General features: G+C 41.4%; 49 protein-coding genes (2 of these 49 running past the window's edge). All 49 read left to right on the top strand.

Annotated features, from left to right (window positions below; all coding sequences use genetic code 11):
- Positions 1–1,389 carry the 3' portion of a glycoside hydrolase family 9 protein gene (locus NSQ70_RS08105; RefSeq protein WP_268382633.1) on the top strand. It extends 462 nt beyond the left edge of the window, so the window shows 1,389 of its 1,851 coding nt (coding positions 463–1,851); its start codon lies beyond the left edge, outside the window; the stop codon is at positions 1,387–1,389.
- A gap of 17 nt (positions 1,390–1,406) precedes the next feature.
- Complete coding sequence (locus NSQ70_RS08110; protein WP_335372802.1) at positions 1,407–3,515, top strand: glycoside hydrolase family 48 protein; 2,109 nt, start codon at positions 1,407–1,409, stop codon at positions 3,513–3,515.
- A 79-nt stretch (positions 3,516–3,594) separates the two neighbouring features.
- The gene (locus NSQ70_RS08115) at positions 3,595–4,821 is read left to right on the top strand and encodes an endo-1,4-beta-xylanase (protein WP_041507294.1); all 1,227 of its coding nucleotides are present in this window, start codon (positions 3,595–3,597) and stop codon (positions 4,819–4,821) included.
- 23 nt (positions 4,822–4,844) lie between these two features.
- Entirely contained in the window at positions 4,845–5,975 is a 1,131-nt protein-coding gene (locus NSQ70_RS08120; protein WP_159145683.1) for a cellulase family glycosylhydrolase, read from the top strand.
- 241 nt (positions 5,976–6,216) lie between these two features.
- On the top strand, positions 6,217–6,690 hold the full coding sequence (gene rimP, locus NSQ70_RS08125) for a ribosome maturation factor RimP (protein ID WP_008344744.1): 474 nt from the start codon (positions 6,217–6,219) through the stop codon (positions 6,688–6,690).
- Positions 6,691–6,722: 32 nt separating this feature from the next.
- Entirely contained in the window at positions 6,723–7,838 is a 1,116-nt protein-coding gene (gene nusA / locus NSQ70_RS08130; protein ID WP_007499530.1) for a transcription termination factor NusA, read from the top strand.
- Positions 7,839–7,853: 15 nt separating this feature from the next.
- Complete coding sequence (locus NSQ70_RS08135) at positions 7,854–8,138, top strand: YlxR family protein (RefSeq protein WP_008344742.1); 285 nt, start codon at positions 7,854–7,856, stop codon at positions 8,136–8,138.
- Complete coding sequence (locus tag NSQ70_RS08140; RefSeq protein ID WP_007499528.1) at positions 8,131–8,433, top strand: YlxQ family RNA-binding protein; 303 nt, start codon at positions 8,131–8,133, stop codon at positions 8,431–8,433. Before NSQ70_RS08135 ends, NSQ70_RS08140 begins: the two co-directional genes overlap by 8 nt.
- Positions 8,434–8,452: 19 nt before the next feature.
- Entirely contained in the window at positions 8,453–10,573 is a 2,121-nt protein-coding gene (infB, locus tag NSQ70_RS08145; protein WP_007499526.1) for a translation initiation factor IF-2, read from the top strand.
- Positions 10,570–10,848 carry a DUF503 domain-containing protein gene (locus NSQ70_RS08150; protein WP_159145684.1) on the top strand — a complete coding sequence of 93 codons (279 nt, stop codon included), beginning with the start codon at positions 10,570–10,572 and terminating at the stop codon, positions 10,846–10,848. Before infB ends, NSQ70_RS08150 begins: the two co-directional genes overlap by 4 nt.
- 17 nt (positions 10,849–10,865) lie before the next feature.
- Entirely contained in the window at positions 10,866–11,216 is a 351-nt protein-coding gene (gene rbfA / locus NSQ70_RS08155; RefSeq protein ID WP_007499525.1) for a 30S ribosome-binding factor RbfA, read from the top strand.
- 68 nt (positions 11,217–11,284) lie between these two features.
- Positions 11,285–12,214: a tRNA pseudouridine(55) synthase TruB gene (truB, locus tag NSQ70_RS08160; protein WP_159145685.1), complete on the top strand. Its 930-nt coding sequence runs from the start codon at positions 11,285–11,287 to the stop codon at positions 12,212–12,214.
- An 18-nt stretch (positions 12,215–12,232) separates the two neighbouring features.
- Positions 12,233–13,183 carry a bifunctional riboflavin kinase/FAD synthetase gene (gene ribF / locus NSQ70_RS08165; RefSeq protein ID WP_017359069.1) on the top strand — a complete coding sequence of 317 codons (951 nt, stop codon included), beginning with the start codon at positions 12,233–12,235 and terminating at the stop codon, positions 13,181–13,183.
- Positions 13,184–13,338: 155 nt separating this feature from the next.
- The gene (rpsO, locus tag NSQ70_RS08170) at positions 13,339–13,608 is read left to right on the top strand and encodes a 30S ribosomal protein S15 (protein WP_008354438.1); all 270 of its coding nucleotides are present in this window, start codon (positions 13,339–13,341) and stop codon (positions 13,606–13,608) included.
- Between the two features lie 183 nt (positions 13,609–13,791).
- Complete coding sequence (pnp, locus tag NSQ70_RS08175) at positions 13,792–15,909, top strand: polyribonucleotide nucleotidyltransferase (RefSeq protein ID WP_007499522.1); 2,118 nt, start codon at positions 13,792–13,794, stop codon at positions 15,907–15,909.
- Positions 15,910–16,094: 185 nt separating this feature from the next.
- Positions 16,095–16,988, top strand: a complete 894-nt coding sequence (locus tag NSQ70_RS08180) for a polysaccharide deacetylase family protein (protein ID WP_223255630.1) — start codon at positions 16,095–16,097, stop codon at positions 16,986–16,988.
- A 33-nt stretch (positions 16,989–17,021) separates the two neighbouring features.
- Positions 17,022–18,251, top strand: a complete 1,230-nt coding sequence (locus NSQ70_RS08185; protein ID WP_007499520.1) for a pitrilysin family protein — start codon at positions 17,022–17,024, stop codon at positions 18,249–18,251.
- Positions 18,252–18,324: 73 nt separating this feature from the next.
- On the top strand, positions 18,325–19,245 hold the full coding sequence (locus tag NSQ70_RS08190) for an aminoglycoside phosphotransferase family protein (RefSeq protein WP_024720373.1): 921 nt from the start codon (positions 18,325–18,327) through the stop codon (positions 19,243–19,245).
- Positions 19,246–19,314: 69 nt separating this feature from the next.
- Positions 19,315–19,587 (top strand): YlmC/YmxH family sporulation protein, encoded by a 273-nt coding sequence (locus NSQ70_RS08195; protein WP_008344726.1) that lies wholly within the window; start codon positions 19,315–19,317, stop codon positions 19,585–19,587.
- Between the two features lie 123 nt (positions 19,588–19,710).
- Positions 19,711–20,613 carry a dipicolinic acid synthetase subunit A gene (dpaA, locus tag NSQ70_RS08200; RefSeq protein WP_243825287.1) on the top strand — a complete coding sequence of 301 codons (903 nt, stop codon included), beginning with the start codon at positions 19,711–19,713 and terminating at the stop codon, positions 20,611–20,613.
- A complete protein-coding gene (gene dpaB, locus NSQ70_RS08205; protein WP_017367267.1) occupies positions 20,610–21,203 on the top strand; it encodes a dipicolinate synthase subunit B in 594 nt (197 codons plus the stop codon). The genes dpaA and dpaB overlap by 4 nt, the downstream gene beginning before the upstream one ends.
- A 139-nt stretch (positions 21,204–21,342) precedes the next feature.
- Positions 21,343–22,362, top strand: a complete 1,020-nt coding sequence (gene asd, locus NSQ70_RS08210) for an aspartate-semialdehyde dehydrogenase (protein WP_041090413.1) — start codon at positions 21,343–21,345, stop codon at positions 22,360–22,362.
- Between the two features lie 92 nt (positions 22,363–22,454).
- Complete coding sequence (dapG, locus tag NSQ70_RS08215) at positions 22,455–23,669, top strand: aspartate kinase (RefSeq protein WP_019744173.1); 1,215 nt, start codon at positions 22,455–22,457, stop codon at positions 23,667–23,669.
- Between the two features lie 30 nt (positions 23,670–23,699).
- A complete protein-coding gene (dapA, locus tag NSQ70_RS08220) occupies positions 23,700–24,566 on the top strand; it encodes a 4-hydroxy-tetrahydrodipicolinate synthase (RefSeq protein WP_008344717.1) in 867 nt (288 codons plus the stop codon).
- Positions 24,567–24,737: 171 nt separating this feature from the next.
- Positions 24,738–26,405, top strand: a complete 1,668-nt coding sequence (gene rnjB / locus NSQ70_RS08225) for a ribonuclease J2 (protein WP_008344715.1) — start codon at positions 24,738–24,740, stop codon at positions 26,403–26,405.
- Between the two features lie 121 nt (positions 26,406–26,526).
- Entirely contained in the window at positions 26,527–27,255 is a 729-nt protein-coding gene (locus tag NSQ70_RS08230; RefSeq protein WP_008344713.1) for a ClpP family protease, read from the top strand.
- The gene (locus tag NSQ70_RS08235; protein WP_008344712.1) at positions 27,252–27,488 is read left to right on the top strand and encodes a YlzJ-like family protein; all 237 of its coding nucleotides are present in this window, start codon (positions 27,252–27,254) and stop codon (positions 27,486–27,488) included. Before NSQ70_RS08230 ends, NSQ70_RS08235 begins: the two co-directional genes overlap by 4 nt.
- A gap of 110 nt (positions 27,489–27,598) precedes the next feature.
- Complete coding sequence (locus NSQ70_RS08240) at positions 27,599–29,974, top strand: DNA translocase FtsK (protein ID WP_327862072.1); 2,376 nt, start codon at positions 27,599–27,601, stop codon at positions 29,972–29,974.
- A 164-nt stretch (positions 29,975–30,138) separates the two neighbouring features.
- On the top strand, positions 30,139–30,864 hold the full coding sequence (locus NSQ70_RS08245) for a GntR family transcriptional regulator (RefSeq protein ID WP_008344706.1): 726 nt from the start codon (positions 30,139–30,141) through the stop codon (positions 30,862–30,864).
- A gap of 100 nt (positions 30,865–30,964) precedes the next feature.
- Complete coding sequence (locus tag NSQ70_RS08250; RefSeq protein ID WP_170861566.1) at positions 30,965–32,197, top strand: MFS transporter; 1,233 nt, start codon at positions 30,965–30,967, stop codon at positions 32,195–32,197.
- Between the two features lie 319 nt (positions 32,198–32,516).
- Positions 32,517–35,633 carry an MMPL family transporter gene (locus NSQ70_RS08255; protein WP_342502542.1) on the top strand — a complete coding sequence of 1,039 codons (3,117 nt, stop codon included), beginning with the start codon at positions 32,517–32,519 and terminating at the stop codon, positions 35,631–35,633.
- Positions 35,634–35,778: 145 nt separating this feature from the next.
- Positions 35,779–37,059: a pitrilysin family protein gene (locus NSQ70_RS08260; protein WP_342502543.1), complete on the top strand. Its 1,281-nt coding sequence runs from the start codon at positions 35,779–35,781 to the stop codon at positions 37,057–37,059.
- Entirely contained in the window at positions 37,056–38,348 is a 1,293-nt protein-coding gene (locus NSQ70_RS08265) for a pitrilysin family protein (RefSeq protein WP_342502544.1), read from the top strand. Before NSQ70_RS08260 ends, NSQ70_RS08265 begins: the two co-directional genes overlap by 4 nt.
- 151 nt (positions 38,349–38,499) lie before the next feature.
- A complete protein-coding gene (locus tag NSQ70_RS08270) occupies positions 38,500–38,976 on the top strand; it encodes a MarR family transcriptional regulator (protein WP_024720380.1) in 477 nt (158 codons plus the stop codon).
- Complete coding sequence (locus NSQ70_RS08275) at positions 38,954–42,073, top strand: MMPL family transporter (protein WP_159159626.1); 3,120 nt, start codon at positions 38,954–38,956, stop codon at positions 42,071–42,073. The genes NSQ70_RS08270 and NSQ70_RS08275 overlap by 23 nt, the downstream gene beginning before the upstream one ends.
- Before the next feature lie 29 nt (positions 42,074–42,102).
- Entirely contained in the window at positions 42,103–42,831 is a 729-nt protein-coding gene (locus NSQ70_RS08280) for an SDR family oxidoreductase (protein ID WP_159159627.1), read from the top strand.
- Positions 42,832–42,903: 72 nt separating this feature from the next.
- Positions 42,904–43,161 (top strand): DUF3243 domain-containing protein, encoded by a 258-nt coding sequence (locus NSQ70_RS08285; RefSeq protein WP_003211590.1) that lies wholly within the window; start codon positions 42,904–42,906, stop codon positions 43,159–43,161.
- A 131-nt stretch (positions 43,162–43,292) separates the two neighbouring features.
- Positions 43,293–44,084 (top strand): DUF3388 domain-containing protein, encoded by a 792-nt coding sequence (locus NSQ70_RS08290; protein WP_039166619.1) that lies wholly within the window; start codon positions 43,293–43,295, stop codon positions 44,082–44,084.
- Positions 44,085–44,107: 23 nt separating this feature from the next.
- Entirely contained in the window at positions 44,108–45,019 is a 912-nt protein-coding gene (locus NSQ70_RS08295; RefSeq protein WP_041507265.1) for a helix-turn-helix domain-containing protein, read from the top strand.
- A gap of 73 nt (positions 45,020–45,092) precedes the next feature.
- Positions 45,093–45,674, top strand: a complete 582-nt coding sequence (gene pgsA / locus NSQ70_RS08300) for a CDP-diacylglycerol--glycerol-3-phosphate 3-phosphatidyltransferase (RefSeq protein WP_008344688.1) — start codon at positions 45,093–45,095, stop codon at positions 45,672–45,674.
- Between the two features lie 16 nt (positions 45,675–45,690).
- Positions 45,691–46,941 (top strand): competence/damage-inducible protein A, encoded by a 1,251-nt coding sequence (locus NSQ70_RS08305; RefSeq protein WP_100325017.1) that lies wholly within the window; start codon positions 45,691–45,693, stop codon positions 46,939–46,941.
- Positions 46,942–47,118: 177 nt separating this feature from the next.
- On the top strand, positions 47,119–48,162 hold the full coding sequence (gene recA / locus NSQ70_RS08310; protein ID WP_007499478.1) for a recombinase RecA: 1,044 nt from the start codon (positions 47,119–47,121) through the stop codon (positions 48,160–48,162).
- Between the two features lie 300 nt (positions 48,163–48,462).
- On the top strand, positions 48,463–50,025 hold the full coding sequence (gene rny / locus NSQ70_RS08315) for a ribonuclease Y (RefSeq protein ID WP_003211958.1): 1,563 nt from the start codon (positions 48,463–48,465) through the stop codon (positions 50,023–50,025).
- Between the two features lie 89 nt (positions 50,026–50,114).
- Positions 50,115–50,909 carry a TIGR00282 family metallophosphoesterase gene (locus NSQ70_RS08320; RefSeq protein WP_019744184.1) on the top strand — a complete coding sequence of 265 codons (795 nt, stop codon included), beginning with the start codon at positions 50,115–50,117 and terminating at the stop codon, positions 50,907–50,909.
- 202 nt (positions 50,910–51,111) lie between these two features.
- The gene (gene spoVS / locus NSQ70_RS08325) at positions 51,112–51,372 is read left to right on the top strand and encodes a stage V sporulation protein SpoVS (RefSeq protein WP_003211281.1); all 261 of its coding nucleotides are present in this window, start codon (positions 51,112–51,114) and stop codon (positions 51,370–51,372) included.
- 203 nt (positions 51,373–51,575) lie between these two features.
- Entirely contained in the window at positions 51,576–54,620 is a 3,045-nt protein-coding gene (locus NSQ70_RS08330; protein WP_138278535.1) for an efflux RND transporter permease subunit, read from the top strand.
- A 177-nt stretch (positions 54,621–54,797) separates the two neighbouring features.
- Positions 54,798–55,862 carry an L-threonine 3-dehydrogenase gene (gene tdh / locus NSQ70_RS08335; protein ID WP_342502545.1) on the top strand — a complete coding sequence of 355 codons (1,065 nt, stop codon included), beginning with the start codon at positions 54,798–54,800 and terminating at the stop codon, positions 55,860–55,862.
- Positions 55,862–57,040, top strand: coding sequence for a glycine C-acetyltransferase (locus NSQ70_RS08340; RefSeq protein WP_159159633.1), 1,179 nt, complete (start codon positions 55,862–55,864; stop codon positions 57,038–57,040). Before tdh ends, NSQ70_RS08340 begins: the two co-directional genes overlap by 1 nt.
- Positions 57,041–57,198: 158 nt before the next feature.
- Positions 57,199–57,671, top strand: partial view of a tRNA (N6-isopentenyl adenosine(37)-C2)-methylthiotransferase MiaB gene (gene miaB / locus NSQ70_RS08345; protein ID WP_007499471.1) — the 5' end (the start) only. The gene runs 1,054 nt beyond the window's last position; only the first 473 of its 1,527 coding nucleotides appear in the window; it begins with the start codon at positions 57,199–57,201; the stop codon falls past the right edge of the window.

Below are 57,671 nucleotides of genomic sequence, written 5' to 3' on the forward strand. Positions count from 1 at the left end.
CAAACCGCAGCCGCTTTAGCAGCGGGTTCAATTATTTTTAAAGAAACTGATGCGCCTTATGCAGCAAAGCTTCTCACCCATGCAAAGCAGCTTTATGCATTTGCTGACCAATATCGCGGTGAGTATACAGATTGTGTCACCAATGCGCAGCCATTTTATAACTCTTGGAGCGGCTATATTGATGAGCTCATTTGGGGTGGAATATGGCTCTACTTGGCGACAAATGACCAGACCTATTTAAACAAAGCACTAAAAGCAGTCGAAGAATGGCCGAAGGATTGGGATTATACGTTTACGATGTCGTGGGACAATACCTTTTTTGCTTCGCAAATTTTACTTGCGAGAATCACAAAGGAGAAAAGGTTTATCGAATCGACGGAGCGTAATCTCGATTACTGGTCGACGGGTTTTGTTCAAAATGGAAAAGTAGAAAGAATCACTTATACGCCTGGCGGACTAGCGTGGTTAGATCAATGGGGTTCACTTCGTTATACAGCAAATGCTGCATTTTTAGCGTTTGTGTACGCAGATTGGGTCTCTGATCAAGAAAAAAAGAATCGATACCAAACGTTTGCGATCAGGCAAACACACTATATGTTAGGGGATAATCCGCAAAATAGAAGCTATGTCGTTGGGTTTGGCAAAAATCCGCCGATGCATCCACACCATCGAACTGCACATGGCTCATGGTCTAATCAGCTGACAACTCCTTCTTCTCATCGGCACACGTTATATGGAGCGCTTGTTGGGGGGCCTAATGCACAGGATCAGTATACCGATGACATCTCTGACTATGTATCAAACGAGGTAGCAACAGACTATAATGCCGCCTTTACTGGAAATGTAGCCAAAATGGTGCAGCTGTTTGGTCAGGGGCAGTCAAAACTGCCAAATTTTCCGCCTAAAGAAAAAGTGGAAGATGAGTTTTTTGTAGAGGCAGCTGTCATGAGTAACGATACAACATCTACTCAGATCAAAGCCATTCTATACAATCGATCAGGCTGGCCGGCCAGAAGTAGTCAATCACTTTCTTTTAGATATTATGTCAATCTGAGCGAGATATTTGCGAAGGGATTCACTGATAAAGATATTCAAGTGACAGCTGTCTACAATGAAGGCGCTTCCTTATCTCCGTTAACGGTGTATGACGCATCATCCCATATCTATTTTACAGAAATCGATTTTACTGGCGTAGCTATTTTTCCAGGAGGCGAATCGCTTCATAAGAAGGAAATACAGTTCCGGTTATCTGCGCCAAATGGTGCGAATATATGGGATGCCTCAAATGATTATTCCTTTCAAGGATTAACATCCAATATGCAAAAAACAGCGAGAATTCCTGTTTTTGATCAAGGTGATTTAGTATTTGGTACGCTTCCGAATAAATAAATATAAAGGGTGAGGACATGACAAATAAAGAACGGTTTTTAACACTTTATCATCAAATGAAAAACGAGACGAATGGATATTTTTCAAAAGAAGGCATTCCGTATCATTCCGTTGAGACACTCATTTGTGAGGCACCTGATTACGGGCATATGACAACTTCAGAAGCTTACAGCTATTGGTTATGGCTTGAAGCATTGTATGGTCACTACACAGGCGATTGGAGCAAACTAGAAGCGGCTTGGGATAATATGGAGAAGTTTATCATTCCAGTAAACGAAGATGGACATGACGAACAGCCGCATATGAGCTCTTACAATCCATCCAGCCCAGCCACATACGCTTCAGAAAAACCATATCCAGATCAATATCCGAGCCAGTTGACGGGTGCTCGCCCTGCTGGTCAAGATCCAATTGATCATGAACTGAGGTCAACTTACGGAACGAATGAAACGTATTTAATGCACTGGCTTCTTGATGTAGACAACTGGTATGAATATGGGAATTTGCTCAACCCATCACATACAGCTGCATATGTAAACACATTTCAGCGGGGTCCGCAAGAATCCGTATGGGAGGCCATCCCTCATCCATCACAAGATGATAAAACAGCCGGAAAGCCCAATGAAGGTTTCATGAGCTTGTTCACAAAAGAAAATCAAGCGCCAGCCGCCCAGTGGCGCTACACAAATGCGACGGACGCTGATGCACGTGCGATACAGGCAATGTATTGGGCAAAGGAACTTGGCTATAATGGGTCAGCCTATCTTAATAAAGCGAAAAAGATGGGTGATTTCCTTCGCTACGGAATGTATGATAAATATTTTCAAACAATTGGAAGCGGCAAGCAAGGTAATCCGTATCCTGGGAATGGAAAAAGTGCATGTCATCACTTAATGGCATGGTATACCTCTTGGGGCGGGGGACTTGGCGAATATGCAAATTGGTCATGGCGTATCGGTGCGAGCCATTGTCATCAAGGGTATCAAAATCCAGTCGCTGCTTACGCTTTATCCTCAGATAAGGGAGGCTTAAAGCCAGCGTCACCGACTGCTGCAAGTGATTGGGAAAAGACGTTAAAGAGACAGCTTGAATTTTACGTCTGGCTTCAATCAAAAGAGGGAGCGATTGCAGGAGGTGCTACCAACAGCTGGAATGGAGACTATAGCGCTTATCCTGCAGGAAGAAGCACATTTTATGATATGGCTTATGAAGATGCGCCTGTTTACCATGATCCTCCGTCCAATAACTGGTTTGGAATGCAAGCATGGCCGATTGAGCGTGTAGCAGAGCTTTATTATATCTTTGCAAAAGATGGCGACAAAACATCTGAAAATTTCCAAATGGCCAAATCTGTCATCACAAAATGGGTCAACTATTCACTAGATTATATTTTTATTGGCACGCGTCCTGTGTCGGATCAAGATGGATATTTTTTAGATGGTCAGGGTCAAAGAATTCTAGGGGGGACCAATGTTGCTGTTGCTACGACGAGTGCACCGGGAGAGTTTTGGATTCCTGGGAATATAGAATGGAGCGGTCAGCCTGACACTTGGAGCGGGTTCCAATCTGCAACAGGTAATCCAAATTTAACGGCAGTTACAAAAGATCCTACTCAAGATACTGGTGTACTGGGCAGTCTAATCAAAGCACTCACATTCTTTGCTGCTGCAACACAGAAAGAGACAGGAAACTACACAACACTTGGCATAAGAGCAAAAGAGACAGCGGCACAGCTCCTTGAGGTTGCTTGGAATTACAATGATGGTGTAGGGATTGTGACAGAGGAAGACAGAGAAGACTACCACCGTTTCTTTAAAAAAGAAGTGTACTTCCCAAATGGCTGGAATGGAACATTTGGTCAAGGAAATCAGATTCCTGGTTCCAGTACCATTCCTTCTGACCCGCAGCGAGGAGGTAACGGAGTGTATACGAGCTTTGCAGATCTTCGTCCGAAAATCAAGCAAGACCCAGCCTGGTCAGCACTGGAGAGTAAATATCAATCATCTTTTAATGAAGCAACAGGCAAATGGGAAAACGGAGCGCCAAGTTTCACCTACCACCGTTTCTGGTCGCAAGTTGATATGGCTACGGCTTATGCAGAATACCATCGTCTCATAAACGAATAGAACGTAGTACAGCTGCCGGCTTTTTTAGTCGGCGGTTTCCTAATAAGATAAATGAAATGAAAGCAAAGGTGATGTCATCATGGTTAATAAGAAAGAATTTATGAATCATTCATCGAATGGCGGATCACAGGAACAAGAAAATCAAAGCTGGAGAAAAGAAGCAAATAATCGAATCTTACAACATAGACAAAGAGAGCTTGTCATAAACGTCATCAATAAGGAACAAAAGCCAGTTGCCGGAATAGAGGTAGAAATAAAACAAATCAGACATGAATTTGCATTTGGTTCAGCAATGAATGACCAAGTACTATTCAATCAAACGTATGCTGATTTTTTTGTTCAACATTTTAATTGGGCTGTGTTTGAAAATGAGGCAAAATGGTATGCAAATGAGCCTGAAAGAGGGAAAATAACCTACGAAAAAGCAGATGCCATGCTGAATTTTGCCAATAGACACCAAATTCCAGTGAGGGGGCACGCCTTATTTTGGGAGGTAGAGGATGCCAATCCAAACTGGCTGAAATCATTACCGAATCATGAAGTATATGAAGCCATGAAAAGGCGGCTTGAGCATGCAGGCAATCATTTCAAAGGGAAATTCCGTCATTGGGATGTAAACAACGAAATGATGCATGGTTCATTTTTTAAAGACCGGTTTGGGAAACAGATTTGGAAATGGATGTATGAAGAAACGAAAAAAATTGATCCTCAAGCCTTGCTGTTTGTCAATGATTATAATGTAATCTCATACGGCGAACATCACGCATATAAAGCACATATCAATGAACTTCGTCAGTTGGGGGCACCAGTTGAGGCCATTGGAGTTCAAGGTCACTTTGAAGATCGAGTGGATCCAGTCGTTGTAAAACAAAGACTAGATGTGCTTGCTGAGCTTGGTCTACCGATATGGGTGACAGAGTATGACTCTGTTCACCCGGATGCCAATAGACGAGCGGATAACTTAGAAGCTTTATATCGGGTTGCCTTTAGTCATCCAGCCGTAAAAGGTGTGCTGATGTGGGGATTTTGGGCGGGTGCTCATTGGAGAGGTGAGCACGCAGCCATCGTGAATCATGATTGGTCGTTAAATGAAGCGGGCAGGCGTTATGAAAAGCTTCTACAGGAGTGGACGACACAAAGAGTGGAAAAAACAGATGCGAATGGCCAAGTGACATGTCCAGCGTTTCACGGGACGTATGAGGTTCGAATTGGTGAAGAAAGTAAAATGTTGCAGCAGCAGACGATTGAACTTGATTCAACTAAACAAACACCGCTTCAACTAGATATCATCGTACCAGTAGAATAAGAGATTGTGAGGAGGAGAATGGAATGAAAAAATGGGTTCAACGGGTGGCTTGTTTTATGCTGCTGATCACTTTATGGGCGGGTTGGTTCACTCTGACCGTAAAGGCCTCCTCCTATGTGCAAACATCTGGTACACATTTTGTATTGAACAACCACCCATTTTACTTTGCTGGCACAAATAATTATTATTTCCATTACAAATCAAAAAAGATGGTAGATGCTGTTTTTGACGATATGAAGGCAATGGATTTAAAGGTTATTCGTATTTGGGGATTTCACGATGGTACCCCTCAAGAAAACTCAGTCTTACAATCTCGTCCAGGTGTTTATGAAGAATCCGGTTTTCAAAAACTAGACTATGCGATTTATAAAGCAGGGCAGGAAGGAATCAAGCTGGTCATCCCACTCGTGAACAATTGGGATGACTTTGGCGGGATGAATCAATATGTGAAGTGGTTTCAGGCAGGATCACATGATCACTTTTATACAGATTCTCGGATTAAAACAGCTTACAAAAACTATGTGCGCTATGTATTAGAGAGAACCAATACGTACTCAGGTGTTCAATATAAAGATGATCCTGCTATTATGACATGGGAGCTCGCCAATGAGCCGCGCGCTCAGTCAGACCCTTCGGGAGATATACTAGTAAACTGGGCAGATGAAATGAGTGCATGGATCAAATCAATTGACTCGAATCACCTTGTTGCAGTAGGAGACGAAGGGTTCTTTCGCATGACAGGTCATGACGATTGGTTTTACAATGGGGGAGAAGGTGTTGATTGGGATCGTTTGACTGCTCTCCCTCATATTGATTATGGAACCTATCATTTATACCCGGATCACTGGAATCAGTCTGCTGCATGGGGAGTGAAATGGATTAAAGATCATATCACCGGAGGAAACGCAATTGGCAAACCTGTTGTATTAGAAGAGTTTGGCTATCAAAATCAAGCAGCCCGTCCTGATGTATATGATAGCTGGCTGAAGACAATTGAACAGCTCGGAGGCGCAGGTAGCCAATTTTGGATTTTAACAAGCATTCAAGACGATGATTCCCTCTACCCGGATTATGACGGGTTTCGAGTTTTAAAGGAGAGCCGGGAGGCAGGAATCATTCGTGAACACGCCAAAAGAATGAATGAAAAGAACTGATGAAGAATGCCTGTTTATAAGGAACTTCATTTGCATAAAAAAATTGGATATGGTATAGTTTTTATGGAAATGCTAACGATTACCGAGACAAGAGTGGGGAAACCCGCTCTTTTGTATTGAACAGGCAATTTTTGTCTCGACATTATTCATCCGTTTTCTGCTCCCCCTGCTCACAATAAAGCAGGGTTTTTATGCAGAATGATTGATAAGAGCGTTTATCGAAAGCACAAGGAGGAAGAGAATGAGCAAAAAAGTAGTGGACATCGTAAGCGACATGGTACAGCCAATTTTAGATGGCTTACAGCTTGAACTCGTTGATGTTGAATTTGTCAAAGAGGGTCAAAACTGGTTCCTTCGCGTATTTATTGACTCTGACAAAGGCGTCGATATCGAGGAGTGTGCCAAAGTGAGCGAAGCCTTGAGCGAAAAGCTTGATGAGGCAGATCCAATTAGCCAAAACTACTTTCTTGAAGTGTCCTCTCCTGGAGCGGAGCGCCCATTAAAGAAAAAAGCTGATTTTGAAAAAGCACTTGGAAAAAATGTTTTCATGAAAACATACGAACCAATTGATGGTGAAAAGGCATTTGAAGGTGAGCTTACAAGCTTTGATGGTGAGATTGCAACAGTGACAGTGAAGATCAAGACAAGAAAGAAAGAGATCAATATTCCATACGAAAAAATTGCTAACGCAAGATTAGCAGTTTCGTTCAATTAACCTTTTCATTGATATAAGGGGGAACCATAAAAATGAGTAGTGAGTTGTTAGATGCCCTGACTGTTCTTGAGAAAGAGAAGGGCATTAGTAAAGAAATTATTATTGAAGCGATAGAAGCTGCACTCATTTCTGCATACAAGCGTAATTTTAACCAAGCACAAAATGTGCGTGTTGATTTAAACCGTGAAACGGGAACGATTCGCGTATTCGCAAGAAAAGATGTTGTAGATGAAGTGTATGATTCTCGCCTTGAAATCTCAGTAGATGATGCAGCAAATATCAACCCGAATTACATGGTTGGTGACGTGGTTGAAATTGAAGTCACACCAAAAGATTTCGGACGCATTGCAGCTCAGACAGCGAAACAAGTCGTGACGCAGCGAGTGAGAGAAGCAGAGCGAGGTGTGATTTACACTGAGTTTATCGATCGTGAGGAAGACATCATGACGGGAATCGTTCAGCGAATTGACAGTAAATTCATTTACGTGTCACTTGGCAAAATCGAAGCCCTTCTTCCGGTCAATGAACAAATGCCAAATGAGGACTACAAACCACATGACCGCATTAAAGTGTTCATTACGAAAGTAGAAAAAACAACAAAAGGACCACAAATTTATGTATCAAGAACACACCCAGGTCTTTTAAAGCGTTTATTTGAAATCGAAGTCCCAGAAATTTATGATGGTACTGTAGAGCTTAAATCTGTCGCTAGAGAAGCTGGGGACCGTTCTAAAATATCTGTTCGTACAGATGATCCTGATGTTGATCCAGTTGGTTCTTGTGTTGGACCTAAAGGTCAGCGTGTACAAGCAATTGTCAATGAGCTGAAAGGCGAAAAAATTGACATTGTCCATTGGTCTAATGACCCGGTTGAATTTGTTGCCAATGCGTTAAGTCCATCAAAAGTTCTTGATGTCATTGTAAATGAAGAAGATAAGGCGACAACTGTCATTGTCCCTGATTATCAGCTGTCATTAGCCATTGGCAAAAGAGGTCAAAATGCGCGTCTTGCAGCGAAACTAACGAGCTGGAAGATTGACATTAAAAGCGAAACAGATGCAAGAGAACTCGGTATTTTCCCAAGAACTGAAGACTCTGAATCTCTTTTCTTAGAGGCTGAACCAGTAGCTGAGGAATCTGACGAATAAGAGGTGATATAAAAGGTGAAAAGCCGAAAAAAAATCCCGCTTAGAAAATGCGTCGTGACGGGAGAAATGAAACCAAAGAAAGAACTGATTCGCGTTGTTCGTTCAAAAGAAGGTGAAGTGTCTGTTGACGCAACCGGAAAAATGAACGGGCGCGGCGCTTACCTTTCTCTCGATAAAGAAACCATTCTTGCGGCGAAGAACAAACGTAGTTTACAGCAGCAATTTCAGACACAGATTGACGAACACATTTTTGAAGAATTACTAGAACTAGCTGAAAAGGTGAAAAAACCTAATGACTGAATCTGAATGGTATCCTTTGCTTGGTCTAGCAAATCGAGCTCGTAAAGTCGTGTCAGGAGAAGATCTGGTGATCAAAGAAATTAGACATGCGCGTGCTAAGCTGGTTCTTCTTGCAGCAGATGCCTCATCCAACACAGAGAAAAAGGTATCTGACAAATGCAAATTTTACAATGTTCCGGTTAGAAAAGTTGAAGACCGTTCCGTTCTCGGACGTTCTATTGGGAAGGAAGCTCGCGTAGTTGTCGCTGTCACTGACCAAGGCTTCGCTAAGAAGCTCATAAGCTTGCTCGATTAATTTATTTGGGGGTGAACGAATGGCTAAAGTGAGAGTATATGAATACGCAAAAGCCATAGATGTTTCAAGTAAAGATATTATAGCAGCGCTTAAGGATATGAACGTGGAAGTGAACAACCACATGGCGACGCTTGAAGACGACACTGTGAAAAAGCTAGACGCTATCTATAAAAAAGCCAAAGCAAAAGAGACAGCTAACGAGAAACCCGCAGAACAAAAAAAACAATCATCTAACAAAAACAATGATAGAAAGAAGAATGACGTGCAGAATAATCAATTTAATAAAAACAAAAAAAACAACAACCAAAACAAAAACAAAAATAAACGTGGCGGCAACAACAAGGCGCAGCATCAGCAAGCAAGACCTGTGAAGCCGAAAAAAGAGCTTCCTGAAAAAATTGAATTTACAAATTCAATGACAGTCGGCCAGCTTGCTGACGAGCTTGGCAAAGAAACTGCTGAAATCATCAAAAAACTGATGATGCTTGGTGTCATGGCTACGATCAACCAAGAGCTCGACAAAGATACAGTCGAATTAATTGCTTCTGAATATGGTGTTCCAGTAGAAGAAGTGATCATTTTAGAAGAAACTGAACTTGAAAAGTATGAAGTTGAAGATAAAGAAGAAGATATGCAAGTACGCCCTCCAGTAGTAACGATCATGGGACACGTTGACCACGGGAAAACAACGCTTCTTGACAGCATTCGTAAAACGAAAGTTGTTGAAGGCGAAGCGGGTGGAATTACGCAGCATATTGGTGCATACCAAATTGAAGAAAACGGCAAGAAAATCACGTTCCTTGATACACCAGGACACGCAGCTTTCACTACGATGCGAGCACGTGGTGCTGAAGTAACAGATACGACGATCTTGGTCGTTGCAGCAGATGACGGTGTCATGCCGCAAACGATTGAAGCGATCAACCACGCAAAAGCGGCAGAGGTGCCAATCATTGTGGCTGTCAATAAAATTGACAAACCAACAGCGAACCCTGACCGCGTGATGCAGGAATTAACTGAGCATGGTCTTGTACCTGAGGCTTGGGGCGGCGAAACGATTTTCGTTCCTTTATCTGCAAAAACAGGTGAAGGCATTGACGAATTGATCGAAATGATCCTTCTTGTCAGCGAAGTAGCAGAACTAAAAGCCAACCCAAATCGTGCGGCAAAAGGAACTGTGATCGAGGCTGAGCTTGATAAAGGAAGAGGTTCTGTTGCAACCCTTCTCGTTCAAACTGGTACACTTCAAGTAGGTGACCCAATCGTTGTCGGAAATACATTTGGCCGTGTACGTGCAATGGTCAATGACATCGGACGCCGCGTGAAAACTGCAGGACCATCTACACCTGTTGAAATCACTGGTTTAAATGATGTACCGCATGCAGGGGATCAGTTCCTCGTATTCAAAGATGAAAAAACAGCTCGTCAAGTCGGTGAGGCGCGTGCGTCTAAACAACTTGATGAACAGCGTTCAGACAAAGCGAAATTATCTCTTGATGACCTATTTGAGCAAATCAAACAAGGTGATGTGAAAGATATCAACTTAATCGTAAAAGCAGACGTACAAGGTTCTGCTGAAGCACTGACGGCAGCTCTTCAAAAAATTGAAGTAGAAGGCGTCAAAGTGAAAATCATCCATACGGGTGTTGGAGCGATTACAGAATCTGATATCATTTTAGCAAGTGCTTCTAATGCGATTGTGATTGGATTTAACGTACGTCCTGATGGCAATGCGAAGAGCACAGCTGAAACAGAAAACGTAGATATCCGCTTACACCGCATCATCTACAAAGTCATCGATGAAATTGAAGCTGCGATGAAAGGGATGCTTGACCCTGAATATGAAGAAAAAGTCATCGGTCAAGTTGAAGTTCGTCAAACGTTCAAAGTATCTAAAATCGGTACAATTGCTGGTGGCTATGTCACTGAAGGTACCATTACTAGAGACAGTGGTATCCGCTTAATTCGTGATGGCGTCGTCATCTTTGAAGGTGAAGTCGACGTATTAAAACGATTCAAAGACGATGTGAAAGAAGTTTCACAAGGCTATGAATGTGGTATTACCATTAAGAAATACAATGATATCCGTGAAGGTGATGTCATGGAATCATTCGTTATGCAAGAAATCGAAAGAAAATGATCGGTTATACCGAGTGTGAGTGTATGATCTATGATGCATCCTCACTGAAGGAAAAACGTGCGGTTCTGCAGCGTATCATGACAAGAACGCGCCATAAATTCAATGTGACCATTGCTGAAATGGACTATCAGGATACATGGCAGCGTACTTCGATCGGAATCGCCGTCATTTCCTCCTCCCGGGTTCAAGTGGAAAAGGAACTTCAGCGTGTGTTAAACTTTATTGATTCTTTTCCGGAAATTGAACGAACGATCACGAAAACTGAGTGGTTTTAATTAGAGGTGATAAGATCATGAGTATGAGAGCAACCCGTGTGGGTGAGCAAATGAAAAAAGAATTAGGCGACATCCTTGGCAGAAAGCTAAAAGATCCAAGAATCGGCTTTTTGACTGTAACGGATGTTGAAGTATCCGGTGATTTGCAAATTGCCAAAGTCTACATTTCTGTTCTTGGCGACGAGAAGAAAAGAGAGGAAACCTTAAAAGGCCTTGCAAAGGCGAAAGGGTATATCCGCTCTGAAATTGGCAATCGAATCAGACTTCGCAAAACACCAGAGCTTCACTTTGAATTCGATGAGTCTGTAGATTACGGTAACCGAATTGAAAGCCTGATTGCTGAACTAAACACAAAAGATCACGAATAAGACGTTGAAATAAGGATAGGCGATGATCGTCTGTCCTTTTTCATCGTTTATGAAAGGAGAGAACGCAGGTGCAAAACGGTGTTCTTTTATTACATAAAGAAAGAGGCATGACCTCTCACGACTGTGTGTTTAAAGTGAGAAAGATTTTACACACAAAAAAAGTGGGACATACAGGGACACTCGATCCAGAGGTTTCAGGTGTTCTGCCTATTTGTATTGGACGAGCGACAAAAATTGTGGAGTACTTAACAGATAAATCGAAAACGTATGATGCGGAAATCACCATTGGATTTTCTACAACGACAGAAGACCAAACAGGTGAAGTAGTAGAAGAAAAAAAGGTGCCGGTACCGATGTCAGAAGATGACATTGATGCTGCGTTGAAACAATTTGAAGGAACCATTGAACAGATCCCCCCCATGTTTTCTGCTGTGAAAATTGGCGGAAAAAAGCTCTATGAATATGCAAGGCAAGGCATTGAAATTGAACGTCCAAGCCGTGAAATTACCATTCATCGTATCGAGCGGACAACACCTGTCAGATTTGAAAATGGAAAGGTATCCTTTAGATTCACCGTCCTGTGTTCAAAAGGCACATATGTGAGAACGTTAGCCGTCGATATTGGAAAAAAACTTGGGTTTCCAGCCCACATGTCTCACCTCATTCGCATAGGATCTGGTGACTTTACGTTAGATGAATGTATCACTCTTGATGAGTTGCGGGAGATCAGCGAAGAAGGAATGGTTGAGGAACATCTTGTGCCGATCGAGCGTGCGCTCAATCATTTGCCGAAATGGGAGATAAATGATACATTAGCAAGTAAAGTGGAAAACGGTGCAGTCCTACCTATGCCTGATGAATTTGCTCATTTTGCAGAGGAAGATCGTGTCGCTGTCTTTGCTCCTTCAGGCCGTTGTATGGCGATTTATATGAAGCACCCGACCAAACAGAACCTGATGAAGCCGGCGAAGATTTTATCACAGGACAAGCAATCTTAAAGAAAAGGTGACCATCTCGTGAAGACTATACATATTTCACACCCACATACATTGAATCAAAAGGATCAAGTCCCGTCTGTGATGGCTTTAGGGTATTTTGACGGTGTTCACCTCGGACACCAAAAAGTGATTGATGCAGCGAAAAACATTGCGGAAAAAGAGGGTTTAGCTCTAGCTGTCATGACTTTTCATCCGCATCCATCACATGTTCTGCAAAAAGCACGTGAACCAAAAGACTTAATCACACCGCTTGAGGATAAGATTGATTTTATCGAACAATTAGGTGCTGACTACTTATACATTGTGCAATTCAGCGAAAGCTTTGCAGCGCTGTCTCCTCAAGAGTTTGTCGATCAATATTTGGACGAACTGAATGTGAAGCATGCAGTCGCTGGTTTCGATTTTACCTTCGGCCGGTTTGGCGCAGGCACAATGGAAACGTTTGACGAATACGGGAAAGGGCGGATTGCTGCGACCATTGTACCTAAGCTTTCCAACCAAGACCGGAAAGTCAGCTCGACCCTTATACGTTCCGCATTGAAAAATGGAGACGTTGAATATGTGAGTGAGCTTTTAGGGAAACCGTATCAGCTGCGCGGCATTGTGATTCATGGAGATAAACGAGGACGCACGATTGGCTTTCCAACCGCCAATGTTGGTTTATCTGCTGAATACATCATCCCGCCAACAGGCGTATATGCAGTGAGAGCGGAAGTGAAAGGCAAGGTGTATGACGGTGTTTGTAACGTTGGCTACAAACCAACATTTTATGAAAAACGTCCTGATCAGCCTGCGATTGAAGTGAACCTTTTTGATTTTAACGAAGAAATTTATGGTGAACCGATTAAATTACAGTGGTACAAACGGATTCGCAGTGAACAAAAATTTAACGGTATCCAAGAATTAACGGCTCAAATTAGTCAAGATAAAGAAGAAGCGATTCAGTTTTTTCAAGATCATCTTCATTAAACAAAAAAATCGCAGAAAAACCGCTCTATCATTTGCAAAATCGGCATATTTTTAGTATGATAATTCCTGTAGCTTTAAAACCACTTACTTGGCAGGCCGACTTCACCGACGGTTGCGAGGTAGATGGGGCTAACATGATTTGGAGGTGAAACAGGATGGCTATTACTCAAGAGCGTAAAACTCAATTAATTAATGAGTTCAAAACACACGAATCTGATACTGGATCTCCAGAAGTTCAGATCGCTGTCCTAACAGAATCAATTAACAACTTGAACGAGCATTTACGTACTCATAAGAAAGATCACCACTCACGTCGCGGTCTTTTGAAAATGGTAGGTAGACGTCGTAATCTTCTTACGTATCTACGTAATAAAGACGTAACTCGTTACCGTGAGTTAATTAACAAACTAGGCTTACGTCGATAATCGTAAAAAGCGGGAGGATTCCCGCTTTTTTATCGTATAATCACTAATATTTTATGGTTAAAATGTTGAAAGAATGGCAAAAACCCTTCTACATACAGCTTTCACATTGATATGTGAAAATCATTTTGTTCATAATAAGAAATAACCTAAAAACTTTACGACAAGAGAGGAGTTTATCTCAGAATGGGACAAGAGAAACAAGTCTTCACCATAGACTGGGCTGGACGTCAACTGACAGTTGAAACTGGCCAGCTTGCAAAGCAAGCAAACGGAGCGGTTCTCGTACGCTACGGAGATACGGCTGTGCTTAGCTCAGCAACAGCTTCTAAAGAACCAAAACCACTTGATTTTTTCCCGCTCACTGTAAACTACGAAGAAAGATTATATGCAGTTGGTAAAATTCCTGGTGGTTTCATTAAAAGAGAAGGCCGCCCAAGTGAAAAAGCAATCCTTGCGAGCCGCTTAATTGACAGACCGATCCGTCCACTATTTGCAGACGGATTTAGAAATGAAGTACAAGTCATTAGTATTGTCATGAGTGTGGATCAAGATTGTTCATCTGAAATGGCTGCAATGTTTGGCTCATCTTTAGCTTTATGTGTGTCTGACATTCCATTTGAGGGACCAATCGCTGGCGTGACAGTAGGACGAGTAGATGGAAAACTCATCATCAACCCAAATGTTGAGCAGCTTGAACAAAGCGATATCAACCTTGTTGTAGCTGGAACAAAAGATGCAATCAACATGGTAGAGGCTGGTGCTGATGAAGTACCAGAAGAAACAATGCTTGAAGCCATCATGTACGGCCATCAAGAGATCAAACGCTTAATCGAATTCCAAGAAGAAATTGTGAAAGCTGTCGGTAAAGAAAAAATCGATATTCCTTTATATGAAGTCGATCAAGCATTAGCAGAGGAAGTAAAACAACTTGCTGAAGCGGATTTACTGAAAGCGATTCAAGTACATGAGAAGCATGCTCGTGAAGATGCCATCAGTGCTGTGAAAAAAGCTGTTGTTCAAAAATTTGAAGAAGAAGAGCGTGACGAAGCAACGATTAAACAAGCGAAGGATGTCTTAAATAAGCTTGTGAAAAACGAAGTTCGCCGCCTTATTACTGAAGAGAAAGTACGTCCAGATGGACGCGGCGTCGATCAAATCCGTCCACTTTCTTCAGAAGTAGGACTTCTTCCAAGAACGCACGGTTCAGGATTGTTTACAAGAGGCCAAACACAGGCACTCAGTATTTGTACATTAGGTGCACTTGGTGATGTACAGATTCTTGATGGTCTTGGTGTTGAAGAGTCTAAGCGATTCATGCACCATTATAACTTCCCGCAATTCAGTGTTGGTGAGACCGGCCCAATGCGTGGTCCAGGCCGTCGTGAGATTGGACATGGTGCGCTAGGCGAACGTGCATTAGAGCCAGTCATTCCATCTGAAAAAGATTTCCCTTATACGGTTCGTCTTGTGTCTGAGGTGTTAGAATCAAACGGTTCTACTTCACAAGCAAGTATTTGTGCGAGCACACTTGCGATGATGGATGCAGGTGTTCCAATTAAAGCACCAGTTGCAGGGATTGCAATGGGACTTGTTAAATCTGGTGAATACTACACAGTGCTGACAGACATTCAAGGAATGGAAGATGCACTTGGAGATATGGACTTTAAAGTAGCAGGTACATCTAAAGGTGTAACAGCGCTTCAAATGGACATCAAAATCGATGGTCTATCAAAAGACATTTTAGAAGAAGCACTTCAACAAGCGAAAAAAGGAAGAATGGAAATTTTAGATAGCATGCTGTCAACGATTCCAGCTTCTAGAGGAGAATTGTCACGTTATGCACCAAAAATCTTAACGATGACAATCAATCCAGATAAAATTCGCGATGTCATTGGACCAAGCGGTAAACAAATCAATAAAATCATTGAAGATACCGGTGTGAAAATTGATATTGAACAAGACGGTACAATCTTTATCTCTTCTACTGAAGAAGACATGAACCAAAAAGCGAAGAAAATCATTGAAGATCTTGTCAGAGAAGTTGAAGTTGGCCAACTTTACCTAGGTAAAGTAAAACGAATTGAAAAATTCGGTGCCTTCCTTGAAATCTTCAGCGGCAAAGATGGACTTGTTCATATTTCTGAGCTTGCACTTGAACGTGTTGGCAAAGTAGAAGATGTCGTGAAGATTGGTGACGAGCTACTCGTCAAAGTCACTGAGATCGATAAACAAGGCCGTGTGAACCTTTCTCGTAAAGCTGTTTTACGTGAAGAAAAGGAAAAAGAAGAAAAGCAGTCTTAATGAGAACAAATAAAATGTGTTAGAAGCCAGGTATCCGTGCCAGGCTTCTTTCTTTTCTTGCGCGCAACAATAGTTCTAGCTTGTTTCTCCCTATCATAATTTGTGGTAAAGGGGAGGGACAACCATTGAAAAAAACGATACCATTCTTTGTGTTTGTATTTTTACTGCTCGTGTCATATCAAACGATGAAGCAGCCGGCTGCTGTTACATATATGAATTCAATGAAAGAGCACGCCGAGGTAGCATCTGTTTCAAAAGATATTCTGTATCAAGAGATCGAATCGAAGTCTTCTGACTATGAAGAGAAGCCGCAAAATGCTAAGATTGATAAAGTGTGGAAAAAGATGCCTGGTTTAAATGGACAGACAGTCGATATCGATGCTTCTTACGAAAAAATGAAAAAACAGGGCTCTTTCGATGAGAAGCTGCTTGTTTTTAAAGAAACAAAACCATCTGTCCATTTACATGAACTTGGTGCTGAACCTATCTATAAGGGACATCCAGACAAAAAGATGAATGCATTCCTGATCAATGTAGCTTGGGGCGACGAGCATTTAACAAAGATGTTGAATACACTAGAAAAGCATCAAGTGAAGGCAACCTTTTTCTTAGAAGGCAAATGGGTGAAAAACAGTCCAGACCTTGCTAAAAAAATCGTGGCAGATGGTCATGAAATTGGAAATCATTCATACAATCACCCGGATATGCGCACACTGACAAGAGAACGAGCATTAGAGCAGATGATTAAAACAAATCGCCAAATTGAAGAATCCCTTGGGAAAAAACCGATATGGTTTGCGCCTCCAAGTGGCAGCTTTAAAGAAGAAACAGTAAAGCTTGCGAAACAAGAAGGAATGGAAACCATTATGTGGACAGTAGACACGATCGACTGGCAAAAACCATCACCAGCTGTATTACAAAAACGAGTGCTTGGGAAAATTCACAATGGGGCGATGATATTAATGCATCCAACAGACGCAACAGCGAGAAGTCTTGACGCACTTATCACTCAAATCAAAGAAAGAGGATATGAATTAGGAACGGTTTCTGACCTCCTAAGTGAAAAAAGACATCCGTGATGCGATCTGTTTGTTGAATAGGAGGAGCAAAACTTGGTCAAAACGTATACATGCCAAAACGGAGTAAGAATTGTACTTGAAAACAATCCCACTGTAAGGTCTGTCGCAATTGGCGTCTGGATTGGAACAGGTTCTAGACATGAGACACCAGAAGTAAATGGGATCTCACACTTTTTAGAGCATATGTTCTTTAAAGGAACAAAGACGAGATCTGCACGTGATATCGCAGAATCCTTTGACCGCATTGGTGGTCAAGTGAATGCCTTTACGTCAAAAGAATATACTTGCTATTATGCAAAGGTACTTGATTCACATGCTGGCTATGCCCTCGATGTATTGAGTGACATGTTTTTCAACTCTGCTTTTGACGAAGAAGAGCTGAAGAAAGAAAAAAATGTGGTCTATGAAGAAATTAAAATGTATGAAGATACTCCTGATGACATCGTTCATGATTTGTTAAGCAAAGCTATTTACGGTGATCATTCATTAGGTTATCCGATTTTAGGGACAGAGGAAACACTCTCTACTTTTAACGGTGATTCCCTTAGAAAATATATGGACGAATTCTATACGCCGGATCGCGTCGTCATCTCTGTAGCAGGGAACGTCGATGACACCTTCATTCGTGAGGTCGAAACATTATTTGGTTCGTATGAAGGAAAGGGGAAAAAGCAGCCTGTCGAAGCCCCGCAATTCCACTATGACAAACTGACACGCAAAAAGGAAACAGAGCAGGCGCACCTTTGCATGGGCTTTAACGGACTTCCTGCTGGAGATCAGGGCATCTATGACTTAATCGTCTTAAATAATGTTCTAGGCGGTAGCATGAGCAGCCGATTGTTCCAAGACGTAAGAGAAGATAAAGGACTTGCGTATTCTGTATTCAGCTATCATAGTTCATTTGCAGATAACGGAATGCTGACGATCTATGGTGGAACTGGAGCGAAACAGCTGAATCTGCTATCTGAAACCATCTTACAAACATTAGACGTCTTAAAACGTGAGGGAATTACGCAGAAAGAACTTGAAAACTCTAAGGAGCAAATGAAAGGAAACCTCATGCTTAGTCTTGAAAGCACAAACAGCAAGATGAGCCGAAATGGTAAAAATGAATTACTCCTTGGCAAACATCGTACGCTTGATGAAATTATTGATGAAATCAATCGCGTCTCATTAGATGGCGTGAACAATTTATCGAAAAGAATCTTTACAGAAGATTATGCCCTCTCGCTTATTAGTCCAACGGGTGATCAGCCATCATAATGTAAACAACACGGCAGACTTCTCAAGAGGTCTGCCGTTTATTGTATACCAAGAAGAAAGGGGCTCTGCGTTCATGAAACACGAAAAACTGAAACAGCTATCTCCGCTTCTTAAACAAGCCATCTCTTTCCAGCCGATGACATCTGGATTTTCGGGAGACCGCACCTTTTTGGTCATAACGCCTAGTGAAAAGCTAGTACTCAAGCTATCAGACATTCAGAAATATTCCAGTTTGAAAAAGAAAGCGTCCATTCAGCAGAAGTTAAAAAATCGAGGCGTTATTTGTTCTGAAGTGATGGAGGTCGGAGTGAGTGCTGAACAAAACTGTACCTTTCGTATTTTTCCATTTATCGAAGGAGAGATTGCTAGAGCATCCATTCATCTGCTCACAGAAGAAGAGCAGTATGAAATCGGAAGGCGGGCAGGCAGAGACTTGAGTATCATGCATACATGCGATGCCCCTTTTTATGCAGCCCCCTGGGATAAGAAGGTATTAGCGAAACATGAACGGTATGTACATGCCTATCAATCAAGCGGAGTGACCTTTTCCCATGATCAGTTCGTATTAGATTTTATTCAGTCACATGCTGATGCGGTAAAAGGGAGGCCAAACCAGTTCCAGCATGATGATTTTCATTTAGGGAATATCATTATACAGCGTCATCAATATGCTGGGGCGATCGACTTTGATCAATCCGACTGGGGCGATCCGATTCATGACTTTTATAAACTGTCTTTATTTAGTCGAGAAAGAAGCATTCCATTTTCAGCCGGGCAATTGGATGCCTATTTAAGTACGCAGACAACACATGATTTTTGGCTTCTTTTTTCCATCTATACAGCCATGAGCTGTTTTTCTTCTATTGTTTGGACGTTATCCTATGACCCGGGGCATGTAAAAGACATGGTGAATCGAGTGGAGAGAATGCTGACAGACCATAAGCGTTTTACTCAACTGACACCAGTTTGGTATACAGATTGGCTTCATTCGTGACGTGTAGAACGGGACGGTCTATTCCCCCTCCCTGCTGCATATATGATATGGAAGGGGAGTGATGCGATTTTGAGGCTGAGTGAGCTGTCAGGAAAAGAGATCGTCGATATTAAAAGAGCGGAGCGGCTTGGCGTGCTTGGACAAACCGACCTTGAAATAAATGAACAGGACGGTCAAATTACAGCACTCATCATACCTTCCGTCAAATGGTTTGGCTTTCGAAAACAAGGAAATGACATCCGCGTTCCGTGGAATCACATTCAAAAAATAGGATCAGATATGATCATTCTCGATGTGCCTGAAGAACTTCAGCCGCACGGAGAAAAAGAGCACCCATCATAAAAGGGTGCTCTTTTTCTTTTCTCTCTCCGATTTGTTCACAGGCTGAATCCTCTCCTCATATGCTGAAAGGGAGATTCGGAAAATATTACAGACTTTTTTAAATAAAGAAGGTGAACGGTCAGTATGTTGAGCGGTTTAACGGTTGCGGTGATCGGGGGAGATGCTAGGCAGCTTGAAATCATTCGCAAGCTGTCACAGCAGCATGCCAAAGTGTTTTTGGTCGGATTTGATCAGCTGGATCATGGATTTATTGGTGCTGAAAAGCTGAAAATGTCAGAGCTTCCATTTGAACAAGTGGATAGTATGATCCTTCCGGTATCAGGTGCTACAGACGAAGGGGTCGTTGCCACTGTTTTTTCAAATGAGAAGGTCGTGCTAGAAGCTAAATATTTAGAAAGAACCCCTGCACATTGTACCTTGTACTCAGGTATTTCTAATATGTACTTAGACAATATGGCAAAGCAGGTGAGCCGGAAGCTTGTGAAGCTGTTTGAGCGAGATGATATTGCCATATATAACTCTATTCCAACAGTTGAAGGGATTATCATGATGGCCATTCAGCAAACGGACTATACGATTCATGGGTCACATGTCGCTGTTCTCGGACTTGGTCGAACAGGGCTCACCATTGCCCGCACATTTCGGGCGCTAGGTGCGGAAGTGAAAGTTGGTGCTGCGGATACAGCCCATTTAGCGAGAGCCTTTGAGATGGGACTTGATCCATTTTCAATGGACCGTTTAAAAGATGAAGTAACGGATGTCGACATCATCATTAATACGATTCCAAGCTTAGTATTAGATTCATCTGTCATCGTTAGCATGACACCAAAGACACTCATTTTGGATATCGCCTCCCGCCCAGGTGGAACAGACTTTGACTTTGCACAAAAGCATGGAGTGAAGGCGCTTCTTGCACCAGGACTTCCAGGGATTGTGGCACCAAAGACAGCCGGGCAGATCATTGCAAAAGTGCTATCTGGGCTCTTATGTGAACTTGCGGAGGAAAAAAGGGGGATGGAATCATGACTACACTAAAAGGGAAAAGAATCGGTTTTGGTTTAACAGGTTCTCACTGCACGTACGAAGCCGTTTTTCCGCAAATCGAATCACTCGTGAAAGAAGGGGCAGAAGTGCGTCCTGTCGTGTCATATACGGTGCAAAATACGAATACGAGATTCGGAGAAGGAGCGGACTGGATTGAGCGGATTGAGAAGCTGACAGGATTTCAAGCGATTGACTCAATCGTCAAAGCAGAGCCACTAGGACCTAAACTTCCACTTGATTGTATGGTCATTGCGCCTTTAACAGGCAATTCAATGGCGAAATTTGCAAATGCACTAACAGACAGTCCAGTCTTAATGGCTGCTAAGGCGACCATTCGTAATCATCGCCCTGTCGTTTTAGGCATTTCCACCAATGATGCATTAGGTTTAAATGGTACAAATCTCATGAGACTCATGTCGACAAAGAACATTTTCTTTATTCCATTCGGCCAAGATGATCCATTCAAAAAACCGACTTCCATGGTAGCGCATATGGATCTACTGACGAAAACAGTAGAAGAGGCGCTCGAGCATAGACAAATTCAGCCCATTTTAATTGGATCAAACGAATAATAGATTCACTAGAAAATCATGAAAGATTCAAAAAAGGTACTTCAAGCCTTGCTTTTCTATGGTAAAATAAAATGTAAAAAGTCATAGGATGGCCATCCGAAAGAAAAGAATCATGGATGGGTCGGAAGGAGTTTTACTGATGGGAAGAGGATTGCATGTAGCTGTAGTTGGAGCGACTGGAGCTGTCGGTCAACAAATGTTAAAAACACTAGCTGACAGAGATTTTGAAATGGATACACTTACTCTACTATCCTCAAAACGTTCTGCTGGAACAAAAGTGACATTCAGAGGTCAAGAGTATACCGTTCAAGAAGCAACACCTGAAAGCTTTGAAGGGGTCAATATTGCACTATTCAGTGCGGGAGGAAATGTTTCCAAAGCGCTAGCTCCTGAAGCAGTCAAACGAGGTGCAATTGTTGTCGATAATACAAGTGCTTTTCGTATGGACGAAAATACCCCTCTTGTCGTACCAGAGGTAAACGAAAAAGATTTGCATGACCATCAAGGGATCATTGCAAACCCTAACTGTTCAACGATTCAAATGGTGGCGGCGCTAGAACCGCTTCGTCAAGCGTATGGCATGAAAAAAGTCATTGTGTCTACTTACCAAGCAGTATCAGGTGCAGGACATGAAGCCATTGACGAACTGTACAGCCAGTCGCAAGCCATTTTAAATAAAGAAGATGTGAAACCAGAAGTCATGCCTTATCAAATTGCCTTTAATGCGATTCCGCAAATTGATAAATTCCAAGACAATGGTTATACATTTGAAGAAATGAAAATGATCAATGAAACGAAAAAAATCATGCACTTGCCAGAGCTGGAAGTAGCGGCAACATGTGTGAGACTACCAATTGAAACGGGTCATTCAGAATCGGTTTACGTTGAACTTGAATCAAATGACGCAACGGTTGATGACATCAAGTCCATCCTAAAAGATGCACCAGGCATCACATTACAAGATGATCCGTCTCAGCAAATTTATCCAATGCCTGCAGATGCTGTTGGTAAAAACGACGTATTTGTCGGCCGCATTCGGAAGGATTTGGATCGTCCAAATGGCTTCCATATGTGGATTGTATCTGATAACCTGCTAAAAGGCGCTGCATGGAACTCCGTTCAAATTGCAGAAAGCTTACGAGCATTAAAATTAGTTTAACATTCAATGGATGATGAGGACGAATAGAAGAGAGTTAGGCATCTTTCGCCTGCTCTCTTCTGTTACGTCAGAATGAACTTGGAGTGAAAACAGTGAAAATAATTGTCCAAAAATTTGGCGGTACATCTGTCAAAGATGATCAAGGGAGAAAAAGGGCACTTGCACATATCCTATCTGCAAAAGAGAAAGGCTATAAATCGGTCGTTGTCGTGTCTGCGATGGGACGAAAAGGCGATCCTTATGCGACAGATACGCTGCTTGGTCTGCTTTACGGCAATGCGCAGCATATGACAAACCGAGAAAAAGATTTACTCGTGTCTTGCGGAGAAAATATTTCAGCTGTTGTTTTTTCAAGTATGCTGAATGAAAACGGGCTAAAGGCTGTTGCGATGACAGGATCACAGGCAGGCTTTGTGACAGATAAAGAACATACAAATGCGAAAATTATTGACATGAAGTGTGAACGTCTTGAGGCGGCACTTTCAGAGCATGATGTGGTTGTCGTTGCTGGATTCCAAGGCGCTGCAAAAAATGGAGACGTGACAACAATCGGACGAGGCGGCAGTGATACGTCAGCTGCTGCGTTAGGCGCTGCATTGCAGGCAGATTTCATCGATATTTTTACAGATGTAGAAGGGGTCATGACAGCAGATCCCCGTATCGTAGAAAATGCAAAACCACTGAGAGTCGTGACATACACAGAAATTTGTAACCTCGCATACCAAGGGGCAAAAGTCATTCACCCTAGAGCTGTTGAAATTGCCATGCAAGCAAAAGTACCAATGAGGGTCCGTTCAACATACTCTGATGATGAGGGCACACTCGTGACATCACACTACTCAGATAAAATGAGTCATGATGTGTACGACCGCCTGATTACGGGTATTGCACATGTCAATGATGTCACACAAATCAAAGTCCCAGCTAAAGAGGGACAGTACAGCGTACAAACAGAAGTCTTTAAAGCAATGGCAAATGCCCAAATTAGTGTCGATTTCTTCAACATTACACCGAGCGAAATCGTCTATACGGTGACAGGTGCAATGACTGAAAAAGCAACGGCGATCCTAAAAGATCTGGGCTATACGCCGATTGTCACGACAAACTGTGCAAAGGTATCAGCTGTTGGAGCAGGCATTATGGGTGTACCAGGTGTCACATCTAAAATTGTATCTGCACTATCTGAGCAAAATATTCCGATCTTACAGTCCGCTGACAGTCATACGACGATTTGGGTGTTAGTGAACGAAGAAAACATGAGAGCGGCTGTTAATGCCCTTCATGAAGTGTTTGAACTTTCAAGATAAATGTGATTGAATCATGATGAGGTGAAAAAAATGAATTTCGGAAATATCGCAACAGCTATGATTACACCTTTTGATAAAAAGGGCAACATTGATTTCCAAAAGCTATCAATTCTCATTGATTACTTGTTAAAAAACGGCAGTGACTCTTTAGTCGTTGCAGGGACAACAGGCGAATCGCCAACTTTATCGACTGAAGAAAAAGTCGCTCTTTTTCAGCAATCGGTGAAATTAGCAAATGGTCGTTGTAAAATCATTGCAGGAACAGGCAGTAATAACACAAATGCGTCTATTAAACTAACGAAAAAAGCAGAAGAAGCGGGCGTTGATGCAGTGATGCTTGTCGTACCTTACTACAACAAGCCATCACAGGAAGGCATGTATGCACACTTTAAAGCAATTGCCGAGTCTACATCTCTTCCTGTCATGCTTTACAATGTACCAGGAAGAACGGTTGCTTCATTAGCACCAGAAACAACGATTAAGCTTGCGCAAATACCGAACATTGTCGCAATCAAAGAAGCAAGCGGTGATCTAGATGCCATGACAAAAATCATTGCAGAGACACCAGAAGATTTTGACGTTTATTCTGGTGACGACAGCCTAACGCTTCCTGCGGTTGCGGTTGGTGCAAAAGGAGTCGTCTCTGTGGCTTCTCATATCGTAGGCCTTGATATGCAGCAAATGCTAAAAAGCTACGCTTCAGGACAAACAGCGAATGCGGCATTGATTCATCAAAAGCTGGTGCCGATCATGAACCAGCTGTTCTCAGCGCCAAATCCAACGCCTGTCAAAACAGCTCTTCAGCTGAAAGGATTAGATGTCGGATCTGTTCGACTCCCGCTTTTACCTTTATCAGAAGAAGAGAGACTGAATTTAAGCAGCGTATTAAACAGCTGATCAAAACAAAAAAATTCGTAAGCGGTCATTCTCAGATGTCCCTGAGTATGACCGTTTTTTATACATAAACACTTTCTTAAAATGTGACTTCATCTTGTTTTCTAAAATTAGATTCAGTTATAATAGCATTAAGCGATGATGGACGGGCTTGAGACTAGGAGGATAAGAATTTTGAAAAAGAAAAATACAGAGAACGTAAGAATTATTGCACTGGGAGGCGTTGGAGAAATCGGGAAAAACTTATATGTCATTGAGATTGATTCCGACATATATGTTGTAGATGCAGGACTCATGCATCCAGAAAACGAAATGCTAGGCATTGACGTGGTCATTCCTGATATCTCTTATTTAACAGAACGAGCTGATCGGGTGAAAGCAATTTTTCTTACCCACGGACATGATGAAGCAATCGGAGGCGTATTCCATTGCTTAAGCAAATTGTCTGTACCAGTTTACGGCACGAAGCTGACCCTTGCGTTACTTCGAGAAAAGTTAAAGCAATACGGCTTCAATCAAAAAGCTGATTTGCGAGAGGTTCATGCAAAGTCAGTCATTACATTTGAAACAACAAAGGTATCATTCTTTAGAACGAATCACAGTATTCCTGATTCAGTCGGAATCAGCTTCAAAACATCTCTTGGTTCAATCGTATGCACAGGTGATTTTAAATTTGATCAAACCCCAGCGCTTAACCAAGCCTGTGACATCGGAGAGATTGCGAAAATTGGAAACAATGGCGTTTTAGCACTTCTTTCAGACAGTGCAAATGCTGAAAAACCAGGCTATACACCTTCTGAGGCGCTCGTCCAAGACGAAATCTCAAATGCGATGTACAATGCTGAAAATCGTGTGATTGTCGCTGTATCTTCATCAAATATTAACCGTGTACAGCAAATCATTAATGCCACAAACCAAAATGGCCGTAAGCTTGCAGTAGCAGGGAAAAATATGATGACAACTCTTCAGCTTGCGATCAAACTTGGTTATGTGACAGCAGACGAAGAATTATTTGTTCCAGTCCAAGAAGTGAAAAAAATGGCGAAAAACAGTGTGGTCATTCTCACAGCAGGAAGCCACGGTGAGCCTCTCGCTGCTTTAACAAAAATGGCGAAACAAAATCACAAACAGCTTCATATTGAAAAAGATGACACGGTTGTGATTGCGTCTACACCTCTTCCAGGACAAGAACTCACCTATTCAAAAACGGTGGATTTCCTTACAAGAAGCGGAGCACAAGTGATTTTTGCTCAAAAACGTGTGCATGTATCTGGACATGGCTGTCAAGAAGAGTTAAAGCTCATGCTGAACTTACTGAAGCCAAAGTATTTAATTCCAGTAAACGGCGAATATCGCATGCAAAAAGCACATTCTCGTATTGCTGAAGAAGTAGGAATGAAACGAAGCGACATTTTCTTAATTGATAAAGGGGATGTTGTGGAATTTAGAGGACAAAACGTCAAAATCGGTGAAAAAGTACATCAAGGGAACATTTTGATCGACGGTCTTGGTGTTGGTGATATCGGGAATATTGTCTTACGTGATAGACGACTATTGTCTCAAGATGGCATCTTAATAGTGGTCATTACGCTCGATAAACAAAAGAAACAATTAATTTCTGGACCTGAGATCATCACAAGAGGATTTGTTTATGTAAGAGAATCCGAAGAGCTGATTGTGAAAGCAACAGAAATGGTCAAAGGGATTGTGAAAGAGCAAACGGAAAACTCAATTGTTGAATGGTCAACACTGAAACAATCCATGCGCGATGTACTAAATCAATTCCTATATGAAAAAACAAAACGTAAGCCAATGATCATTCCAATTATTATGGAAGTGTGATGAGAAAAGTCCAAAGAGCACAAGCTCTTTGGGCTTTTTTGATGTGACATGATGAATGCGGATGGAATGTGACGATCTTGTTCATAATAGGAGGAGAGTTTTTAGGAAAGGATGGAGACAAATGGACGAACAGAATGAACAGCAGCCTGAGCGAAAACCAGAAGAAAAAGATAGCATTATGAGCAAAATACAACAGCTTGGTGAAACAGCCGTCCCGCAGTTATCACAAGATACAAACATACACTGCCTGACTATTATTGGACAAATTGAAGGGCACATGCAGCTGCCGCCACAAAATAAAACAACCAAATACGAACATGTCATTCCACAAATCGTAGCAGTTGAACAAAACCCAAAAATTGAAGGGCTTCTGATCATTTTAAATACAGTGGGCGGCGATGTAGAAGCAGGACTAGCCATTGCAGAAATGCTCGCTTCTTTATCCAAACCGACTGTATCCATTGTGCTTGGCGGCGGCCACTCTATTGGGGTCCCAATCGCCGTATCGTGTGATTATTCATACATTGCCGAAACAGCAACGATGACCATTCACCCTGTACGCTTAACCGGTCTAGTCATCGGTGTTCCGCAAACCTTTGAATACTTAGATAAAATGCAGGAAAGAGTCATAAATTTTGTCACGAGTCACTCAAACATTACAGAAGAGAAATTTAAAGAGCTTATGTTCTCTAAAGGCAATCTAACAAGAGACATTGGGACAAATGTCGTTGGCCATGAGGCGGCGGAATACGGGCTGATGCATGAAGTAGGCGGCGTTGGACAAGCGATTAAAAAGCTGAACGAGCTCATTGGAGAACGGGCAGCACAAAACGAGGGGCTGATCCAATGATTTTATATACACCTATGCCTTATGAAGCCATTTACGCTGAGGAACAAGGGGAACGCAAACTCCAGCAGGTAAACATTCAGGGCGTGCCAGTGATGGTTGAAATGAAAGAAGATGAAGCGGAAATCGTTCAAGTGATGAGTACGAATCCAATGGACTTTTTGAATCAGGAGCTTGCACCAGGTAAGCGATTGAAGTTACATTTAGGCACCAATCAAACCGACTCATATGAATGATTCTATGCTATAATAAAGGGAAAACTTACAACAAGATGCAGCCAAAACCAGGCTGCTTTCTTTCTGATCTTTTCGTAGGTTATATTTTCTTTTGTAGTAAGGTGATGAGTATGGCGAAAAAGAGAAAACGTAAAACAAGAAAAAAACAAAATAAACAGCTAAAACTGAAATATGAACTAAATGGGTTAGTCTGTATTGCCATAGCGATCATTGCCATTTTACAGCTAGGTGTAGTTGGACAAACCTTTGTACATCTATTCCGATTCTTTGCAGGTGAATGGTTTATTCTCTGCCTTATCGGATTATTTCTTTTTGGTGTGACGATCTTTTGGAAAAAACAAATTCCTGATTTACTGACAAGAAGAAAAGCAGGTTTATACTGCATCATTGCGAGTATCTTGCTTTTGTCCCATGTGAAGCTTTTTCAGCATCTTTCAGCTGCAGGCGTGATAGGCTCTCAAAGTGTAATCAGAAATACGTTTGAGTTATTCTTAATGGATATGAAAGGTGAAACAGGCTCACCCGATTTAGGAGGCGGTATGATCGGTGCTGTATTATTTGCGGCCTCCTATTTCTTGTTTGCACAAGCAGGGTCGCAAATCATGGCCATTGTGCTAATGCTGATCGGCATTGTTCTGATCACAAACCGGTCACTGCAAGAAATGGTCAAAAAAGTGACGCTGCCTGTATCACAATTTTTGGTGAAGCAGTGGAAAGCATTTATTGAAGATATGAAAGGCATAAGGCAGGCGAAAAAGAATGCACCTGCGCAGAGAACAAGTGAAAAGAAAAAACGTTCACGCATACAAGAAGAGGCCGAAGAAGATCATGATCATATCTTGATCGAGGAAGAAGAGCAAGCTTCTGACAATCGTCAGCCGATTATCTCAAGTTTTGCTGATCGAGATGACATGCTCACACCGCAACTTCAAAAAGATCAGCCGGTCAATGAGCCAGATCCTCTTCAAGAAACTGTACAAGGCACTCCGTCTCATGATACAGGGGATGAACCAAAAGAAGCTCCGCCTATGACGTTTACGGAGCTTGAAAATAAGGATTATGAGCTGCCATCGCTTGATATTTTAGCTGAGCCGCAGCATTCAGGTCAGCAAACAGATAAGAAGAATATTTATGAAAATGCAAGAAAGCTTGAAAAGACCTTCCAAAGCTTCGGTGTAAAAGCAAAAGTGACACAAGTTCATTTAGGGCCGGCCGTCACAAAATATGAAGTATACCCTGATGTCGGCGTGAAGGTAAGTAAGATCGTCAACTTGAGTGATGATTTAGCCCTTGCATTAGCAGCAAAAGACATTCGAATTGAGGCGCCGATTCCTGGTAAATCCGCCATCGGAATTGAAGTGCCCAACGCAGAAATTGCGATGGTTTCTTTAAAAGAGGTTTTAGAATCGAAACAAAATGACCGCCCAAATGCCAAGCTACTCATCGGACTGGGCCGAAATATTTCTGGTGAAGCTGTGCTGGCTGAAATGAACAAAATGCCGCATTTACTTGTGGCTGGCTCGACAGGAAGCGGAAAAAGCGTATGTATAAACGGCATTATCACAAGTATTCTCATGAGAGCAAAACCTCATGAAGTGAAGATGATGATGATTGACCCGAAAATGGTTGAATTAAATGTTTATAACGGCATCCCGCATCTATTGGCTCCAGTTGTAACCGATCCTAAAAAAGCCTCACAGGCACTTAAAAAAGTGGTTAGTGAAATGGAGCGCCGTTATGAATTGTTTTCTCATACGGGCACAAGAAATATTGAAGGGTACAATGATTACATTAAACGAATGAATCAATCAGAAGAGGCGAAGCAGCCAGAACTACCTTATATTGTCGTCATTGTAGACGAGCTTGCTGATTTAATGATGGTTGCTTCCTCTGATGTGGAAGATTCCATTACAAGGCTTTCTCAAATGGCACGTGCTGCAGGGATTCATTTAATTATCGCCACACAGAGACCTTCGGTTGATGTCATTACTGGTGTCATTAAAGCCAATATTCCATCCCGTATTGCATTTAGCGTATCGTCACAAACCGATTCAAGGACCATTCTTGATATGGGAGGCGCAGAAAAATTGCTGGGCAGAGGGGATATGTTGTTCTTACCGGTCGGTGCGAACAAACCAGTTCGTGTACAAGGCGCCTTTTTATCAGATGAAGAAGTGGAACATGTCGTTGATCATGTCATCACACAGCAAAAAGCACAATATCAAGAAGAAATGATCCCGAGTGAAGAAACGCAAGATCAGCTTGGGGCTGTGGACGACGACTTATATGATGAAGCAGTTGAACTGATCATTGGCATGCAGACGGCCTCTGTTTCTATGCTGCAAAGGAGGTTCCGCATCGGTTATACTCGTGCTGCACGTCTTATTGACGCAATGGAAGAGCGCGGGGTTGTCGGACCATATGAAGGAAGTAAACCGAGAGAAGTCCTCCTCTCAAAAGAACAACATGACGAGCTCTCTTCATAATTCGAAGAGAGCTTTCCTAACATAAAGTTAACAATATATTGATTATGTTAACTGGATGTCAGACTATTTATTTATTTGCAAAAACATGATATAGTTATGTTCATCTTATCTCGGAATAGAGATTTCTCATCTTATCATTTGCATTGATTAGACGGAGGGAAAACATGTCGACCAAAACAGACAATCGCCATTTATATTTGAAAGTGATTGACCGTATTAAAGAAGATATTCAAACAGGCGTATATGCCGAAAAGGAAAAGCTGCCTTCTGAATTTGAGCTCTCAAAGCTTTTAGGCGTGAGCAGAGCGACACTTCGTGAAGCCCTTCGTATATTAGAAGAAGAGAAATATTTAATAAGAAGGCATGGTGTGGGGACTTTCGTCAACTCAAGACCGCTTTTTTCTACTGGCATTGAACAGCTGACAAGTGTTACAAAAATGATTGAACAGGTCAATATGACACCAGGTACCATCTTTTTGTCCTCACAAGAAGGGGAGCCGACGGAGAATGATGTCATTCGTTTTCAGTGTGATGAATCCGAGAAGGTTTTTTCAATGGAACGCGTTCGAACAGCAGATGGACAGCCAGTCGTCTATTGTTTAGATAAAATTCCGGTCAAACATCTCCCCGCTTCTTTTACTCATGAGGAAGAATCGCTTTTTGAGCTGTTTGGCAGAGAACCGCACAGCGGAATTAAATATGCAGTGGCAGACATCGAACCGATTGGTTATCACGATCAGGTTTCACCGATATTAGAATGTGACCCAGAAACAGCGTTACTATTACTGAAACAAATGCACTATGATCAAGATGATCAGCCGGTCTTATACTCGCTCAATTATTTTCGAGCGGATAAATTCAGCTTCCATGTCATACGTAAACGATTTTAACAAAGCAGTCGCTTCCATAGGCGGTTGCTTTTTGTTTGTCTATACATAAAACCCGTGAAACATGCCACACTAATACGTAACAGTATATAGAATTGGGTGAATGATGTTGGGCGAGAAAACAGTCAGTAAAAAGAATATTATTGCATTATCATCAGTGCCTCTAATCATGACGCTTGGGAACTCGATGCTAATACCCGTATTACCAGAGATAGAAAAGAAACTCTCAATCACTTCCTTTCAAGTGTCACTCATTATTACGGTATACTCCGTTGTGGCGATTTTGTGTATTCCGATTGCCGGTTATTTATCTGACCGAATTGGGCGGAAAAAGGTGCTTTTGCCTTGTCTTTTAATCGCAGGGCTTGGAGGAGCTGTGGCAGCTGTTGCCTCAACCATCATGAAAGAACCGTACATGTGGATTCTATTTGGCAGGGTCCTTCAAGGAGTTGGCTCAGCTGGAGCGGCACCTGTCGTCATGCCGTTTATTGGCGATTTGTTTCACGATGATGAAGAGGTAAGTGCGGGACTTGGAGCAATTGAAACTTCTAATACAGCTGGAAAGGTACTAAGTCCTATTATTGGGGCACTTCTCGCTTCTTGGTTTTGGTTCGTACCGTTTTGGTTCATTCCATTCTTTTCAATCATCAGCTTTGTGATGGTACTGTTTATGGTTGAATCCGCAAAGAAAGAGGAAGATCCGCCTACATTTAAAGAGTTTTTAAAATCAACAAAGACGATTTTTAAACATGAGGGACGCTGGCTTTATGCCATTTTTGCTATTGGCGGTTTTATTATGTTTCTTCTTTTTGGCGTGCTCTTTTATTTGTCAGATAACCTAGAGGCAGCGTATCAAATAACGGGTGTCAAAAAAGGCTTGCTGCTAAGCATCCCGCTCCTTTTCTTATCAATCAGCTCGTACATTGCGGGGAAAACAATCGGGAAAGAAAAGGGGAAAATGAGGATATTTCTCATCGTTGGTATGGCTCTTTTATCACTTTCGTATATATTTTTATGGTGGAATCACAGTTTTTACGTGTTGTTTGTCTGCTTAAGTATTGGCGGCGTAGGGATTGGCATTGTGCTTCCAGCACTTGATGCGTTGATAACAGAAGGGATTGAAAAAGAGCAGTGCGGAACCATTACGTCATTTTATAGCAGTATGCGTTTTATCGGTGTTGCTTTAGGACCTCCAATTTACGCATTTCTTATGGATAAAGGAGACGCCATCGTTTTTATTCTATCGACCATATGTAGTCTCATTTCATTATTTTTGGTCCTCTTTTTCATCCAGCCAGATGAAAAGGATGAAAGTGAACAATTGAAAACGGTTTAAACATAGAAAAAAGACGGTATTTTGCCATCTTTTTTCTTTTTTATAAATTGACATGTAAAATTTTGATAGTTAAACTAATGTATAGTAATATCTTTTAAATTATCCCAAATAGGAGGTGTTCAAAAACATTCATTTTCTGTCTTTGTTTTAAGGCAGAAATTGAGCTCGTGGCTGATGATGGATATGCGTTTCTTCAACACGAAAGGACAATTGAATAGGTCATCCTGCCATTAGCACGTTGAAGGAGACGAAGTCAGCACTTCAGACACGCTCAAAAACAGCAAATTGATTGATGAACTAGAAGGAGCTTGAAGCAGCTATGTTGCAAATAATTAAAGCAAGATGGATTGTATTAATGGTGTGGATGATAACAGCTGTGATTCTGTTTATTACTGCGCCCGATTTAGAGGAATTAACAAGAGAAAAAGGGCAGTTAAAGGTTCCAGAGGGGACACCAACAGCTGAGGCACTTCACTTATTGGATAAGCTTTCAGATCATAATGGGGAAAAAGATACTGGTGTGATTGTATTCTCCGAACAACATTTGTTCCCTGCCAAAGAGCAGGAATTAAAAAAGGCTTTAGCTGCACTCATGACACATGCCCCAGAACTCCACATTGACGGAATTACTTCGTATTTTCATGTAGATCGTGACATTCAAAAACAACTTTTATCAAAGGATAAAAGTACACTTCTTGTTCCATTCAAATTCGACCACTACGAAACAAAAGCTGTGAAGGTTAAAGAACGAATTGAGGAAGTTTTAAAGCCCTACAACGTCTCATATGAAATGACAGGTCAAAAATTTGTGGACTCAGATGTCATTAAAAGCTCTCAACAAGGTCTGAAGAAAACTGAACTTATCACGATGATTTTTATTTTCTTTATTTTAATAATTGTATTCAGATCGATACTGGCACCTGTTGTTCCGCTTATTACGATTGGCATTTCTTATGCTGTCAGCCGGTGTATTGTGGCTTTTCTCGTAGAATATACACCATTTCCTATTTCTAATTTCACTCAGATTTTTATGGTAGCTATTATGTTCGGTATAGGAACGGATTATTGTATATTACTTTTAAGCCGTTTTAAAGAGGAGATTGGTCAGGGGCGTGATGTCAAAGAATCGATTATCATCACGTATCAATGTGCAGGGAAAACAGTCTTTTTCAGCGGCTTAGCTGTGTTAGTCGGCTTCTCAAGTATTGGTTTCGCAAAATTCCAATTGTACCAATCAGCAGTCAGCGTTGCCGTAGGCGTTGGCATTCTGCTCATTGCACTTGTCACAATCGTTCCCTTTTTTATGTCGGTTTTCGGAAAATCCCTTTTTTGGCCGTCTAAAAGAGAAAACATTCGTCATCCACAAAGTAAGATTTGGGAATGGGCTGGGCGCTTTTCATTTAAAAGACCGCTCATCAGCTTAGGTGTAGTTGCACTCATCACTGTTCCTCCGATTCTGATGTATGACGGCACTCTTTCTTATAATAGTTTAAATGAGATTGGGACAAAGTATGAGTCAGTGTCTGCATTTAATACGATATCTGAGCAATTTGGCTTTGGTGAAGCGCTGCCGCTGAATGTGCTTGTCGAAAGTGACAATGAGCTCGATAATCAAGAAAAGATCGTCATGATTGAAAAACTGACCCGTAAGTTAAATGACATTGAGGAAGTGAAAGCGGTTCGCAGTGTCACTCGCCCAGTTGGAGACGGGTTAAGTCAGCTCTACGTTACCTCTCAAGCGAAAGAGCTGGGAGGAGAGCTTGGGAAAGGTCACGAGGGCATCGGGAAAATTACAGATGGCTTGACCGAAACAAACTTAGCACTTCTCAAACAAAAACCAAAAATTGAAGAATCCGCTAAAGGGATTGATCAATTGATTGATGGGACAAAAGCCATCAAAGGCGGTATCGGAGAAGTGAGGAAATCACTCATTTCTTTAGAGGATGGTGTGAGGCGCAGTAAAGAGGGCGTAGGAACCATTCGCACTGAAATCAAACAAGCGAAAAAAGAATTAGAGCAAGAATATCGCAGAAGTGAAACCATGATTCAAGATCTTGAACGAGTCGTAAGCACACTGGAAGGTCACGCAACATCAAATGAGCAGCTGATGACAACGATTAAAAAAGTGAAACAATCCTATGAAAACGTATCATTTGAAGGGCTTGAAAACCGGCTTCCAGAAATCAAAGACATGAATGAATACAAAGAAATCAAAAAAGTATTCAAAGACACAAAAGGAATGCTCGATCAAGCTGGAGAGCAAATGAGTGTCTATGAAGAGGAAGCATCTGCCTTTAAACAAAAGATCAAGAAAGCAGATCAAGTCATTCAAACGTTCTCAAGCAAGCAAAAAGAAATCAAACAACAAGTAAAGGCGCTGATGACAGGTCTAGATCAAATTTATGATGGTCTTGATGAAACGAATAAAGGCCAAAAACAGCTCATCAAAGAAATGCCTAAAATTGAAGATGGCGCAGATCAGCTGACAGATGGCCAAAAAGCCGTGAAAAAAGGGTTTAACCAGCTATCATCTAAACTATCACTATTAACAGATGGATTAGATGAAAGTATTTCCGGACTTGAGCAAGTAAAAAGCGGCTTTACCGAGGCAGACAGCTACTTAAAACAGCTTCAGGAAGCACCAGATGAAGAAGTAACGGGCTGGTTTATACCAGAAGAAGTATTGAAACGCCATGAGTTTAAGAAAATATTTAATACGTATATGTCCCCAGATCGCAAATTAACAACCTTTGAAGTAATTTTAAATGTAAATCCATACAGCAATGAAGCAATGAAAGGTGTAGCAAAAATCGAAGAAACCCTTGATCAATATTTACCTGTAAGTGGTTTGAAAAATGCCAATTACGGTGTATCTGGTATCTCCAGTTTAAATGTTGACTTAAAAGAAACGTCAGACGGTGACTTTATCAGAACGGTTATTTTCATGTTAATTGGTATCTTTATTATTTTAGTTTTATTACTAAGGTCAATCGTCATGCCGATATACTTAACACTTTCACTCATATTAACGTATTTTACATCCATTGGCTTAACAGAATGGATTTTCAAAACATTCTTTGGCTACGATGGTGTCAGCTGGGCTGTTCCATTTTTCAGCTTTGTGATCCTTGTGACCCTTGGCATTGATTATTCGATCTTCCTGATGGATCGCTTTAATGAATGGAAGGGAGAGCATGTTCAAGCATCCATGATATCAGCGATGAGAAATATGGGGTCCGTCATTATTTCAGCAGTTGCTATTTTAGCGGGTACTTTTGCTGCGATGCTGCCATCGGGTGTTTTATCATTAGTTGAAATTGCAACGGTCGTACTCATTGGACTTTTATTATATGCTTTTGTTGTTCTACCACTCTTTATCCCGGTCATGGTTCGCATCTTTGGAAAATGGAATTGGTGGCCGTTTAGAATGAAATAACAACCTGCGTCTCTGCTTTTAGCAGAGGCGTTTTTATTTCCTATCCTTTCCTCTGATTGATATAATGACTATTAAATGGCTGTTTCACGTATATATCAGCTATGTTCTAATACATAATAAATAGGATGAACAAAGGAGGTTTCTCATGACGTACTTACAAGAGAAGACATTTGATACACCTGGTCTTCATACTCATATTGTCAAAACAGAAAAATTTAAAACCGTGACGATCCTTTTTAAAATGCTTGCGCCTTTATCCAAAGATGACGTCACCATGCGTTCCCTTTTCCCGCATGTGCTTTTAAGAGGAACAGAAAAAATGCCGAAAACGGGAGAGCTTCGTGCTTATTTCGACGAGCTCTATGGGGCGACCGTTTCCGCAGACATGGCGAAAAAAGGTGAAAATCACATCATTACCTTCCGTCTAGAAATGGCGAATGAAAAATATTTAAAGGATCAAACCCCTTTACTAGAAAAAGGGATTGCCTTACTTTCTGAACTATTATTCCACCCGTACGTGGAAAACGGAGTATTTCATGAATTGTACGTTGAGCAAGAAAAACGAACATTGAAACAGCGCATTCAAGCCGTTTATGATGACAAAATGCGCTATTCAAACTTAAGACTTGTGCAGGAAATGTGTAAAGGTGAGCCATATGCACTGCACGTCAATGGTGAAATGGAAGACGTCGAAGCGATTACGGCAGAAGCGCTCTTTAAAGCATACGAGCATGCACTTAAGTCCAACCAGCTGGATCTCTATGTTGTGGGAGACGTTGATGAACAAGACATCAATCGAATGGTCTCGCAATACTTTAAAACAAGTGAAAGAGAGCCAGTCAAACAAAATACCGAATCATCAAGATCACAAATAGAGCCAAAAGAAGTCATTGATGAAGAGGACGTAAAACAAGGAAAGCTGAACATTGGTTTTCGCACACATACAACGATAGCAGATGAAGATTATCCGGCGCTGCATTTATTTAATGGCATATTCGGAGGCTTCTCTCATTCAAAGCTATTTATCAATGTGCGGGAAAAAGCAAGTCTTGCGTACTATGCTGTTTCTAGACTTGAGAGCTTTAAAGGTTTGATGATGGTCATGTCAGGAATTGAAGTCGGCAACTATCAGCAGGCAGTAGACATCATCAAAGAACAATTTGATGCCATGCAAAAAGGCAATTTTTCTGATGAAGCAATTGAACAGACAAAGGCTGTCGTCAAAAACCAGTTGCTCGAAACCATTGATACGTCTTATGGAACAGCGGAATACTTATATCAGCATGCCGTCGTGCCAACAGGGGAGAGCCTCGATTCCTTTTTAGAAGCGTTAGACAGAGTGACAAAAGAGGACATCATCAAAGTGGGTCAAAAAATCGAATGGGATACGACCTATTTTCTTAAAGGAACGGAGGGTGCTTCATGACAGTGAAAACAATTCAATTCGATCAGCTGCAAGAAACGGTCTATCATGAAAAAATGGATAGCGGACTTGACGTCTATGTACTGCCAAAGCAAGGATTTAACAAAACATATGCAACCTTCACAACAAAATACGGCTCTGTCGACAATGAATTTGTGCCGCTTGGCAAAGAAGACATGATCCGAGTGCCTGATGGAATTGCCCATTTCTTAGAGCACAAGCTGTTTGAAAAAGAAGATGGAGATGTGTTTCATACATTTAGTAAACAAGGAGCATCCGCAAATGCTTTTACGACATTTACGAGAACAGCTTACTTATTCTCAAGCACCTCAAATGTCGAACAAAACCTTGAGACACTCATTGATTTTGTGCAAGAACCTTATTTTACTGAAAAAACTGTCGAAAAAGAAAAGGGCATCATTGGTCAAGAGATTAACATGTATGATGACAATCCCGACTGGCGTTTATTCTTCGGTTTGATTGAAAATCTATATCAAGAGCATCCTGTGAGAATTGATATAGCTGGAACAGTAGAAAGCATCGCTCCGATTACAAAAGATCATTTGTATGAATGCTATGAAACGTTCTATCACCCAAGCAATATGCTTCTATTTGTTGTCGGTCCCGTTGATCCGAAGCAAATATTAGATCAAGTTCGAGCGAATCAGGCGAAAAAGCCATTTACAGACCAGCCAGAGATCAAACGAAAAGACATCAATGAGCCTGAAGGTGTGTACCGAAAAGAATACGAACTTCCAATGAACGTACAAGGTTCAAAATGTATGTTTGGATTAAAAACAAAGAATCCTCATAAAAAAGGCAATGAACTGTTAAAACATGAGCTCGGAATGAATCTCATTTTAGAGACGCTGTTTGGTAAAAGCTCCTTACAATATGAACAGATGTATGAAAAAGGCTTAATTGATGAGACCTTCAGCTACGATTATACGGAAGAAGGCGGCTTTGGCTTCACTTCAGTTGGTGGAGATACAAATGACCCTGATCAACTCGCAGATGAATTAAAAGAAACGCTTCTTCAAGCAAAAAGCCTGATCACAGAAGAAAAGATTGAACTTGCTCGCAAGAAAAAAATTGGCAGCTTTTTAAAAGCAATGAACTCCCCGGAGTACATCGCCAATCAATTCACTCGATACGCATTCTTAGAAATGAGCTTATTTGATGTCGTGCCAGTACTGGAGCAAATCCAATTAACAGATATTCAGCAAATCTTAGACGAAGAAATTGATGAAGAAAGAATGTCAGTTTTTAAAGTCGTACCGAAAGCAAAATAAATGAAAAAAAGACAAACTCAACGTATAAGAGTTTGTCTTTTTTGTGTCCAGCTAAAGAAAGCGCTTTATATGCGAAGATATTGATTGACAATTGTTTCGGTAATTAGTTAAACTCTTTAATAGTTAAACAATCAAACTAAAGGAGCAGCATATGGTACAAAATAAAATTGCCCAGCTCATCCAGAGATATGCGGACGTCTATCTCATGATGGAGAAAAAAGTATCGAGTATGATCACGGAAAAGCTCGATAAAGAACTGACACTTGATCAATATTACTCGCTTCGATACATCAATTTACACCCAGGATGTACATCAACAGACCTTGCCATCGAATGTAATGTCAACAAAAGTGCTGTGACATCCATGACCAATCGTCTTTTTAATAAAGATTATATTTATCGAGAGCATGATCAAGCTGATCGAAGAAACGTTCATCTTTATGTGACACCCGAAGGAAAAGAAGTGGTCAGCCGAATGGAAAAGCAGCTTCAGGATCTTGTTCGGTCATATTTAGAAAAATTTGATGAAAAAGAAATCGAATCATTTATTCAAACATATGAAAAGATTTATCAAATTATCATCGAAGAGGAGGCACAACATAGTAATGAGAGCAATCATAAAGGGTAGATGGCTGATCACGATCCTTTGGGTCGTACTAGCGGCTGTATTATTAATCACCGCCCCTAATATGGCGCAATTAACAAAAGAAAAAGGGCAGATTTCTGTTCCAGATGGTTATCCTTCTTCCTACGCCGATCAATTATTAAAGAACATGTCTGAAAATGGGGATACGGAAAAATCGATCGTCATTGTCTTTCAAGGAAAGGATATCGTCAAAGAAAGAGAAGCCTCTTTAAAGAAAGCGATGGAGATTTTAGAAAAGGATCAAGATCTCCATGTTGAAGACATCACTTCTTATTTTGATGCAAACAAAGATATTAAAAAACAGATGCTCTCTAAAGATCAAACAACACTTCTTGTTCCAGTTACATACGACTCGAACAAAATCAAAGCATCCGATTTTAAAGAAAGAGTCAATGAAAAGCTTAAGAGCCTGAACCTGAAATTTGAAATGACAGGGCAGCCGCTAATCGACGATGATGTCATCACAAGCTCACAAGAAGGTCTGAAAAAAACGGAATTCATTACAATTGGGTTTATTTTAATTGTTCTTGTGCTTGTCTTTAGATCCGCAGTGGCACCGTTCGTTCCTTTAGTGGCCGTGGCGCTTTCCTATTTGGTCAGCCAATCCATTGTGGCTTACCTAGTAAAGTATGTTGATTTTCCGCTCTCGACCTTTACCCAAATTTTTATGGTCGCCATCATGTTTGGGATTGGAACCGACTACTGCATCCTGTTGCTAAGCCGGTTTAAAGAAGAACTATCTCACGGAAAAGATAAGATTGAGGCGATTATTACAACATATAAGACGGCAGGTAAAACCGTTTTATTCAGCGGAATTGCTGTCCTCATTGGTTTTACGTGTATCGGTTTAGCCCAATTCCAACTGTATAAATCAGCTGTAGCCGTGGCGGTTGGTGTCGCCGTGTTAATTGTGGCACTGCTCACTGTCGTTCCATTCTTTATGGCGGTTTTAGGAAAAGTGTTATTTTGGCCGATCAAAGGCGATATTGCCCACCCGCAATCGAAAATGTGGGAAACAGCCGGTCGTTTCTCATTTAAGAAACCACTTCTCAGCTTGCTAATCGTTGCAATTATTACCCTTCCAGCGATTCTTATGTATAAAGGAACACTTTCATATAACAACCTAGACGAAATCGGCAATAAATACGAATCCGTCAATGCATTTAATACGATCTCTGACAAATTTGGACCAGGTGAAGCCCTTCCAGCAACCGTTGTCGTGAAATCATCCGATCTTTTAGACAATAACGAAGGTCTGATTGCTGTTGAAAAACTCAGTCGTGCGATTGAGCAAACAGATGGCGTGAGTAAAGTAAGAAGTGCGACACGCCCTGTTGGAAAAGGACTGAATGATCTGTACGTGAAATCTCAAGCCAAAGAGCTAAATAGCGGGCTTGATAAAAGTAACGAAGGGTTGAAAAAGATCCAAGATGCTCTTACAACCATGAGTAAGTCCATCGAGGATCAAACACCACAAATTAAAGCATCTGGAAAAGGCATTAACAAATTGATTTCTGGAACCGAATCCGTAAAATCAGGTATTCAAAACGTCGAAAAAACGATGAGAGATCTGCAAAACGGAATTGATCAAAACAAAAAAGGTGTTTCTGAAATTAAAGAAAGAATAAAGGGTGCGAAAAAAGAATTAACAGATCAAGTCGAACAAGTGAATCAGCAAGTGGCACTGTATAAAAGCATTTCCAAAGAATTAAAAGCAGCATTGGCACAAGTCGATACGTCATCCTCTGCCGCAGCGGATGTGAAAGCTTTGATCAGTCAAGCGAATAAACAGTTCAGTACACTTGAAGAGCAAATTCCGCAAGTGAAAGAAAACCAATCATATCAAGCCATCAAAGCTTCATATAACGAACTTTCTACTACCTTGCAAGAAGGCGCTAAACAGGCAGACAGCTATGCAAAACAAGCAAAAGAAGCAAAAAAACAGCTTGAAGCAGCAGATGCTTTTATCGCAAAAGCTTCAGAGCAGCAAAAAGTGTTTACAAATCAAATTGATGAGCTAATTGCTGGCTTAGAAGCCATTGAAAACGGGCTAGATCAAACGTCTAAAGGCCAAGGACAGTTAGCTGATAGTATGCCTAAACTTGCAAATGGAGCCGGCGACATCATTAATGGTCAAAAACAAATGAAAGAAAAAATTGGCGGCTTTGGTGACGATCTGACCAAGCTGACGGATGGTCTAAACAAAAGTGTCGACGGTCTTGAGAAAATTTCAAACGGCTTAATGGGTGCAGGAGACTACTTAGATGAACTGAAAAACGCACCAGATCAAGACATGGCCGGTTGGTTTATTCCAAAAGATGTCCTGAAAAATAAAGCTTTCAAGCAAGTGTTCGATTCCTATATGTCGGATGACCGCAAGATGACAAAGATTGACGTCATCTTAGAAGACAATCCATATGGAAACGACGCCATGAAAACGATTAAACAAGTAGAGGCTTCCGTCAAACGTGCACTTCCTGAAACAAACTTAAAAGATGTTTCATTTGGCGTATCTGGTGTATCAAGTATGAACGCTGATTTAAAACAGCTGTCAGACCAAGACTTCAATAAGACGGTTTTTTACATGATGATCGGTATTTTCTTAATACTAGTGATTCTCTTCCGTTCTCTCGTGATGCCGCTTTACTTAGTTGGATCGCTGATTTTAACGTACTTTACCGCCATTGGTGTAACAGAATTTATTTTCACCCATTTCTTCGGATATCCGGGCATCAACTGGGCTGTTCCATTCTTTGGCTTTGTCATCTTAATGGCGCTTGGAGTCGATTATTCGATTTTCTTAATGGAACGTTTCAATGAATACAAAACAAAAGACATTCAGTTTGCCATGACTGAATCAATGAAAAATATGGGATCTGTTATTATGTCTGCTGCCGTCATTTTGGCAGGAACATTTGCAGCGATGCTGCCATCAGGTGTATTGTCACTCCTACAGATTGCAACACTTGTTCTCACAGGGCTTTTATTGTATGCACTCGTTGTGCTACCATTGTTCGTACCTGTGATGGTCAAATTGTTCGGATCAGCGAATTGGTTCCCATTTAAACGAAAAGAATAAGGATTCCATAAAGAAAGTAGGAACAAAGTATGAGTCGTTGGGCACTTATTACTGGTGCCAGTGGCGGAATTGGGCAGGCGACAGCCAAAAAGCTTGCCCAAGAAGGCTGCCATCTGATGCTCCATTATCATCAAAATGAACAAGCGGCTAGTCGTCTTTCCGCTGATCTCAAAGAAACATATCAAGTAGAAACGCACGTCGTTCAAGCTGATTTAGCGAAAACAGGCGGAGCAGCAGAGCTTGTCAGCCGCCTGCCGCTTGATCCAGATATTCTTGTTTTAAATAGCGGAAAGAGTCATGTTGGTTTAGTGACAGATACTGAAAAAGAAGTTCTAGCCAGCATGGTGCAGCTTCATGTGACAAGTCCATATGAGCTTACCCAATCCATTTTGCCTGCCATGATCCAAAAAAAGTCAGGTCATATTATTGCGGTTAGCTCAATATGGGGGGAAACGGGTGCCTCGTGTGAAGTACTGTATAGTATGGTCAAGGGTGCTCAAAATGCTTTCATTAAAGGGCTTGCCAAAGAGCTTGCCCCAAGTGGAATTAGAGCAAATGCAGTCTCACCAGGTGCTGTTCAAACTGATATGATGAAAAGCTTCACACAAGAAGACCTTGCGATGATGGAAGAGGAGATTCCGCTCGGCCGTCTTGCCGCACCTGAAGAGATAGCCGATATCATTTGGTTTCTCGCCTCAAAGCAGTCAAGTTATATGACAGGTCAAATTTTATCCGTTAATGGCGGCTGGTACTGTTAAAAACGTGTATAATTCGTCACTCCATGACAAAAGCTATGGCTGTAATTCATCTTTTCGAATGGAGGAATCGACATGTCAGTACTTGAGAACTGGGACCATTGGAAAAACTTTTTAGGAGACCGTTTAAATCATGCGCAGGATAAAGGCTTAAAAGATGATACTATCAATAACCTTGCGTATGAAATTGGCGGATACCTGGCTAATGAAGTTGAAGCAAAGAATGAGCAAGAAAGAGTACTTGCTGACCTTTGGAGCGTCGCATCAGAAGATGAGCAGCGCGCAATTGCCAATATGATGGTCAAACTGGTTGAAAATAATAGCTCGCACTAAACAAAAAGAGGGGTCGTTTGTGCCTCTCTTTTTATTTTAACTGTTTCACAACATTGTGCTTTCTAAAAATGTGAAAATGCTTTATGATAAAGGAAGGTAAAAATTTGCCACAATGAAGGGGGTAATATCATTTGGCAAAGCTCGAATGGTATTTTGAATATGAGATACAGGTGAACCGTCCCGGACTTTTAGGAGACATTTCTTCTTTAATGGGGATGCTTTCAATTAATATTGTGACAATTAATGGTGTTGATGTATCAAGACGCGGCATGCTTCTTCGCTGTGACCACACAGAACAAATTAAGCGCCTTGAATCAATTTTAAATACAATGGAAACGATAAAAGTAACGAAACTAAGACAGCCAAAACTTCGTGACCGTTTAGCTGTTCGTCATGGAAGATACATTCAGCGTGATGCGGATGACAAAAAGACGTTCCGTTTTGAAAGGGACGAGCTTGGTCTACTTGTTGATTTTATGGCTGAATTATTTAAAAAAGAAGGACATAAATTGATTGGAATTCGCGGAATGCCGCGGGTTGGAAAAACAGAATCAATTGTTGCTTCAAGTGTATGTGCAAGTAAGAGATGGCTGTTTGTATCGTCTACTCTTTTGAAACAGACCATTCGCAGTCAGCTGATTGCAGATGAATACAGCCCAGATAACGTCTTTATTATTGATGGGATTGTGTCGACAAGAAGAGGTTCTGAAAAGCACTTGCAGCTTTTAAGAGAAATTATGAGACTGCCTGCTACAAAGGTTGTAGAGCATCCAGATATCTTTATTCAAAATTCAGAATATACAATGGATGATTTCGACTACATCATTGAATTGCGTAATAGTGCAGACGAAGAAATTACATACGAGCACGCTGAAGAACCACAAGTGTTTGATCATTCTGGTTTTTCTGGCTTCGATTTTTAATATGGTAATGGTAGGTGTTTGTTTTGACTGAATTGGGAAAACGGCTCGTTGAGGCCAGAGAGGAAAAAGGGATGTCGCTGGAGGATCTGATGGCGGCTACCAAAATCCAAAAGCGCTATTTGCTAGCAATAGAACAAGGAAATTATGATATCATTCCAGGTAAATTTTACGTCAGAGCGTTTATTAAACAATATGCCGAAGCCGTTGGACTGAATCCTGAACAATTGTTCGAAGAGTTTCGTAAAGATGTACCAAGTACGTATAACGATGAAGTGTCTGATAAATTATCAAATATTAAACCGCAAAGAGAGCTGCCAAAGCCTGCCTCAAAGGTACTGGAGCTGCTTCCGACGATTTTAATCATTGGAGGGATCCTTGTGGTGATCGCTATCATTTATGTGATCGTTCAAGCGGTTAATCATGATAGCGGACAGAAAAATAATCAGGCGGCTCCTCAGCAATCAGAATCAAAATACGAAGTGTCTGAGGATTCATCGCTTGCAAAGGATCAAAAGAAAAAGGATAAAGCTTCGTCAGATGATCAAGAAAAATCATCTGAAAAAGACGATTCCTCAAAGGATTCATCTAAAGACGATGAAGATGTTTCTTTGAAGGCGACGAATACAGAGGGTTCTACGACAACGTATGAAGTATCAGGTGCAGAAGAGATGGAGCTAACCATTTCTGCCTCACAAGCTTCATGGCTTCGTGTGAGAGACGAATCTGGAAAAGTGCTGAAGATGGGTGAATTGAAAGATGGCGAATCGTTTAAAACAGACTTAACTGATCTTTCCCAAGTCGATATCCGCTTAGGAAATGCAACAGGAATCGATATCAAAGTCAATGACGAAACGCTGAAGTACGAATTAGACCCTAAAAACACCATGACACAAAACATTGTGATTGTGAATAAAGGAAAGGAAAAGTCATCTTAAGCAAGTAGATGACTTTTCTTTTGTTCCTACTATTATATACATAAAAAAATGCTTTATTGGAGGATTGGAATTCATGTTTAACTTACCGAATAAAATTACTCTTTCTAGGATCGCCTTGATTCCTGTGTTTATGTTGATTATGCTTGCTCCATTAGATTGGGGTGTCGCGCGCTTTGGTGACGTCAGCATCGAAGTCACTCACCTTGTTGGAGCGATCTTGTTTATTGTCGCTTCGACAACCGACTGGATTGATGGTTACTATGCACGTAAGCTCAATTTAGTCACAAACTTTGGTAAATTTTTAGATCCGCTTGCAGATAAATTGCTTGTTTCAGCGGCTTTAATTATACTTGTTCAATACAATCTCACACCGGCATGGATGGCAATTGTGATCATTAGCCGTGAATTTGCTGTAACGGGCCTAAGGCTTGTCTTAGCTGGAGGCGGTGAAGTGGTCGCAGCCAATATGCTTGGAAAAGTGAAGACGTGGGCGCAAATCATTGCGATTTCGGCACTTCTTTTGCATAACCTGCCGTTTGAACTTGTATCATTCCCTTTTGGTGATCTTGCCATGTGGGTAGCGGTGTTCTTCACTGTTGTCTCAGGATGGGATTACTTTGCGAAAAACTGGGAAGCCTTAAAGAATTCTAACTAAAAAGGACGTGTACGCTTTGAAGTCAGAGAGAAAAGCAGAAATTATTGCAGTCGGTTCCGAACTTTTGCTAGGGCAAATTACGAATACGAATGCACAATTCATCAGCAAACAACTAGCTGAAATTGGTGTGAATGTTTATTACCACACAGCAGTTGGTGACAATCCAGAGCGTTTAAAAAGGGCCATTCAAGTGGCACAGGAAAGATCGAATTTTATTATCTTCTCAGGTGGTCTTGGACCAACGAAAGACGATTTAACAAAAGAAACCATTGCGAGTACGCTCGGTAAAGAGCTTGTGCTAAATGAAGAAGCATTTGAGTCTATTCAAGAATACTTCCGTAAAACCGGACGCGATATGTCGCCGAACAACCGTAAACAGGCGCTCGTTCTAGAGGGATCTGATGTGCTCGTAAACCGTTTCGGAATGGCACCTGGTATGTTTATACAAGAGGGAGATACGTTTTACATTCTGCTCCCTGGACCGCCAAGTGAATTGCACCCGATGTTTGAAAACGAAGCGAAGCCGCTTATTTCTGAAAAACTCGGCCTAAAGGAAAAAATCGTGTCTGTTGTCTTGCGTTTCTTTGGCATCGGTGAATCTCAGCTGGAAACAGATCTTGAAGATTTAATTGATGCACAGACCAATCCAACGATTGCACCGCTTGCAGCTGACGGGGAAGTGACGCTAAGGCTGACAGCCAAGCATGAGGATGAAAAAGAAACAGAGCGTCTGTTAAAAGAAACAGAAGCACAAATTTTAGAACGGGTCGGCGAGTACTTCTACGGATATGGTAATACATCTCTTGCCTTTGAAGCTTCAAAGGCCTTGCATGAACACGGGAAAACAGTAGCAGCGGCTGAAAGCCTGACTGGTGGTATGTTTTCAGAGTGGCTGACAGATCTCGAAGGGGCATCATCCATTTTAAACGGCAGTGTGGTTTGTTACACAAATCAAGTTAAGCAGCAAGTGCTGGGCTGCCGTGAAGAAACATTGTCTTCTCATGGTGCTGTCAGCAAAGAGTGTGCGTTAGAGCTCGCCGAAGGCGTTAGAAAACTGACGGGAAGCGATATCGGTATTAGCTTTACAGGTGTGGCAGGTCCTGAACCACACGAAGGACAGCCGGTTGGAAAAGTATTTATCGGGCTATCGACAAAAGACCAGACAGACGTGTTTGAATGGATGTTTACTGGCAGTCGATCAGGCATTCGCAAGCGTGCTGTGAAATATGGTTTGCACCACCTTCTCAAATTATTAAAAGATAGTTAATTTTGTTTTTTATCAGGTTTACTCCTTTATAAAAGAGCGTTTTTTCTAATAGAAACAGCTCTTTTCTTAAATAATCTGCCAAGAAAAAATCGAATATGTGTTCGTTTTTTTCTTGGCAAATGACGTAAAACAAGGTATAGTATAGATAGTGGAATTGATAAAGGAGGAAACAATAGAATGAGTGATCGTCAAGCAGCCTTAGATATGGCTCTTAAACAAATAGAAAAACAGTTTGGTAAAGGCTCTATTATGAAACTAGGAGAGCAAACAGATACACGTATTTCAACAGTACCTAGTGGTTCGTTAGCACTTGATACTGCGCTTGGAATAGGTGGATACCCTCGCGGCCGTATTATTGAAGTATATGGTCCAGAGAGTTCTGGTAAAACGACAGTAGCACTTCATGCGATTGCTGAGGTTCAGCAGCAGGGAGGACAAGCTGCATTTATCGATGCGGAGCATGCGCTAGATCCAGTTTACGCTCAAAAATTAGGTGTCAACATTGATGAGTTATTGCTTTCTCAGCCGGATACAGGAGAACAAGCACTTGAAATTGCAGAAGCACTTGTTCGTAGTGGTGCAGTTGATATTGTTGTCATTGACTCAGTAGCTGCTCTTGTACCAAAAGCAGAGATCGAAGGAGACATGGGAGATTCACACGTTGGTCTTCAAGCACGTTTGATGTCTCAAGCACTTCGTAAACTATCTGGTGCTATCAACAAATCAAAAACAATTGCGATCTTTATTAACCAAATTCGTGAAAAAGTAGGGGTTATGTTTGGTAATCCTGAAACAACGCCTGGTGGACGTGCACTTAAGTTCTATTCATCTGTTCGTTTAGAAGTACGCCGTGCTGAACAGTTGAAACAAGGGAACGACATCATGGGGAACAAAACGAGAATTAAAGTTGTGAAAAACAAAGTGGCACCACCATTCCGTATTGCCGAAGTAGACATTATGTACGGTGAAGGTATCTCGAAAGAGGGAGAAATCATCGACCTTGGAAGCGAACTAGATATCGTACAAAAGAGCGGGGCTTGGTATTCTTATCAAGAGGAACGTCTTGGACAAGGACGTGAAAATGCGAAGCAATTCCTAAAAGAGAATAAGGACATTCTTCTTATGATTCAGGAGCAGATCAGGGAGCACTATGGTTTGGATACAAACGGAGTGAAATCAACTGACGAAGAAGGACAAGAAGAATTGGAATTGAATGACTAAAAAGACGCTGAAAAGCGTCTTTTTTTTACAATTACATAACAGCTAGCGGGTCAAAAGTTCTGTCTTTGCTTGAAATAACGACTTACGCCTTAGTCTGACTAGCTTGACAAGTATTTCCGACACAATTACAATGGGAATGTATCACTTGTTTTTCTTAACATGATTGATAACTAATTTAAACTTGACAAGGGCAGTGAGGATCTCATTCCCTGTGAAGGCCCTGTATGTTGAGACACAAAACAATGTACATGCCGACACTTTATTTGTAAAACCAAGTTCATAGCAAGAGGAGGTGAAAATATGTCGCCTACGATGTTTACGATCATCTCCATTTTGCTGAGCCTAATCTGTTTAGTTGTTGGCTACTTTGTTCGTAAAACCATTGCAGAAGCAAAAATATCCGGCGCAAGAAACATGGCCGAACAAATTGTTGAGGATGCAAAGCGTGATGCGGAAGCATTGAAGAAAGAAGCGCTCTTAGAAGCGAAAGATGAAATTCATTCGTTTCGTGTAGAGGCGGAGCAAGAAGTTCGTGAAAGACGTAATGAGCTTCAAAGACAAGAAAACCGTTTACTTCAAAAAGAGGAAAACCTTGATCGCAAGGATGAATCTTTAGATAAACGGGAGTCCCTGTTGGAGAAGAGAGATCATTCTCTGAATGAACGACAACAACATATTGAAGAGATGGAAAGCAAAGTGGATGATATGATTCGTTTGCAGAAAGCTGAGTTGGAGCGTATTTCTAGTCTAACTCGAGATGAAGCGAAACAAATCATTCTGGATCAAGTTGAAAATGAGCTTTCCCACGACATTGCAGTCATGACGAAAGAATCTGAAAACCGGGCGAAAGAAGAGGCTGATAAAAAAGCGAAAAACATTCTTTCACTTGCGTTACAGCGTTGTGCAGCTGATCATGTAGCTGAAACAACAGTATCTGTAGTCAATCTTCCAAATGATGAGATGAAAGGTCGTATTATCGGACGTGAGGGACGAAATATCCGTACGTTAGAAACGTTAACAGGTATTGACCTGATCATTGATGATACACCTGAAGCTGTCATCTTATCGGGATTTGATCCGATAAGACGTGAAACAGCGAGGATAGCTCTGGACAAGCTAGTCCAGGATGGACGTATTCATCCTGCACGAATTGAAGAAATGGTGGAAAAATCACGCCGTGAAGTCGATGATTATATCCGCGAGATGGGTGAGCAAACGACATTTGAAGTCGGAGTTCACGGTTTGCATCCGGATCTCATCAAAATTCTCGGTCGCTTAAAATTCCGTACAAGTTATGGACAAAATGTCCTGAAGCATTCAATTGAGGTTGCACATCTTGCAGGTCTCATGGCTTCAGAGCTTGGAGAAGATGCAAAGCTTGCAAAACGAGCAGGTCTTCTGCATGACATTGGAAAAGCCATTGATCATGAAGTAGAAGGAAGCCACGTGGAAATTGGCGTTGAGCTTGCGACGAAATATAAAGAGCATCCTGTTGTCATCAACAGTATTGCATCTCACCATGGTGACCAAGAACCGACATCTATTATCGCTGTTCTTGTTGCGGCAGCCGATGCATTATCTGCAGCACGCCCTGGTGCAAGAAGTGAGACGCTTGAAAATTACATTCGGAGACTTGAGAAATTAGAAGATATCTCTGAATCTTATGAAGGTGTTGAAAAATCGTTTGCGATACAAGCTGGACGTGAAGTGCGTATTATGGTGAAGCCAGATTCAATTAATGATCTTGAAGCTCACCGTCTAGCAAGGGATATTCGTAAGCGGATTGAGGACGAGCTCGATTACCCTGGTCACATTAAAGTGACAGTTATTCGAGAAACTCGCGCAGTAGAGTATGCAAAATAGAGCGGTGCGCTTAGCGCCGCTTTATTTTTTTGTGTAAATATGCAACACTGATAAGAAGATCATTTTATAAGAGAAAGGGTTCAAAACGTATGAAAATATTATTTGTTGGAGATATCGTTGGTTCACCTGGCAGAGATACACTGAAAGAATACTTGCCAAAGCTAAAGAAAAAATACCAGCCACACTTTACGATTGTCAATGGAGAAAATGCGGCTCATGGGAAAGGACTCACAGAGAAAATCTATCACGAGCTGCTTCAAGCTGGGGCTGATGTGCTCACGATGGGGAACCATACATGGGATAAAAGAGACATTTTCGATTTCATCGATGATGCACCCCATATTGTTCGTCCGGCAAACTTCCCGCAAGGTACACCAGGGAAAGGGCTCACTTTTATTAAAAAACAAGGTAAAGAACTAGCTGTCATCAACTTGCAAGGCCGCACATTTTTACCTCCGATTGACTGCCCATTTCAAAAAGTAGATGAGCTCATAGCAGAAGCTTCAAAACGTACACCGTTTATTTTTATTGATTTTCATGGTGAAGCCACAAGTGAAAAGCAAGCAATGGGTTGGTATACTGATGGCCGTGCATCGTGTGTCGTTGGAACGCATACACATGTTCAAACAGCAGATAACCGCGTCTTGCCAAAAGGAACTGCTTATATTTCGGATGTTGGCATGACTGGTCCTTATGATGGTATTTTAGGTGTTGATCGGGAAACGATTATTAAACGATTTAAAACGAGCCTCCCTGTCCGTTTTGAAATTGCAGAAGGCCGCACGACATTAAGTGCAGTGATCGTAGAAATTGACGAACCGTCGAAAAAAGCTGTCAAAATTGATCGAATTTTGATAAATGATGACCATATTTTCTTTGAATAAATATTCACATATTTATTTCAGAAAAATATTAATCAGAAAGAAGGAATATGCGCCCTCTATCGTGAATATAGTAAAAATGGTAGGTAGCCTGCTATTTTTGAAAAACATTTTGGGGATGGATTTTCAAAAAAATAGCAACATCTAACAAAGATTGTTCTAATGAACACTCACTTATCCATTGTAAATTTAAGGGGGAGCAAAAATGGAAATTTTAAAAGTTTCAGCAAAGTCAAATCCAAATTCAGTAGCAGGAGCATTAGCCGGCGTTTTACGTGAACGCGGTGCAGCGGAAATACAGGCTATCGGCGCTGGAGCACTGAATCAGGCGGTCAAGGCTGTCGCCATTGCAAGGGGATTTGTTGCGCCTAGCGGAGTGGATTTGATATGCATACCAGCCTTTACTGACATTCTTATCGATGGAGAAGAAAGAACAGCAATCAAACTGATTGTTGAACCACGATAATTCTAATTTTATTATTTTCAACCTGCTTACATCATGTAAGCAGGTTGTTTTTGTTTACCGCTATACATTTCTCATATAACATATTTCTTTCACAAAATAGATAGAAAATGACATATTAGAGCTTGCATTTTTTCACCATGATGATAAATTAAGATTAAGTTGAAAATACTTCATCAAAAATAAATATTTAAGTAGGTGAAATAATGATCGAAGCTTTTTTAAAAAGAGGAAAGCTTGTTTTTATTTTATTTTTTATCGTTCTCATTGCTGGAGGTTATTTGTTTACACAGCTTCCTAAACGAGAACTGCCAGAGTTTCAAGCAAATATTGTAACCATTTCGACTGTTTTCCCTGGTGCTGATGCAAAACAGGTAGAAAGTGATGTCACCAATAAGCTCGAGTCGGCCATTTCTGATATCAATGGTGTAGAGAAGACAAGCTCTGTTTCTGCTATTGGTTTCTCAAATATTGTGCTTGAAATTGATGATCAAGCCGATTTTCAAAAGGTGGCAAGTCAAATCAAGAGTGAAACCACAAATGCCGCCTCTTCTTTTCCAGATGGTGTGATGGAGCCAGATGTAAAGGATGAGTTTGGCAACGTGCCAGTTGGTTCTTATATGATTGTAGCAAGTAACTCATCTGAGTTAGCAAAAAGTCAGGAATCGCTGCGTGCGTTAAAAGAAAAAGTGGAGGACATCAAAGGTGTTGATGGTGTCGTCATCAAAGGGTTCAATGACAAACAAGCAATATTGAACTTGGATTCAAGTAAACTGGAGGATAATGGGTTAAACGTGACCGATGTCACAAATGCCATCAATCAAGAATTTGACACATCCCCTCTAGGTGACGTCCAGGCAGATGGAGAAAAGGTCAAGCTGTCCATTGATGCCTATGATCGTTTAGATCAAATGAAAAAGATTGAGATTTTCTCAAAAACGAGCCGAGAGCCTGTTACAATCGGTGAGCTTGGTCGTTTAAAAGAAGTAGAAAAAGAGAAAAGTGATATCGTTTCATATAACGGAAAGCCAGCCTATTCATTTACAGTCAATATTAAGCCAGGACTGGATATTCCTAAAATGTATGACAAAGTCAGTGCGGTCATTGAAAAAGAGAAAGAGCTGCCAAATGGTGTGGATTGGATAGACTACTATTCACAAAAAAGTGAAGTAGATGCCATTTTTAACGATTTAATCAAAGAAGCGATCGTGGCCGTCATCGCCGTCATTGTCGTCACCACACTTGGTCTAACCATTGGTGGTGCGTTTATCGTTTCACTTGCGATTCCGCTATCCATAACGATCGGAACCATCCCGCTGCCGTTTTTACAAGTGGACCTTAATCAAATTTCAATTATTGGCTTTATCATTGCGTTAGGGATACTTGTAGATGACGCCATTGTGGTCAACGATAATATTTTAAGGCAGATGAAAAAATACGAAAGTCCGCTTAAAGGAACAATTGCAGGTGTAAAAGAAGTGGCTGGATCCATTTTGACGTCAACGCTGGCTGTTGTCTTTGCTTTCTTGCCACTTGTTTTCCTTTCTGGTGCGAACGGTTCATTTATTCGAGCGTTACCGTCTGTTCTAGTCACAACTGTACTTGCGTCAATGGTCATTTCATTGACACTTGTGCCAGTGTATCAATATACAGCAAATCGAAAAAGAAAGAACAAGAAGATTCAAAAAGAACCGGGCTTTTTAGGCAAACCATTAAAAAGGTTAGCCGATTTTTATGCAGATCGAGTACTGACAAACATCGTGAAGCGACCACTTCTCATTGGATTAAGTGGTTTGCTCGTTGCCACACTTGCCTTTTTGCTTATTTTCGCCACACCATTTGAGTTTTTCCCTGCGGCGAATAAGAAAGAGGTGGTTGTCACTGTGACACTGCCAAGTGAAACAACCTTAGATAAAACGAATGACACATTAGAGAACATAGAACAAGAGATCAAACAGCAAAAAGGCATTGAAGAGACGGCCATTTTTGCAGGCGGCGGTGTGCCGAACTTGTTTAATGAAAGTATCTCAAACGCAAGTGATCATACGGGTCAGGTTGTTGTCAGAGTAGATAATGAGCAGATGACAAGCAAAGCATTGATCGATCGTATGACAGAGCCATTGCGAAAGAAATTTAAAGATGCTGATATCTTTATGAAAACCATTGTTCAAGGACCGCCAACTGGGGCGCCTGTGACCGTAACCATTGCAGGAGAACAATTTTCAAAGCTCGTGGATGTGAAAGAGAAGCTCACAAAAGAAATGAAAGAAAGCGGAGCAAGTCTGATCACAGACGATGTCAATCAGCCGGTGAAAACCATCTCATTTGAATTGAATCGTGACCGAATGGCAGAAGATGGGCTCACTGCTCAGTTTGTCAGCAGACAGCTTGGCCTTGTCACAGAAGGAATTCCATTAGGCACCTTTAAACAAGGAACAGATGACATCGACCTCGTAGTGAAACAAGACATGACCACACATCAAAACGGACTGAAGTTAAAAGACATCAAGGTGCCTGTGAGTACAAATGAGGGGGGAATGCCTCAACTTGAGCCGCTTAGCCGATATGTAAAGGAAAAAGAAACAGAGCAGTATGAAAGCATTCCGCATGAAAACGGGATGCCGACGATCACGCTAAAGGCATATCCTGGTACATCAGATACGTTTAAAGACGATATGACAGAAGTCATAAATGAAGTTGGGAAAAGCGATGCAACGAAGAATTTGACCATTTCTCAGGGCGGAGAAAATGAAGATCAAACCCAATTCTTTATTGAAATTAGTCTCTTATTTGGGGTAGTCCTGCTGCTCATTTATGTGACCATCGCTTTCCAGTTCAATTCACTCATGCTGCCGCTTTTAGTTCTTGGAACGGTTTACTTAGCGATATCCGGAGCCATTATTGGACTATTTGTCACTCAAACGCCGTTTAGCTTTATGGCCACAATGGGGATTGTCTCATTGGCAGGTATTGTTGTCCGAAATGCGGTCGTTTTGTTTGAATTTATTGAACAGAGGCGCAAGCAAGGTCTCGATCAACAGGCAGCTGTGATTGAAGCGGGGAGGGCAAGGATTAGACCTATTTTGCTGACAGCATTTACAGCACTTGTCGCTCTTATGCCCGTTGCTCTAAGTAATGACCCACTTTTTAAGCCGCTAGCGATCTGCATCGTATCAGGTGTCTTTTTCTCAACGATTCTGACACTACTGATTGTGCCGGCTTTATATGTAGCCGTTTCAAAAAAACGCTGACAACTTAAAAGCAAATCTCCGAATAAAAGGAGATTTGCTTTTTTTTCTAGAAAAATATCTAAAAAAATATGTGGAGTGTTCATTTGTCTTCTCCTGAAAGACAGTGGTATTTACGTCTAAAATAAGACATGATAAGATCGGATTGGGAGAAGTTTTTTAACAAAGGGGTTGTACGTCATGTGTGGAACGATGAAAGCGATTGTTAAAAAAGAAAGCGCTTACGGATCGACGATGATGGAAATGCCGATTCCAGAAATAAGTGATCATGAAGTGCTCATCCAGGTAAAGGCTACATCGATATGTGGAACGGATGTGCATATTTATAATTGGGATGATTGGGCGAAGGGGAGAGTCAAAGCACCGTACATTTTTGGTCATGAATTCACAGGGGAAGTTGTCAAAACGGGGAACCAAGTCTCACGAGCAAAAGTAGGGGATTTTGTATCGGCTGAGACGCATATTGTCTGTAATCAGTGTTATATGTGTTTAACGGGTCAGCAGCATTTGTGCAGCGATACGAAAATTTTAGGGGTAGACATTGATGGCTGTTTTGCTGAATATGTCAAAGTACCAGAACAAAATGTGTGGCATAATCCAGCTCAAATGCCAGTGGAACTTGCATCTATTCAAGAACCGCTTGGAAATGCTGTTCATACAGTTCTGCATACACCTGTTTCAGGAAAGTCAGTGGCGATTTTTGGCTGTGGTCCCATTGGTTTAATGGCGATTGCGGTTGCAAAAGCCTCCGGGGCTGTCCAAGTGTTCGCTGTTGATAAAAATGAATACAGACTGGATCTTGCCCGTAAAATGGGTGCAGATCATATCGTGGATATCGGAAAAGATGATCCTGTTGCCATGATTAAGCAGCTCACGCGGATGGAAGGGGCAGACGTGATGTGTGAGATGTCAGGACATCCCGTTGCGATTAATCAAGCACTCGAAGCTTGTGCAAATGGAGGGAAAGTGAATATACTAAGTTTGCCAGAGCGGCCGGTGACCATTGACATTACGAATCAAATAGTATTTAGGGGATTAACCGTGCAAGGGATCACGGGAAGAAAAATGTTTGAGACGTGGCGTCAAGTATCCGAACTTTTAAGAATGAATACCATTGATGTACAGCCGGTTGTCACCCATACGCTGCCATTTGAAGATTTTGAAAAGGGATTTGAGCTCATGAGAAATGGTACGTGCGGGAAGGTCGTACTGATCATGCCATCATATCAAAGGGGGACGAAATGATGAAAGAATTTACGTATTTACAAGATGAATTGGACACAATGAAGCAGCAAGGCACCCATCAAACACTGAAAGAAATCGATTCCAAACAATCTTCCACGGTGACATTAAATGAACAATCCGTCATACAACTCTCTTCAAATAACTACTTAGGTCTCACCTCACATCCAAGGCTGATGAAAGCGGCAAAAGAGGCGATTGATGAATTCGGTGCTGGAACAGGATCTGTACGAACCATTGCTGGAACGATGACAATGCATGAACGGCTTGAAAAAAAGCTCGCTGCTTTTAAAAAGACAGAGGCAGCCCTCGTATTCCAATCAGGCTTTACGACCAACCAAGGGGTCTTATCCAGTATTCTCACAAAAGATGATATTGTCATTTCAGATGAGCTGAACCATGCCTCAATCATCGATGGGATTCGCTTAACAAAGGCAGATAAAAAAGTATATGCTCATTCTAATATGGAAGAGCTTGAGAAAATTTTAAAGAAATCGATGAATTACCGCGTCCGTCTTATCGTGACAGATGGTGTGTTCTCAATGGATGGAGATATTGCACCGCTTCCTGAGATTGTAAGACTTGCAGAAGCATATGATGCCTTTGTGATGGTAGACGATGCCCATGCGTCTGGAGTACTTGGTGAAAATGGGCGCGGAACAGTGAATCATTTTCAACTTGACGGCAGAGTGCAAATTCAGGTTGGCACACTTAGTAAGGCAGTTGGTGTGCTAGGCGGTTACGTCGCTGGTTCTGCCGTTTTAATCGACTATTTAAAGCATAAAGCAAGACCGTTTTTATTCAGCACCTCACATCCGCCGGCTGTCACAAGAGCCTGTGAAGAAGCCATTGAAGTGCTGTTAGACGAACCGGAGCGCATTGAAACACTTTGGGAGAATGCGGCCTATTTTAAAGAAAAAGTCATCGGTCTTGGATTTGAGGTGGCACCAACAGAAACGCCTATTATTCCGATGATGATTGGAGACGAGGCACTCACTTTCCGTTTTTCAAAAGCATTAATCGAGCGCGGCGTTTTCGCTCAAGGCATTGCTTTCCCAACTGTAGCGAAAGGAAAAGCGAGAATTAGAGCCATCATCACAGCAGAGCACACAAAAGAAGAGCTTGACCGTGCACTGACAATCATCGAAGAAGAAGCAAAAAAACTGAATATACTTGATTGAGAGAGCTGAGGCTCTCTTTTCTTTTGATCAAGAGTATTGATGACTGTCGAGATGAATAGACATTTTTCATAGAAAAAACACATATGAATTTATTTTCAATTCACGACAAAATAGTCTATACTGTAGGGTGGAGCTTGGTTTGAAAGGAGTACAAATTCATGAATGAAGAGCAGAGAAAAGCGAGCGGACAAGTAAGTTCATCGGACAAAAAATCCGAGAAGGACTACAGCCAATATTTTGAAGCTGTGTACATTCCGCCTTCCTTAAAAGATGCAAAAAAACGGGGTAAAGAAGAAGTCGAATACAATCAATTTCAAATTGACGAGCGGTTTCAAGGGTTAGGGAACGGCCGCAAGTTTTATATTCGCACATATGGCTGTCAAATGAATGAGCATGACACAGAAGTGATGGCTGGTATTTTTATGGCGCTTGGTTATGAACCAACAAATTCGACTGAAGATGCGAATGTCATCTTATTAAACACTTGCGCCATTCGTGAGAATGCAGAAAACAAAGTGTTTGGAGAGCTTGGTCATTTAAAAGCATTAAAGCGTGAAAAGCCAGATTTAATCTTAGGCGTCTGCGGATGCATGTCGCAAGAAGAATCTGTTGTTAACCGTATTTTAAAGAA

This window comes from Bacillus sp. FSL R5-0397 (genome assembly GCF_038593395.1).
Lineage (GTDB): Bacteria > Bacillota > Bacilli > Bacillales > Bacillaceae > Bacillus > Bacillus altitudinis.

Coding starts and splice junctions, on each gene's coding strand:
- NSQ70_RS08250 (WP_170861566.1), top strand. CDS start 30,965: ATGATGTTGGGCGAGAAAACAGTCAGTAAAAAGAATATTATTGCATTA.
- NSQ70_RS08320 (WP_019744184.1), top strand. CDS start 50,115: ATGAAAATATTATTTGTTGGAGATATCGTTGGTTCACCTGGCAGAGAT.
- dpaA (WP_243825287.1), top strand. CDS start 19,711: ATGTTGAGCGGTTTAACGGTTGCGGTGATCGGGGGAGATGCTAGGCAG.
- dpaB (WP_017367267.1), top strand. CDS start 20,610: ATGACTACACTAAAAGGGAAAAGAATCGGTTTTGGTTTAACAGGTTCT.
- NSQ70_RS08330 (WP_138278535.1), top strand. CDS start 51,576: ATGATCGAAGCTTTTTTAAAAAGAGGAAAGCTTGTTTTTATTTTATTT.
- NSQ70_RS08260 (WP_342502543.1), top strand. CDS start 35,779: ATGACGTACTTACAAGAGAAGACATTTGATACACCTGGTCTTCATACT.
- rpsO (WP_008354438.1), top strand. CDS start 13,339: ATGGCTATTACTCAAGAGCGTAAAACTCAATTAATTAATGAGTTCAAA.
- NSQ70_RS08140 (WP_007499528.1), top strand. CDS start 8,131: ATGACTGAATCTGAATGGTATCCTTTGCTTGGTCTAGCAAATCGAGCT.
- NSQ70_RS08110 (WP_335372802.1), top strand. CDS start 1,407: ATGACAAATAAAGAACGGTTTTTAACACTTTATCATCAAATGAAAAAC.
- NSQ70_RS08235 (WP_008344712.1), top strand. CDS start 27,252: ATGATTTTATATACACCTATGCCTTATGAAGCCATTTACGCTGAGGAA.
- asd (WP_041090413.1), top strand. CDS start 21,343: ATGGGAAGAGGATTGCATGTAGCTGTAGTTGGAGCGACTGGAGCTGTC.
- NSQ70_RS08255 (WP_342502542.1), top strand. CDS start 32,517: ATGTTGCAAATAATTAAAGCAAGATGGATTGTATTAATGGTGTGGATG.
- NSQ70_RS08340 (WP_159159633.1), top strand. CDS start 55,862: ATGAAAGAATTTACGTATTTACAAGATGAATTGGACACAATGAAGCAG.
- NSQ70_RS08270 (WP_024720380.1), top strand. CDS start 38,500: ATGGTACAAAATAAAATTGCCCAGCTCATCCAGAGATATGCGGACGTC.
- tdh (WP_342502545.1), top strand. CDS start 54,798: ATGTGTGGAACGATGAAAGCGATTGTTAAAAAAGAAAGCGCTTACGGA.
- NSQ70_RS08265 (WP_342502544.1), top strand. CDS start 37,056: ATGACAGTGAAAACAATTCAATTCGATCAGCTGCAAGAAACGGTCTAT.
- rbfA (WP_007499525.1), top strand. CDS start 10,866: ATGAGTATGAGAGCAACCCGTGTGGGTGAGCAAATGAAAAAAGAATTA.
- rimP (WP_008344744.1), top strand. CDS start 6,217: ATGAGCAAAAAAGTAGTGGACATCGTAAGCGACATGGTACAGCCAATT.
- NSQ70_RS08115 (WP_041507294.1), top strand. CDS start 3,595: ATGGTTAATAAGAAAGAATTTATGAATCATTCATCGAATGGCGGATCA.
- NSQ70_RS08275 (WP_159159626.1), top strand. CDS start 38,954: ATGAGAGCAATCATAAAGGGTAGATGGCTGATCACGATCCTTTGGGTC.
- NSQ70_RS08285 (WP_003211590.1), top strand. CDS start 42,904: ATGTCAGTACTTGAGAACTGGGACCATTGGAAAAACTTTTTAGGAGAC.
- NSQ70_RS08240 (WP_327862072.1), top strand. CDS start 27,599: ATGGCGAAAAAGAGAAAACGTAAAACAAGAAAAAAACAAAATAAACAG.
- NSQ70_RS08245 (WP_008344706.1), top strand. CDS start 30,139: ATGTCGACCAAAACAGACAATCGCCATTTATATTTGAAAGTGATTGAC.
- pgsA (WP_008344688.1), top strand. CDS start 45,093: ATGTTTAACTTACCGAATAAAATTACTCTTTCTAGGATCGCCTTGATT.
- spoVS (WP_003211281.1), top strand. CDS start 51,112: ATGGAAATTTTAAAAGTTTCAGCAAAGTCAAATCCAAATTCAGTAGCA.
- rny (WP_003211958.1), top strand. CDS start 48,463: ATGTCGCCTACGATGTTTACGATCATCTCCATTTTGCTGAGCCTAATC.
- NSQ70_RS08230 (WP_008344713.1), top strand. CDS start 26,527: ATGGACGAACAGAATGAACAGCAGCCTGAGCGAAAACCAGAAGAAAAA.
- pnp (WP_007499522.1), top strand. CDS start 13,792: ATGGGACAAGAGAAACAAGTCTTCACCATAGACTGGGCTGGACGTCAA.
- infB (WP_007499526.1), top strand. CDS start 8,453: ATGGCTAAAGTGAGAGTATATGAATACGCAAAAGCCATAGATGTTTCA.
- NSQ70_RS08120 (WP_159145683.1), top strand. CDS start 4,845: ATGAAAAAATGGGTTCAACGGGTGGCTTGTTTTATGCTGCTGATCACT.
- NSQ70_RS08150 (WP_159145684.1), top strand. CDS start 10,570: ATGATCGGTTATACCGAGTGTGAGTGTATGATCTATGATGCATCCTCA.
- NSQ70_RS08190 (WP_024720373.1), top strand. CDS start 18,325: ATGAAACACGAAAAACTGAAACAGCTATCTCCGCTTCTTAAACAAGCC.
- NSQ70_RS08180 (WP_223255630.1), top strand. CDS start 16,095: ATGAAGCAGCCGGCTGCTGTTACATATATGAATTCAATGAAAGAGCAC.
- NSQ70_RS08280 (WP_159159627.1), top strand. CDS start 42,103: ATGAGTCGTTGGGCACTTATTACTGGTGCCAGTGGCGGAATTGGGCAG.
- dapA (WP_008344717.1), top strand. CDS start 23,700: ATGAATTTCGGAAATATCGCAACAGCTATGATTACACCTTTTGATAAA.
- recA (WP_007499478.1), top strand. CDS start 47,119: ATGAGTGATCGTCAAGCAGCCTTAGATATGGCTCTTAAACAAATAGAA.
- nusA (WP_007499530.1), top strand. CDS start 6,723: ATGAGTAGTGAGTTGTTAGATGCCCTGACTGTTCTTGAGAAAGAGAAG.